A 55,959-nucleotide genomic window follows, 5' to 3' on the forward strand; every position below is an offset into this window, starting at 1 on the left:
TCGAGCTGCGGCGGCCGGCTGGTCAGGCCGATCATCGGCCGCTTCTGCGGATATTTCACGACCGGCCGTTCGCCATTGGCAAAGGGCAGGGTGACGGTGTCGAGTGCCAACGCCCTCGTGGAATTCAGTGTGGCCGCAAGCGCGGCAAAGCCCGCTCCTTTGAGCAGGTCGCGTCGATCGAACATCCTCGTCCCCTCCCGGAGCTTTTCTTCGGTCTGCGGTTATCACCGCGGACCCGCGCTCATCTGTTGCAACGATTTGAACGAAGTCAATTCGTGCTTTCGCAGCGGGCCCATGCCGCTGCGTTGCAGCAGGCCGGTGTTACGTGGGGATGACATTGATTGCCTGGCTCGACGCCGCCGCCGGCTCGCTGCACCTCTCCCGCTTGCGGGAGAGGTCGGCACGCCCGGGCGATGCGAAGCATCGTCCCGCGTGCCGGGTGAGGGTTTTCTCCTCTAGGGGATTGTCCCGTTGGGGAAACACCCTCTCCCCAACCCTCCCCGCAAGTGGGGGAGAGAGCGCATCGATCTTGCCACTCGCACTTTACGCCGCGACCCGCTCGCTGCGGTCGACCAGCGCCGCCAGCTCCCGCGCATCCGTCACCACCCGCACCGCCATCGGCTCGTCGCGGCCGCGGATCGCGACCTCCTGTTGTGGCAGCGCATCGTCGGCGAGGCCCGCGCTGCGGCGGATCTCGTCCGAGACGATCGCCTCGCAGGCCAGCGTCTTGGTCATGTCCTGGAGGCGGGCGGCGACGTTGACGGCATCGCCCAGCGCCGTGAAGACGATGTGATCGCGATAGCCGATGTCGCCGATGATGACCTCGCCGCCGTGAATGCCGATGCCGAAGCGGATCGGCTGGCGAAGATCATGGCTCAAGAGCTGGTTCAGCTCGTCGATATGGGTGGCGATGCTGCTTGCCGCCTTCAGCGCCTGCCGGCAGGCGGTTTGCGGATCGGCCGTGAGCCCGAATAGCGCCAGCATGCCGTCGCCGACGAACTGGTTCGGCTGGCCGCCATTCTCGATGACGGCCTGCGACACCGCGCCGAGGAAGCGGTTGACGATGAACACGGTGTCGAACGGCAGCCGCTTCTCGGCGAGCTGCGTCGAGCCGCGCATGTCCACGAACAGGCTGACGAGATAGCGTTCCTGGCCGATGCTCGCCGGCGCCGAGGCATGCGCGCTCGCCGCCGACGTTTGCGGGGTAAAGAGCTGGAAGAACGAGAGGTCGGACGTCGGCCGCAACTGGCAGGCCAGCCTGATCGAGGGGTCGTTGGTGCCGACGCGGGTGAGCACGAAGGCCTCGCGCTGCGACGGCTCGGGCAGGGTGGCGTGATCGCCGATGATGCGGATGCGGCAGGTCGAGCAGCGGGCGCGGCCGCCGCAGACGCTGGCATGCGGCATATTGTGCCGCAGGCTCGCTTCCAGAACAGAGAGGCCCTTGGGAACCCGCACCGTCTTGCCGTTGCCGTAGGACAGCGCGATCATGCCGCCGCGCCGCTCGCGCCATGCCCGCACGCCGCGCGCCGCCAGCGCCAGGCCCAGCAGCCCGAAATAGGTGATGGTGAAGCCGCCGGTGATGCGATCGAGCGTCGCCGCCTCGGCCGTCGTGCCGACCTGGCGGGGGGTGAGATTGTGCGTGCGCCATTCCCCGTCATCGGCTTCGAACGCGACGCTGCGGCCGCCCTGGTAGATGCCGAGCAGCGCCAGCGTCGGGATCAGCACGGCGGCGGCGAGCAGATAGGGGGCGGCGCGCGGGAAGAAGGGCTTGAGGCGCAGCCAGAAGAAGATGCCGATGCAGCCGTGTACCCAGGCAATGAGAAGCAGGATCGTCATTTGCCAGAGCCGGCCGGGTGATGCGACGAAGAACAGATACAGCTCCTGCGGATAGAGTTTCTCGTGTTCGTACAGCGTCTGGCCGAGCCGCACGCCGATCACATGCCCCATGACCAATGCAGGGACGCTCAGCCCCAGCACGAGCTGAAGCGGCTCGATCGTCCGCCAGCGGAACTGTCGGCGCTGATACAGCGCGTAGACGCCGAGCCCCATATGCGTGAGCGCCGCCGTGTAAAAGAGGATCGCGACGGGGAGGAACCGCCAGAAGGCGATGTGATAATAGACCCCGGCCTCCATGGCCTCGACCGAGATATTGCCGAGCGCATGGTTGAGGAAATGGCTAACCACATAAGAGAACAGGATCAGGCCGCAGACAAGGCGCACCTGCCGCACGCTGGTCGCGCGGACGAATTCGGAGATGTGTGCAGCAGCGGTGGCCATGATTTGCTTGTATCAGTTCACCACGGAGAACAGCCAGCGTAGCGTTTAATTCCCGATGTGGACAGGTTGTGGGATCACATGCCTGGGAAAGCGCCTCACACCCCACCGTCGCCCCGGACAAGCGCGCCCTCAGGCGCGCGCAGATCCGGGACCCATAGCCACAGGGAGTGGCGATGGGCGAGCCGGCAACTCCGAGTCAGCGCCAAACTCCTTCCTGTGGTTATGGGTCCCGGGTCTGCGCTTACGCTTGCCCGGGACGACAGCGGTGTTTGCGACGCCACTCCCCGCATTGACTCCCACTTCCAGGTTGGCGAAAAGCGCGGCCGTGACGATCGCTCCCGATATCTCTGTGAAGCCCGGCGGCTCCGAACGCCGTCTCATCCCAATTGCCCTGCTCGTCATCGCCGCGATGACGCTGCTCCGCATCGTCTACGCCTCCGCGATCGAGCTGCGCACCGACGAGGCCTATTACTGGACTTGGTCCAAGGAGAGCGCGCTCAGCTTCCTCGATCATCCTCCGGCCATCGCCTGGCTGATCCGCTTCGGGACCGCGATCTTCGGCGACACGCCGCTCGGTGTGCGCCTTGGTGGCATCGTCGCGATGCTGCTGACGCAGCTGCTGCTCGCCGACATCGTCCGCCGCCTCACCCATGATGTGCGGGCGGTCGTGTTCGCGGTGCTGATGCCGGAAGCTGCGCTCTATTACGGCCTGCTGATGGCCAAGGTCGCGCCCGATGTCGCCATGATCCCGGTCGCGGTGGCAATGATGTGGTCGCTGGTGCGGCTGGCGCAGAGCAGCGACGGACGTTGGTGGCTGGCAGCCGGCCTGTTCGCCGGTCTCTCGATGCTGTCGAAATTCACCGCGATCATGTTCGCGCCGGCGGTCGCCGCCTTTCTGCTGGTGCCGGATTGGCGCTGGCGCTGGCTGCGCAGCCCCTATCCTTATCTCGCGGTGCTGGTTGCGATCCTGGTGTTCTCGCCGGTGCTGATCTGGAACGTGCAGCACGACTGGGCCTCGTTTCGCTTCCAGGGCGTGCGCGCCACCGCCAATTACGGCATCTCGCTGCGAACGCTCGGCGATTACATCGGCCTGCAATTCGGCCTGGTCGGCTTCGTCATGCTGCCAGTGGTGCTGACCGGCCTGGTGCTGACGGCATGGCGCGGCTATCGCACGCGCGAGCCGGTTGCGATCCTATTGTCGGCCGCAGTGCTGGTGCCGTTCGCCTATTTTCTCTTCAAGTCGACGACGCTCCGGGTCGGCGACACCTGGCCGATGTTCATGTGGCCGGTCGGCTTCGCGGCTGCGGCCGTGAATCTCGCGACGATGCTGAAGGAGGGTTGGTCGGCGCGCATGCTGAGATCGTCGGTGTTCTGGGCCAGGACTGCAATCGTCTCCGGCATCGCCTTCGTCGTCATCGTGTTCCTCTATTACGTCGTCGTGCCCTGGAATCTGCTCGGCAAGATCGACCCCATCGGCGCCGAGGCCGGCTATGAGCAGGTCGCCGCACGCGCGCAGGCTGCGCTCGACGAGACCGGTGCGACCTGGATCGCCACCACGGATTACCGCACCTACGCCATGATGCGCTGGCTGTTCAGGGGCCGCGTGCCCGTCATCGAGATCAACGAACGCGGCCGCTTCCAGGATTTTGCCGATCCCGGCATGGACCGGATCAAGGGCCATTCCGGCATCTATGTCGGGCGCGAGCCGGACAATCGGTCCTCGCTGTGGGAGAACATTCCGGCGAAGCGCGAACAGCTCGCCACGGTCGAACGCCGCTGGCGCGGGCTCGTGATGGATACCTACGCGATCGAAAAGCTCTCTGGCTGGACCCCGGAACTGTCGCCGCCGAAAGACTCGCCGCTGTTCCAGTGGAAGGTGCTGGCGGGGGAGTTCGAGAGGCGTATCCTCGGCTAGCGCGGCAGGCTCCTCTTTCCCTTCTCCCCTTGCGGGAGAAGGTGGCGCGAAGCGCCGGATGAGGGGTCTCTCTCCACACATTCAGTATCGTAGGGTGGGCAAAGCGAAACGTGCCCACCACTTCTGTCGAGTGCTGGTGGATCAGTGGTGGGCACGGCGCAAGTGCGCCTTCCCTGCGGCTTCTCCCTCTGCCCGCTTGCGGGGAGAGGCGAAGAAACTACCCCTCGTCGTCCTTCTTCCGCAGCAGATCCGTCGCGAGGTCCGCCAGCTTCGGCGGCGGCAGGGCTGCGAACGGGAGCGGCCTTGTGACGTCGATCGCGGCGAGGCCCAGCCGCGCCGTCAGCAAACCATTGAGCACGCCTTCGCCGAGCCGCTGCGACAGCTTCGCCGCGATGCCATGGCCGAGCATCTGCTGCACCAGGCTGTCGCTCGCGGCCATGCCGCCGGTGATGGCGAGGTGGGCGATGACGTGACGCAGCAGGCGGATCATGCCGAGCGCGCCCGGGCGGCCGCCATAGAGAAACGCGAGCTGGCGGATCAGGCGCAGTGCGGCGACGAACACGAACAGCACGTCGATCGCCGCACGCGGCGAGACTGCTGTGACGATCGAGACCTTCTGTGCGGCCGACGACACCAGGCGCCGCGCCTCTGCATCCAGCGGTGACATCAGCTCGCGCTCGGCGAGCCGGATCATGTCGGCGCCGTCGATGATCTCGCCGGTATGGCTCTCCAGCGTCGCACGGGCGCGCGCCAGTTGCGGGTTCTGGTGCGCGATCTTGAGGAGATCCTGCACGATGACGCGGCTTTCCTTGCGGTCGTCGCTGGCGAGCACGGCCGCCGCGCGTTGATGCAGCTTCTCGATGGTTGCGAGACGCGCGAGCCCGAACGCCTCGCGTCCGATCACCACGGCGAGCGCCAGCGCGGTGACGGAGGCCAAGGCAAGACCGACGAAACCGAGCGTGTCGCTGCGCGCGAACAGGTCCTCGATCAGATGGACCACGCCGAGCCCGGTGCCGAGCAGCGTGAGCCCGGCGAGCCCGGACCAGAACAGCGCACCCCAGGGAAAGCCGCGCCGCGCCGGCCGCGCAGCTTCGATCGGCACCGGCAGCGCCTGCGGATCGTGCTCCGGCGTGATCTGGATGGTGGCGCGGCCAAGCCGTGCCGTCTCGTCGGCTTCGGTAACGACGACGCCGGGATCGTCGAGCCGGAACGTCGCCGGCCGCCGTGGCTTCGATCGGTCGTTCATGCGAGCTTGTCTCCGATCAGGAACTGCAAGGCACGGTCGAGGCGGATGTGAGGCAGCGTCGGCGGCTCGGTGCCTTCGCGGTCGAGGGCGGGCGGACGGAAGCGCAGGAAGCGGAAATCGCTCGTCCCAGGGGTCTCGGTGGAGAGGCCGCGGAACGCATCACGGCCGTTGAACAGCGGCTCGGGATCCAAGGGCAGGTCGCCCGGAAAGGTCGCCACTTCCGTGTTGCCGTCGAAGAACTCGCCGCCCGCGCTTTCGCCCGCGGCCGGTGTTCCTAGGATCGACGGTAATTTGTCGCGGCCGCGCGCGACCTGCGCTTCTCGCGTGGCACGCACCGCGGCCAGCGCCACCACGTCGATGGCCGCGCCGGTGGTTTCCGCGCGTGCGACCGCACCCGAGACGGCGCGGCGCAGCACGGCCTCGAGCCTATCGTGGCTGGAATGATGCAGATGGTCCGCCTTGGTCGCCGCGAACAGGATGCGGTCGATGCGCGGCCGGAACAGGCTGGAAAACAGAGTGCTGCGGCCGATGTTGAAGCAGTCGAGAATGCCGGCGAGCGCGGCTTCGAGATCGTGCAGCGCCTCGGGCCCGGAGTTGAACGCGGACAGCGCGTCGGCCAGCACGATCTGGCGATCGAGCCGGGCAAAGTGATCTCTGAAGAACGGCCGCACCACGACGTCCTTGTAGGCCTCGTAGCGGCGCACCATCATCGCCCACAGCGATCCCTCCGGTGCCTGCCCGCCGATGGGCACGTCGAGCGGGGCAAAGGTTAGCGCCGGGGAGCCGGCGAGATTGCCGGGCATCAGGAAGCGGCCGGGCGGCAACAGGCTCATCGCGAAACGTTCGTCGCGGCAGGCGCGCAAATAATCGGTAAATAGCTTGGCGGCGGTGAGCGTTGCCTGCTCGTCCTCGCGCGCGTCGGGCTTGAGCATTGCGAGATGCGCGTGCCATTCGCCCGCAAGATGCGCCCGCGGCGCCTCGCGCGACAAGGCGAGGCTCTCGGCCGACCATTGTTCAAAACTCTTCTGCAGCAACGGCAGGTCGAGCAGCCATTCGCCGGGATAGTCCACGATGTCGAGCGTCAGCGTGCGGTCGGCGCCGTTGTGGCGCTGATAGTCGATGACGAGCCTGAGCTCGCTGATGTCGACGGTCGAATTCGGCCAGCGTCGCTCCTCGGTCAGCGCGCGCAGATGGCTCTCATAGGCAAAGCGCGGCACGGCATCGTCGGGCTGCGGCGCCAGAAGCGCCCGCGCGATCCGGCCCGAGGCATGGGCTTCGAACACCGGAAACCGGCCGCCGCGGGTGAGGCCGTGGATCAGCGCGGTGATGAACACGGTCTTGCCGGCCCGCGACAGGCCGGTAACGCCTAACCGCACCGTCGGGTTGAAGAAGTGCTCGCCATAGTCGATCAGCGCCTGCGCGGACAGCCGCGCTTCTTCGACCATATCCTGGAAACTAAATGCCATGTGAACGTTGGGGGATCTTGGGCGGGCGAAAAATGTGAGACCGATCACAAAAGTGGCAATTGCGTGAGGAAAATCAAGCTCCATACTTCCACCGCCTTTGTCGGAGAATCAGCCGATTGAACGACGCGCCGATCCCGAGACACCCATAGAAGAGGGCATTACCTCATTTTGCGGATTGCCATGACCGTCTTCCAACTGAAACAGCTTGCATCGACTTCCGTTCACGCCGCGGCCGATGCGATCGGCTGGAACTACGACCGCGCCGAGCTCATCGCCGACGGCATCGTCCACGCGATCGGCGTCCTCGCCGGCATCGTCGCGGCCACCGTGCTGGTGGTGCTGACGACGATCTATGCCGATGCGACCGACGTCGTCGGCGTCTCGATCTACGTGGCCGGCCTGCTCTCGATGCTGGTGCTGTCGGCGACTTATAATCTCTGGCCGGTGTCGCCGGCCAAATGGCTGCTGCGCCGGTTCGACCATTCCGCGATCTATCTCCTGATCGCAGCGACCTACACGCCATTCATCCTGGAGGTGAAGGACAGCGGGTTCGCGCTGGTGCTGCTCGCCGGCGTCTGGTGCGTCGCCATCTTAGGCATCGTGCTGAAGCTGTTCTACCCCGGCCGCTTCGACCGCGTCGCGGTCGGGATCTATCTTGCGATGGGCTGGAGCGGCGTGATGCTCTACGACGCCGTGGTCCAGGCGTTGCCGGCGCTGGTGCTGGGCTTCATCCTTGCCGGCGGCCTGCTCTACAGTTTTGGCGTGATCTTCCACGCCTGGCGGCGGCTGCGCTTCCAGAATGCGATCTGGCACGGCTTTGTCTTGGCCGGCGCGGCGTGCCATTATACCGCGGTGCTCGACCTCGTGTTGAGCTGAGCAAGCTTCAAGAAGCGGTATAAGCCAAGAGGAGACCTCGCATGCAGGTGACCGGCAAGGTGGTGGTCGTCACGGGCGGCGCAAACGGCATCGGCAAGGCGCTGTGCGAGGCGTTTTACAACGTGGGCGCGGCCAAGGTCGTGGTCGCGGATATGGACGCCGCCAATGCAAGAGCGGTTGCCGCCATGGTGGATGGCGCGGCCTTCAAATGCGACGTCGCGCAGGAGAAGGACATTTCGCATGTGATCGAGGAGACCGAGCGGCAGTTCGGCCCCATCGACCTATTCTGCTCCAATGCCGGCATCGGCGGCGGCTTCGATCCGATGTCGAAGAATGCCGGCGGCGCCTCCGACGAGCCGTGGCAGCGCAGCTGGGCGATCCACGTCATGGCCCATGTCTACGCGGCGCGGCATCTCGTCCCGCGCATGAAGGCGCGCGGCGGCGGCTACTTCCTCAACACCGTCTCGGCCGCGGGCCTCTTGTCGCAGGTCGGCAGCCCGGCCTATTCGACCACCAAGCACGCCGCGGTCGGCTTTGCCGAGAATCTCGCGATTTCGCACAAGGCCCACAACATCAAGGTCTCGATCCTGTGCCCGCAGGGCGTCGACACCAACATGCTGCGCTCGATCCCGAAAGGCCCGCAATCCGGCGACGGGGACCTGACGCCCGAGCAGGTGGCGAAAGACGTGCTCGCCGGCCTCGAGCAGGAGACGTTCCTGATCCTGCCGCACCCCCAGGTGCTCGGCTACATGCGCAAGAAGACTGAGAATTACGACCGCTGGATCGGCGGCATGGCCAAGATCCAGGCCAGGATGCGCGAGGAGTTCGGGAAGTAGGCTGGGGGCGACACGCTTGAGGCACGCCCGCGCCAAACACTCGCTGTCGTCCCGGCGAACGCCGGGACGACATCAATAATTAGGCGGCCGCCTCATCCCCCACACGGCTCTGCCTGAGCGCCCTTGCATAGAGCATCATGCCCTCGCGCACTTTGCGCTGCTCCGCTTCCGTCAGCGCCGCCAGCGCGCCGCAGACCTGTTGCCGGCCGAAGGCGTGCAGCGCCTCCAGCGTGCGGCGGCCCTTTGCCGTCAGCGACAGTCGCTTGCTGCGGGCATCCGTCTCGTCTGGCGTCTCGCGCAGCTCGCCGCAATCGATCAGCTTGCGCACCAGCCGGCTGACGCTGGATTTCTCCAGAAGCAGGAAATCGCCGAGCTCGCCTGAGGTCATCGGGCCGCGGATGCCGATCTCCAGGATGGTGTGCACGGCCGACGGCGGATAGTCCGAGGCCGCCACCGTCGCATCCATGAAGCCGAGCTCGCGCACCATCAGGCGCGAGGCGGCGCGAATGTCGTCGATCAGCGCGAGCTCAGCCATCTTGACTCCCGGCATATAGTTGTATCATACAACTATATGCGCAACGCGGCGCATGCAAGCGTTTTGGAGTGAGCCATGAGCGGAGCTTTGCCGACGGGGATGCGAATGCTGGGCAAGGTCTGCCTAATTACCGGTGGCGGCAGCGGCATTGGCCGCGCCACGGCGCTTCGGATGGCGTCCGAAGGCGCCGAGGCGATCCTGATTGCCGGCCGGCGCGAGGCCGAGATCGAGGCGAGCGCCGCGTCGTGCCGTGAGCTCGGCACGGACGCCATCGCGCTCCAGGCCGACATCACGCGCGAGGATGACGTCGAACGGCTGGTCCGCACGGCCGTCGAGCGCTGCGGCCGGCTCGACGTCGCCTTCAACAATGCCGGCTTCCAGGAGCGGCGGGCGCCGCTGCAAGAGCAGGGCACCGATATCTATGACAGCGTGTTCGACACCAATGTCCGCGCGCTGTTCCTGTGCCTGCGCCACCAATTGCCTGTCATGCTGGCGCAGGGGCGCGGCAGCATCGTGGTCAACGCCTCCGTCAGCGGCATGCGCAATCCCAATCCCGGCTTTTCGCTCTACTCGGCCTCCAAGGCCGCCGCGATCTCGCTGACGCGCTCAGTGGCGCTGGAGAACGCCCCGCGCGGTATCCGCGTCAACGCCGTCGCGCCCGGCCGTGTCGTTACCGACATGATGCTGCGCGCCGGCGTCGGCGATGTCGCGACGGTCAGCGCCGGCCTGCCGCTGCGGCGGATGGGGAGCCCGGAGGAGGTGGCGGAGGCGGTGGTGTGGCTGTCGTCGGATGCGTCATCCTACGTGGTTGGGCATGTGCTGGCGGCGGATGGGGGATTTCTGGCGTCGTGATGTGTTGGTCGGTCGCCCAAAACAACCGGTGTCGTCCCCGCGAACGCGGGAACCCATAACCGATACCGCGCCTTATCGACAGATCACGCGGTATGGGCCCCTGCGTTCGCAGGGGCGACAAGATCAATGCTTCTGCCCGTACAGCACCGGCACTGCCGAATCCACGACGACCTCGACGAGGCTGGTGCCTGCATGCGCCATCCCGCGCTTGAGCGCCTCGCCGAGCTCGGCGGCATTGCTCACCCGCACCGCATGGCAGCCCATGCCTTCGGCAAGCCGGACGAAATCGATTCCCGGCAGTTCCAGCCCGGGCACGTTGCGCACCTGCATCACCTGGCTGAACGAGCGCATCGCGCCGTAGCCGGAATTGTTGATGACGACGACGGTCAGCGGCAACTTGCGCTGCGCGGCGGTCCACAGCGCCTGGATCGAATACATCGCCGAACCGTCGCCGATCAGGCACACCGTGCGCTGCTTCGGCTTGCCGAGCGCCATGCCGACGGCGGCGGGCAGCGAATAACCGAGGCCGCCGCTCGCCATGGTGTAAAAACTGTCCTGGCCGGGCATCGGCAGAAACCTCTGCATCGCCGGCCGATGCGAGGGCACTTCCTCTACCAGTGACGCGGCCTCCGGCATCGCCTGCGATAGCGAATGCAGCAGGAATTCGACCGGCAGCGGGTCGGCAGCCTGCGGCGCCGGCGGCAGCGTGCGGCCCTTTGGCGCCCCGCGCTTGCTCTCCGGCAGCAGCTCGAGCAGCAGGCTCAGCGCCGGCTTCATCGTGGCGATGATGCTGGTGCCGACCGGCGTCACCGCGGCCGCATCCGCATCGTCCGTGATCTGGAAGATCGTCGCGCCACCATCAAAGATCGCGGCGTGGCCCTCGACATGGAAGGTGAACACCGGCGCGCCGACGACGACGACGAGGTCGTGCTCGCGCAGCGCGTCGGAGAGCTGCGCCGGCGATGCGTGCAGGAAGCCTGCGAATTGCGGATGCCGCTCCGGAAACGAGCAGCGCGCCGAGAACGGGCTGACCCAGACGCTGGCCTTGGCCTTCTCGGCCACGCGCACCATCAGATCCACCGCGCCGGCGCGGTCGATTCCGGGGCCAACGACGAGGGCAGGGTGCTTTGCGCTGGCGAGCGCGGCGACCAGCGCCTTCATCGCGTCAGGCTCGGGGCCGATCTCCCGGCTCACTTTCCGCGCCGCGACCGGCGCGCAGGCATGCGCCCAGTCGTCGATCGGGATCGACACGAAGGTCGGCCCGCATGGCGGCTGCATCGCGGTGTAATAGGCCCGCGCGATCGCGGCCGGCACGTCTTCGGGCCGCGCCGGCTCGATGCTGTATTTGACGTAGGGCCGCGGAAACTCGGAGGCGCGCTCGGCGTAGAGGAACGCCTGCAGCGGCAGGATCGAGCGCGCCTGCTGGCCGGCGGTGATCACCAGCGGGGTCTGGTTGCGGTGCGCGGTGTAGATGTTGCCGAGCGCGTTGCCGACACCGGCCGCCGAATGCAGATTGACGAAGCCGGCATTGCGCGTCGCTTGCGCATAACCATCGGCCATGCCGACGGCGGAAGCCTCCTGCAGCGCCAGTACGTAGTCGATGTCGTCGGGCCAGTCGGAAAGGAACGGCAGCTCGGTCGAGCCGGGATTGCCGAACACTTTTGTGATGCCGAAGGCGCGCAAGAGGTCGAGCGTCGCCTGCTTCACGGTGACGGACTTGCTGCCGGTCTTGCCGTTCTTGGCCATGGTTTCCGTCCCTTGTTGTTGACTGGCGCGCTATCAGCCCCACCGTCATTGCGAGGAGCTCTTGCGACGAAGCAATCCAGACTATCACTGCGGAGGGATTCTGGATTGCTTCGCTACGCTCGCAATGACGAGGAGGAGGCAGTCGTTCACCATACCGCCGTCCCCTTCATCGTCGGCTGTCCCTCCGCGTTCGCAGTCCACAGCTCCATGCCATCAGCGGTCTCATTGGCGTTGACCGAGAACTCGCTGCCTTCGAACAGCGGCTGCAGCCCGCGATAGGTGAACTTTTTCGGCGCCTTGCCGCCATGGAGCTTCGCCGCCATCTCGATGATCAGCGCCGCCTGCAACGGACCGTGGAAGATCAGGCCCGGATAACCCTCGACCTTGGTGACGTAGTCGCGGTCGTAATGGATGCGGTGGCCGTTGAACGTGAGTGCGGAGTAGCGGAACAGCAGCACGGGATCGGAGACATGGGTCTCGCGGTGCTGCGCCTTCGGCGGTGGAGGCGGAGCCTTGGCGCTCGCCGGCGCGCTGCTGGTCATCTCGCGATAGACGATGTCCTGCCGCTCGCGGATGGCGGTGCCGCGCGGCGAGGAGATGCTGTGCTCGACCGAGACGAAGCACAGCGTGCCGGTCGATCCCGTCTTCACCTGCACATTGGCGATGCGCGAGGTCCGTGTCGATTCATCGCCAACCTGCAGCGGCTGTAGGAACTCGATCTCGCCGCCGGCCCACATCCGGCGCGGCAGCGGCACCGGCGGCAGGAAGCCGCCGCGGGTCGGATGGCCATCAGGCCCGAGCATCGACATCGGAAACACCGGCTGCGCCAGGCACCAATGCACCGTGAACGGCGCGGCGTCCCCCTTCTTGGGCTCGCCGACCTCCTGGAACAGCGTCGCGCGCAGGCCCATCACGAGCTGCGCGGTGACGATGTCGGTCGCCTCCGTGCTGCGGCCGACCCATTGCCGCAAGTGATCGATGTCGAGCTTCTCGGTCATGACGCCTCGCTCTTGTTACGTCTTGGACTTTGGCTTTTCGCCGATCGCGGGCACGGCGCCATAGCTGCGCGTCTCGCCGACGATGATCGGCGCCGGCGCGGGATAGCTGACACGGCCGTTCGGCGTGTCCACCTCGATGCGGCGCAGATGCGGATGGTTGGTGAGGTCGGCCATGGTGTTGACCTCGGCGAAGGCGATGTCGGCGTCCGACAGCCGCTTCAAGAGCTCGTCGCGCGTCATCCTGCCGAAGCTGTCCGCGACCGTCTTGTCGGTGAAGTCGCGGTTGCGCACGCGCTCGACCATGTTGGCGACGCGCGGATCGGCCGGCAAATCCGGCTGATCGAGCACCTTCGCGCACAGCGTCTTCCACTCGCGCTCGCTCTGGATCGAGATCAAAATGTCCTTGCCGTCCTTCGAGGTGAACACGCCATAGGGCGCGATCGAGGGATGGCGCAGGCCCATGCGCTTGGGCGGATTGCCGGCCTCGGAGTTGAGCAGCGGCACGGTGCACCAGTCCGCCATCACGTCGAACATGGAGATGCGGATGTCGGCGCCCTTGCTGGTGCGCCCGCGCGCGATCAACGCCTCCAGGATCGCCGCATGCGCGGTCGCGCCGGTGGCGACGTCCACGATCGACATGCCGACGCGCGAGGCGCCATCGGGGTTGCCGGTGATCGAGGCAAGCCCGCTCTCGGCCTGGATCAGCAGATCATAAGCCTTGCGGTGCGCGTAGGGGCCTTCGTCGCCATAGCCGGTGATGGTGCAGGAGATCAGCTTGGGATAGTCCCTCAGCAGCCGCTCGCGCGAAAAGCCGAGCTTGTCCATCGAGCCCGGCTTGAGGTTCTGGATCAGCACGTCGGCGCTGGCGATCAGCTTCTCCAGCTCGGCGCGGCCTTCCTTCGTCGTGAGATCGACCACGGCGGATTGCTTGCCGCGGTTGAGCCAGACGAAATAGCTGCTCTGCCCCTTGGCCGCTGCGTCATAGCCGCGGGCGAAATCACCCTCGGGCCGTTCGATCTTGATCACCTCGGCGCCGGCATCCGCCAGCCGCGAGGAGCAGAACGGCGCCGCGACCGCCTGCTCGACCGCAATCACCCTGATCCCGTCCAGTGCTCCCATGGCCCAACCTCAGTACGAGCGGGGCATGCCGAGCACATGCTCGGCGACAAAGGACAGCACGAGGTTGGTCGAGATCGGCGCCACCTGGTAGAGCCGCGTCTCGCGGAACTTGCGCTCGACGTCGTATTCCTCGGCGAAGCCGAAGCCGCCATGGGTCTGGATGCAGGCGTTGGCCGCTTCCCATGAGGCGTCGGCGGCGAGCATCTTGGCCATGTTGGCCTCTGCGCCGCAGTCGAGCCCGGCCTCGTATTTGCGCGTGGCCTCCTTCACCATCAGCTCGGCCGCGCGCATCGAGGCGTAGGCCTTGGCGATCGGGAACTGGATGCCCTGGTTCTGGCCGATCGGCCGGCCGAACACGGTGCGGTCCTTGGCGTAGTTCGTCGCCTTGGCGATGAACCATTTGGCGTCGCCGACGCATTCGGCGGCGATCAGGATGCGCTCGGCATTCATGCCGGAGAGGATGTAGCGAAAGCCCTTGCCTTCCTCGCCGATCAGGTTCTCCGCCGGCACCTTCATGTCGGTAAAGAACACTTCGGTGGTGGCGTGGTTCATCATGGTGCGGATCGGGCGGATCTCGAGGCCGTTGTTCTTGGCCTCGCGCATATCGACGATGAACACCGAAAGGCCATCGGTGCGCTTCTTGACCTGTTCCTTCGGCGTGGTGCGCGCCAGCAGCACCATCAGGTCGGAATGCTCGGCGCGGCTGGTCCAGATCTTCTGGCCGTTGACGATGTAGCTGTCGTTGCCCTCCTTGCGCGCGAACGTCTTCAGCGAGGAGGTGTCGGTGCCGCTGGTCGGCTCGGTGACGCCGAAGGCCTGCAGGCGCAATTCGCCGCTCGCGATCTTCGGCAGATATTTCGCCTTCTGCTCGGCGTTGCCGTGCCGCAGCACGGTACCCATCGTGTACATCTGGGCATGGCAGCCGCCGCCGTTGCAGCCCGCGCGCTGGATCTCTTCCAGGATCGCCGCCGCAGCCGACAGCTTCAGGCCCGCACCGCCATATTCCTCGGGGATCAGCACGGAGAGATAGCCGGCCTGGGTCAATGCGTCGACGAAGGCCTTCGGGTAGGCCATCTCGCGATCGAGCTTGCGCCAATATTCGCCGGGAAACTGCGCGCAGAGCTTTGCGACGGCTTCGCGGATGTCGGCGTAATCTTCGGTGTGGTGTTCTTGACTCATGGCGTTTCCAGTTCTTGGCGACAGTTAAGATAACGCCGGCCAATCCTCTGGCGTTGTGAAAACAATGCCAGCCCCCTATGCTCATTTGTTATAGCGTATGAAGTAGCCTTCCAGGATTGGCAAGCATGGATTTCCGGCAGCTCAGGACCTTCAGTTGCGTGGCGGAGCTCGGCAGTCTCTCCAAGGCGTCCGACACGTTGCGGGTGGCGCAGCCGGCGCTCTCCAGGCAGATCAAGCTGCTGGAACACGAGCTGCGCACTGAACTCTTCACCCGCAACGGCCGCGGCATGGTTCTGACCGAAGCCGGTCGGCTGCTGCTGGCGCGCACCTCCGGCATCGTGCGGCAGATCGACCAGATTCGCGACGACATCCAGTCGTCCCAGGGGCCGCCGTCCGGGCAGGTCGTGCTCGGCCTCGTTCCGACGGTGAGTTGCGTGCTGTCGGCGCGCTTTGCGCGGCGCTGCGTCGAAAAGTTTCCCGGCATCTCGTTGCGCATCGTCGAGAGCTACAGCGGCCATCTGGTCGAATGGCTGCATCGCGGCGAGATGGACCTCGCCATCCTCTACGGCCGCTCCGCCGATCTGCATCTCAACGTGCAGAGCCTGGGGCGAGACAACATCGTCGCGGTCGGCCCGCGCGGCTGCGGCCTCGCACGCAAGAAGAGCATCGACGTCGGCTGGCTGCTGCGGCAGCGGCTGGTGCTGCCCAGTCATTCCCACGGTCTCCGCGCGCTGATCGAGCACGCGGCCGCCCAGCGCAAGATCAAGCTCAACGTCCAGCTCGAGGCGGACTCGTTCCGCGTGCTCACGAGCCTGGTCGAGGAGGGGCTCGGCTTCGCGCTGCTGCCGCCCTCGTCGGTCCATGGCGAGGTCGCGGAGGGGCGGCTGGAAACCAGTGTTGTCTCGAAGCCGATGACGCGCGAGCTCATTTTCGCTTCTCCGATCGACCGGCCGGTCTCGACGGCTTCGCTGGCCGTCACGGCCCTCCTGCGCGAGGAAGTCGCCGCCTGCCGCAAGGACGGCGTGTGGGACATCAAATTGAGTTAGATGTGCCGATGTCGTAGAACAGTCAGGCGCCGACTTGCCTTCGCATCTGGCGCGAGCTGTCATGCCGAAATTTTATAGCCGGGTGAGGGGCTGCGCATCTGACGCGAACATGCATCCTTGTCATTGCGAGCGCAGCGAAGCAATCCAGGAATCTTTCCGCGGCGACAGTCTGGATTGCTTCGTCGCAAGGGCTCCTCGCAATGACGGGAGGAGAGAGCTCAGGCCGGAATCCGCACCGGCAGCGACTCATAGCCCTTGATGAAGCTGGAATAGATCCGCTTGGGCTCGCCGACCACCTCGATGCGGTCGAAGCGCTTCAGCATCTCTTCCCAGATGATCCGCAGCTGCAGCTCGGCGAGGCGCATGCCGACGCAGCGGTGGATACCGAAGCCGAAGGAGAGGTGGGTGCGCGGGCGCGGGCGGTCGATGATGAACTCGTTCGGCTTGTCGAACATCTCGTCGTCGCGGTTGCCGGAGACGTACCACATCACCACGCGGTCGCCCTTGCGGATCGGCTTGCCGCCGATCTCGGTGTCTTGCAACGCGGTACGCCGCATATGCGCCAGCGGCGTCTGCCACCGGATCACCTCGGGCACCATGGAGTCGATCAGCTCCGGATTGGCGCGGAGCTTGTCGTACTGCTCGGGGTTCTCGTTCAGCGCCAGCACCGAGCCGGTCATGGTGTTGCGCGTGGTGTCGTTGCCGCCGACGATGAGCAGGATGATGTTGCCCATGAGATTGTCGGGGTCCATGTGGCGCGTGGCGTCGTTGTGCGCCATCAGCGACAGCAAATCGTTGCGCGGCGCCGAGTTGACGCGCTCGTTCCACAGCCTGGACATGTAGGCGTAGCACTCGTCCATCTCGCGGCGGCGCTCTTCGGCGCCAGCGACGATGCCGCTCTTGGGCAGGGCGGTCGAGACGTCCGACCAGCGCGTCAGCTTGCGCCGCTCCTCCCAGGGGAAGTCGAACAGGGTCGCCAGCATCTGCGTCGTCAGCTCGATCGAGACGCGCTCGACGAAATTGAAGGTCTCGTTGCGCGGCAGATTGTCCAGCACGGTCTGCGAGCGCTGCCGGATCAGCTTGGCCAGCTCGTCGAGATGCGTTGGCGTGAACATCGGCGACACCGTCTTGCGCTGTGCCGAATGCCGGGGCTGGTCCATCGCGATGAAGCTCGGCCAGTCGTAGCCTTCCGGCACGTCGCGGATCGAGATGCCGCCGAGCGTCGAGTCCGAGGAGAAGATGCCGTGGTTGGTGTCGACATGCATGATGTCGTTGTATTTCACCACCGACCAGTACGGATCGATCGGCGCGTTGGTGCAGTAATGCACCGGCTCTTCCTTGCGCAGCCGCTCGAACCAGGGCCACAGCGTGTCGTCCTGGAACAGCCGGGGCGCGCCGGGGTGGAATTGCGACAACGGCGTCGCATAGGCCTCCTCGCGCGCCTTTCGCATGCGTTCGGCCTTGTCCACCTTGACCGGCGCTTGGATGTTCATCGTCGTGGCTCCAGTTGGTTGTCCGACCTCTCCCGCTTGCGGGAGAGGTCGGCGCGTAGCGCCGGGTGAGGGTTTTCTCCTCTAGGGGATTGTCCCGTTGCGGAGATACCCTCTCCCCAACCCTCTCCCGCAAGCGGGAGAGGGGGCGCAGCATTGTCGTGGCATAGTTCGCAATTCACGCCGCAATCTTGACCGGCAGCTCTTCCAGACCCTTCACGAAGCTCGAATACACCCGCTTAGGTTCGCCGACCACGTCGATATGGTCGAACCGCCTAAGGATCTCTTCCCAGATAATCTTGAGCTGGAGTTCGGCAAGCCTGAGGCCCACACAACGGTGGATGCCGAAGCCGAAGGAGAGGTGCGTGCGCGGGCGGGCGCGGTCGATGATGAAATCGTAGGGCTTCTCGATCACCTCTTCGTCGCGGTTGCCCGAGACGTACCACATCACGACCTTGTCACCTTTCTTGATCTGCTTGCCGCGGAACTCGAAGTCGGAGAGCGCGGTGCGGCGCATATGCGCCAGCGGCGTCTGCCAGCGGATCACCTCGGGCACGAAACTGTCGAGCAGTGCGGGATTCTCGCGCAGCTTGCGATATTGCTCCGGGTGCTGGCTCAGCGCGAGAAGCGAGCCGGACATGGTGTTGCGCGTGGTGTCGTTGCCTCCGACGATCAGAAGGATGAGATTGCCGAGGAAGTTCTTCGCATCCATGTCGCGCGTCGCGGCGCCATGCGCCATCATCGACAGCAGATCGCTCTTCGGCGGTTGTTCGCTGCGCTCCTTCCACAGCCGGGAGAAGTAGGCCGCGCATTCCGTCAGCTCGGCCATCCGCTCGTCCTCGGTGGCAACGAGCCCGTCGGGGCCGGGAATCGTGGTGGCGATGTCTGACCAGCGCGTCAGCTTGCGGCGGTCCTCCCAGGGAAAGTCGAACAGCACCGCCAGCATCTGGGTGGTGAGCTCGATCGAGACGCGGTCGACCCAGTCGAACACCTCGCCGCGGGGCAGATTGTCCAGGCACTCGGCCGAGCGCTTGCGGATGTTGAGCGCGAGATTGTCCAGGTGCGTCGGCGTGAACATCGGCGCCACGGTCTTGCGCTGCGCCGCATGACGCGGCGGGTCCATCGAGATGAAGCTCTCGCGGCGCAGGTCCGGATCGATGTCGCGAATGGTGATGCCGCCGAGCGAGGAGGCCGAGGAGAACACCGAATGGTTGGTCTCGATCTCCATGATGTCGTTGTAGCGCGTCACCGACCAGTACGGCCCGAACATCGAGTCCTTGCAATAATGCACGGGGTCGTCCCGGCGCAGCCGATCGAAATACGGCCAGAACGTATCGGTCCTGAACAATTCGGGATCGCCCGGATCGAACTGCTCCAGCGGCAGTGAATTGGCGCGCTCGCGAAGTGCGTCGAGCTTGGCCGCACTCTCGATGGTCCCATGCATGACCGTTCTCCCTGGCACGAACCGCGCGTTCTCGTTGAATTCTGCGCTGCGGTATTTGATTTGCAATTACAGCCGGTTGTCAGCGCCGGAGCAAGGGAGAGTTTTGCCACATCCAGCTTTGCGGGAGGGCTACGGGACCTTCCTTAGCGTGATCCCCCGCACGCCGCCCGTCGCCATATCTTGTCAGAAATCGACTGGAATTGAGGTAAATCGAACCCGGCCGTGTTGGGGATCGACCAAACTCTGATCTATAGTTTGATTGCAACAGGCCAACATCCCGAGGTTGCCGCCGTGAACGACATGCAATGGACCCCCATCGGCTCCGAGCCTATTCCGCCGCCGCTGCCGCCCGCGTGCGTCGACTTTTCCGGCAACCGCTCCGAGTTCCGAAAAATGGTCACCAAAGGTGCCATGCTGGAGCTCGTTACCTTCGGCTTCTACCGGTTCTGGCTCGTCACCGACATTCGCCGTCATCTATGGGCACTCACCGCGATCGATGGCGATGCCGCCGAATATACCGGGCGGGCCAAGGAGCTTCTGGTCGGCTTCCTGTTCGCGCTCGCGATCCTGATGCCCATCTACCTCGCCTACTTCCTGATCGGCATCGAGTTCGAGCGCTGGCAGGGCTTTGCTTCGACGCCGCTGTTCATCGGCTTCTACGCCTTCGGTCAGTTCGCGATTTTTCGCGCGCGGCGCTATCGGCTGACGCGCACGGTCTGGCGCGGCGTGCGCTTCTGGATGGACGGCTCCGGCTGGGCCTATTCGTTTCGCGCCATGGCGTGGGGCTTGCTCGTATTCCTGACGCTCGGCCTGGCGCTGCCGTGGCGCGAGGCCGCGCTCGAACGCTACAAGATGCAGCACAGCCATTACGGCGATCTGCGCGGCGATTTCGAAGGCGACGGCTGGACCTTCTTCAAGCGCGCCTGGTGGCTGTGGCTGCTCAGCCCGATCGCGCTCTTCATTTTCCCGCTCGCGCCGTTCTTCTATGCCGAGTTCAAAGCGCGCCAATGGCGCTGGTGGCTCGACGGCATCCGCATTGGCGACGTCAGCCTGTCCTCGAACCTGCCTCATGACGCCTTCTACGGTCTGTACTGGAAGGTGATCGGCTGGTGGCTGCTGCTTTCGACAGCTTTCGGCTTTTATATCGGCGGCGCCACTATGCTTGCCGTCAAGTTGGGCGGCGTTCCGGCGGAGGAGATGTTCACCCCCGGCAACACCTCGAAGAGCATCCCGATACTGGTGATGATGGTGATCGGCTATTTCGCCGTGGCACTTGCGGTCAACATCATCATGCGCATCTATCTCCAACGCGATCTCTGGGCCAAGGTGCTGGAAACTGTCGAGGTGCACAACATCGGGGCTGCGGCGGATGTGCGTGGCGGCGGCCAGATTGCCAGCGCGCTCGGCGAAGGTTTTGCCGACGGGCTCGATGTCGCGGGATTCTGAGCTGTGAGTGATATATTTGCCGAGGCGCCGGCGCAGTCCACGAAGCCAACCATCTTCTACGACGGCACGTCGAGCCGCCGGCGGCAGGTGACGTTGGCGTTCGGTGATGCGCTCGAGATCGCCGAGGAGGGCGCAGCGCCGGTTCGCTGGGCTTATGCCGACATCCGCCGCGCCGACAGTCCGCCCGGGATCTTGCGTTTGGCTTGCACCACCGCGCCGCCATTGGCGCGGCTGGAGATCCGCGACGCGGCGCTTGCCGCAGACGTGACCGCCCGCTGCCTGCGGCTCGACGAACACCGGACCTCGCGTCGGGGCGTCGCAAAGATCGTCGGCTGGTCGGTGGCGGCGGCCGTCTCCATCGTCTGCGTCGTGATGTTCGGCGTGCCGCTCGCCGCCGACCGTCTCGCGCCACTGGTGCCGAAGCCTGTCGAACGGCGCATCGGCGACGCCGCCGAAGTGCAGATGAAAACCATCTTCGGCCGCAATGGGTGCGAAGATCCCGCGGGCAAGGCCGCCTTCACCAAGCTCGTCAACCGCCTGCGCGATGCCGCCGGCCTCGACGACGATTCCATGACGGCGGGCGTGCTGCCGACCCCGGTGCCGAATGCGTTCGCGCTGCCCGGCGGCAAGGTCTACGTGCTCAAGGGGCTGCTCGACAAGGCCGACAGCCCCGACGAGCTTGCCGGCATCCTCTCCCACGAGCTCGGCCATCTCAAGCATTACGACAACATGCGCGGCCTGATCTACAACGGCGGCACCTCGTTCCTGATCGGCCTCTTGTTCGGCGACGTCACCGGCTCGAGCGCGGTGATCTTCGCCTCGCGCAGTCTGGTCGAAGCCTCCTATTCGCGCGAGGCGGAGACCGCCGCCGATACGTTCGCGATCGAGATCATGCACAAGCTCGGACGCTCGCCGAAGCCCGCGGCCGAATTGATGTTCCGCATCACCGGCAAGGAAGGCGGCTCCACGCTCACGACGATCCTCGCCAGCCACCCGCTGACCGAGGACCGCCTCGCCCGCATGACCAGAGAAGATCGCCCCGCCTCCGGCCCGCCGCTGCTGACGGACAAGGAGTGGCAGTCATTGAAGCTGATCTGCGGCAGCGGGAAGGTGTGAGTCTTTGCTATCTCGTTCCGTATGCGCGGTCGCCGGCATCGCCAAGGCCTGGCAGGATGAAGCCGTTCTCGTCGAGGCCTTCGTCGACCGCAGCCGTCCAGATCGGCACGTCAGGATGAAATCCGCGCAGCCGTTCTAACCCTTCCGGGGCTGCGATCAGGCAGGCGAGGCGGATGTCCCTGGCGCCGCGCTCCTTCAGGCGGTCGATGGCTGCGACGGCCGTGTTGGCGGTGGCGACCACCGGCGTCACCACGATGGCGAGGCGCTCGCTGAGATCGGACGGCGATTTGAAGAAGTACTCGACCGCGGCAAAGCTGTGAGGCTCGCGGTAGAGCCCGATATGTGCGACGCGCGCGGTCGGCACCAGGTCCATCATGCCGTCGACGAAGGTCGTGCCGGCCCGCAGCATCGGCACGAACACCAGCTTCTTGCCGGCGATCTTGGCCGAATGCATCGTCGCCAGCGGCGTCTCAATGACGGTATCGGCGAGCGGCAAATCGCGCGTGACCTCGTAGCACAAGAGCATGCCGATCTCCTTGATCAGCTCCCTGAATGATTTTGTAGAGATGGATTTGTCCCGCACCAGGGTCAGCTTGTGCTGCACCAGCGGATGATCGACGATCGTGACGCCTTCCATGATTCAAATCTCCCGAAATTTAAATTTATCGAGTCGTCATTGCGAGCGGAGCGAAGCAATCCAGAATCTTTCCATGGAGGGGCTCTGGATTGCTTCGCTGCGCTCGCAATGACGCGCGTGATCGCAAGTCTCTGTCCATGCTCTAGAAAACCGTACCGTCGCTGATCACCTTGAGCGGCGGTGAACCGTCTGGGCGCCGCGCAAAGGCAATGGCGCGGCCGGCGGCCCAGGTGCCGCCTTCCAAGATGCTGGCGAGCGGCAAGGTCTCAGGCGTGCGGCCGAGCTTGGCACGAACCCGTTCGGCAAGCAGGTCCAGCAGTGCCACCGTCAGCGCGCGCCATTCCACGACGAGCAGCGAATCCACCGCATGTGCGCGCTCGGCGTCCGCGGGATCGCGCAGGCGCAGCACCTCGTGATCGACGAACAGGCCGCCATTGCGGTATTCGGCCAGCCCGGTCAGGCCGTCGATGTCGGTGACTTCGAGCCCGGCGCGCTGCAGCGGCTCGATCAGCGAATAGCTCAGCCATTGCGATAGCTTGTGCAGCGGCACGAGGCCCGCGGTCGCGTCGTCCGTCTTGAGCGCCGGGTGACGCCAGCAATCGCCGAGCGGAATGCCGGCAAGCTCGAGCCGCGACGGCCAGATCGGTCCGAGCTGGTTCAGAACGGCCGACAGGATCGCGGGCGCAGCAACGGCGCCGCCGTTCGCCTGCGCCGCGATGTGATCGAACAGGCCGCCAGGTCGTGGCGTGTCGCGCAGGCCGAACACCGCCGCGCGCTCCGCGACCAGCCGGCCGAGACGCTGGAGCAGATCGGTGCGTCCCTCGAGGCCGAGCAGCTGATTGGCTTCGCTCACCTGAAAGGCGGAGGTGAGGGAGGCGAGCGGCAGCTTTGCCAGCACGTCCGCATCGGCCCTGAACGGCGTGCGCGCGTCGCCCGAGAACAGGCCGCCCGCGAACATGTCGAGGCTCGCGATCGCCAGCCCCTCGGACCTGCCGATGCTTTCGCCGCTGGCCCCGTCGCGATATCGCCACGCCGCACCCGCGCCGGCATCGAGCAATACGCTGACGATGGCAAGGTCGAACTCCGCCCGCGCCCGTGCCGCGCGATCCGGCCACGAGGCCACCTTCGCAAGGTCCGTCCAGCGGTCGACGCCGCCGATCACGAAATGCCGCCAGCGCGCATGGAAGGGAATCTCCAGCGTCGGATAGGCTTGTCGCGTGACCGCGAGCACGGCCTCCGCGGCGCCATCCATGCGGTCGAGATCAATCGTGAGGTGGCTCAAGCCGCCGGCAAGGCCGATCTCGAGCATCCGCCCGGCCCGTGCGCGCACCGCCTGTGCGGTGAGCAGCGAGCGGGCCTGTCGTTCCAAAGCCTCGGCCATCGCGGGATCAGTATTTTTCCAGCGAGCGGCCGACGACGCCATCGACGTCCTTCTCGGGCGCGATGTCGGTCGAGTAATAGCCGGCCGCCTTCTTCGCGGCGATCTCGACATAGGCGTCGGCCGGGATCAGCTCCGGCGGGATCGGAACGCGCTCGACGATGTCGATTCCCTGAGAGGTCAGCGCGTCGTATTTCATGTCGCTCATCGACAGGAAACGGTCGATGCGCTTCAGACCGAGCCAGTGGATCGTATCCGGCATGAGCTGCTGGAAGCGCGCGTCCTGCACGCCGGCGACGCATTCGGTGCGCTCGAAATAGGCGGCGGCCGCATCGCCGTCCTCCTGGCGCTTGCGTGCGTTGTAGACCAGGAATTTGGTGACCTCGCCGAGCGCGCGGCCTTCTTTCCGGTTGTAGACGACGAGCCCGAGCCCGCCCTCCTGCGCGCCGCGCGCGGATTCCTCGATGCCGTGGATCAGATAGGGACGGCAGGTGCAGATATCGGAGCCGAACACGTCGGAACCGTTGCATTCGTCATGCACGCGGCAGGTGATCTTGGTGCGATGGTCCGGCAGTTTCGTCACATCGCCGAACATGTAGACGGTGGTGCCGCCGATCGGCGGCAGGAACACCTTCATGTCCGGCCGCGTCACGAGCTCCGGGAACATGCCGGCAGTCTGCTCGAACAGCGTGCGCCGCAGCTCGGTCTCGCCGGTGCCGAAGCGTATCGCAAGGCCGGGCAGGTACCAGACCGGATCGATCGCGATCTTCACCACGGAAACGCTGCCATTGGAGTGCACGACCTCGCCGTCGGCGCGCAGCCGTTTTGCGGCGAGCGCTTCGCGGATCTCCGGCAGGTCCAGCCGCGCCCGCGTCACCGCGATGCTTGGGCGGATGTCGGCGCCCTCGGCGATCTCCTGGCGAAAGTTCTCGGCAACGAGATGCCCCCAGGGATCGAGCGCGACGATCTTGGTGGGATCGCTCCATTGCGGGAACGGGCCGATGGTCGCCGCCGGAAACGTGTTGGTGAGGTCGGGCCTGCGGATCGGATCGAGCGCGCCGGCGGACACCGCGAGCGCACGGTACATCGCGTAGGAGCCGCCATGGCTGCCGATCACGTTGCGATCCCCGGCGCGCGACACCGTGCCGATGACCGGCCCGCGGGCGCGCGCCTCGGTGGCGCCCCAGTGGATCGGAAAGGCGGAGGTCCGGCCCGGCTCCGGATGCGAGGTGAGGCGGATGTGGTCGGTACGGTTGGCGCGGCTCATGTCCAGGCTCCCAAAAAGCCAACGGCCCGCCGCTCGGACGGGCCTGGCTCGCTTGCGGCACCGCTTCGGAACACAGGCGACGCAAACTCAATCCAACATATTGTAGCGCCCGTCAGCGACAGACAAGTTAATCGTACCAGGCGGGCCGGAGGCGCGCTTCCGCCCTCGTCCGGTCGGCGAATGGCGCTGCCGTGCACTCTATATCTATGGAATCTCTCGTATTTTTTAAAGGGGCGGGCGCCGCACCGCGGCCCGAACAGGTGACTGGATAAAACCTGCCTATTCGGACATATGACCGGATCGGCTCTGCCCCGGAGACCCCCATGCCCGCCAGCTACATCGACCCCCGCAACGGACAGCTCTACCCGCTCGACCAGCCGCGCTGGTGCTCGGATGAGCGCACGCCGCTGTTGGTGACGCCGGGGGCGGGGATCTCGCGTGACGATATCGACAGAAGCAGGCGCTCGCTCTGGCGCTACCGGGCGGCGCTGCCGGTCAGAATCGCAAACCCGATCACGCTCGGCGAAGGCTGCACGCCGCTGATCCAGCAGAATTGGGGCGAGCTGCGCCCGCTGTTCAAGCTCGAATGGTTCAACCCGACCGGCAGCTTCAAGGATCGCGGCTCCGCCGTGATGCTGTCCTTCCTGCGCCAGATCGGCATCTCGGCCATTCTCGAAGATTCCTCCGGCAATGGCGGCTCGTCGATGGCGGGGCTCGGTGCTGCCGGCGGCATGCGCGTGAGGATTCTCGCGCCGGCCTCGACCTCGCCGGCCAAGATCGCGCAGGTGCGCGCCTATGGCGCGGCGGTGCAGCTTGTCGAGGGCCCGCGCGAGGAATCCGAGGCCGAGGCCATCCGCCAGTCGAGCCAGACGTTCTATGCCAGCCACAATTGGCAGCCGTTCTTCCTCGAAGGCACCAAGTCGCTCGCCTACGAGATCTGGGAGGACCTCGGCTTCCGCGCGCCCGACAACGTCATCGTTCCCGTCGGCGCCGGCAGCAGCCTGCTCGGCTGCGCCTTCGGCTTCCGCGAGCTCAAGAAGGCCGGCCAGATCGCAAAGCTGCCGCGGCTGTTCGCGGCGCAGCCACTCAATTGCTCGCCGATCGATGCGAGTTTTCAGGCCGGCGTCGACACGCCTGTCGCCCGCGAGGTGAGCAAGACCGTCGCCGAGGGCACCGCCATCAAGCATCCGCTGCGCCTGCGCGAGATCATCGGCGCGTTGCGCGAAAGCGGCGGCGGCACCGTCGCGCTGACCGAGGAGGAGATCGTCGCCGCGCTCCGCCGTCTCGCGCGCCAGGGCCTGTTCGCCGAACCGACCAGCGCCAGCGCGGCCGCGGCACTGGACAAGCTTTCCGCGACCGGTGCGATCAAGGCAAACGAGACCACGGTCGCCGTCCTCACCGGTACGGGGTTGAAGGCCGCGACGATTGTAGCCGATCTGGTGGGGTAGGGCCGGCGGTTGAAGCAACGTGCGTAAATATATCACCGTCACCCTGAGGCGCCCCATCGCTCGCACCTCAGGATGACGGAACACCTCACTCCTTCAAATCATTCACCTGCTTCACCCACGCCCGCACATCCGCGAGCACTTGCGGCAGCACCGCCTTGACCTCGGCGACGGTCATGCCTGCCTTGATGCGGGGATCGTACAGCAGATTGAGGATGTACTGGTCGTAGACGTCGAAATAGCCCATCGAGACGTTGTCGTTGAACATGGTCCAGGGCACGCTCGTGGTGTCGTTGATGGGCCCAAGCGATTGCAAGAGCTCCTCATAGGCGCAGTCGAGGAAGACGAAATCGCCGTTGTCGACGGTGAGGATGACGTCGGAATGCTCGATCTCGAAATTGTCGTTCTTGCGGAAGCCGGACAGGCATTGCGGGTCGAGCGAGGTGCGGATCTCGCGCGCCTTCTCCGCGCCGTAGAAGCCCGAGATGGTGCGGAACAGATCGCGGTCGCGCACCAGCTTCACCCGCACATTCGCCGCTTCGTTGGTGTCGGTCATGGCGATGTCGAGGTGCTGCACGCGCTTGCCGATGTCGGCCACGACCTTTGCCAGCTGCACCTTGCGATCGGCGCGGTCGCTCTCGGCGTAGACGCGCACCGGTCCGTCGAACTTGCGGATGCGGTCGACGCGGCCGGCGAGGTGGTATTCGGCGCCGAACGCCGTCTTCAGGAAGCCGTCGACGATCTCGCCGTCGGTAAAGCTCTTCTTCTCGGCGCGCTGGCGCGAGGCGATCGCGGGCAATTCGCCCGCAATGGCCGAGGGCGCGATGTCGGGCGCGCAGGTGAGCGCCGCGAACGCCAGCAGGGCGGAGCGAAGGGCAGCCGAGGACGGATTCAATGCGCTCATCGTCGTGCGACGCTGCCGTATTCACGTCGCGCGCACAAGAGCGCAAGATCACGCGTCCCGCGGTTCCCGGCGTTGTCTGTAGCAAGAGAGTGACAGACTAAGCCGCGGGGCTCGCTCACCTCTCCCGCAAGCGGGAGAGGGAGCGCACCTTTCTCGTGGAGGCAATTGCGCCCTAATTGTTCAGCACCACCACCGTGGTACCGACGCCGACGCGGCCATAGAGATCGCTGACGTCGTCGTTGGTCATGCGGAAGCAGCCCGAGGAGACCGCCTGGCCGATCGTCTCCGGCTCGTTGGAGCCGTGGATGCGATACAGCGTCGAGCCCAGATACATCGCGCGCGCGCCGAGCGGGTTTTCGATGCCGCCCTTCATGTGGCGCGGCAGATCGGGGCGGCGGGCCAGCATTTGCGAGGGCGGCGTCCAGTCCGGCCATTCCTTCTTGGCGGTGATCTTGTGCACCCCGCCCCAGCGGAAGCCGTCGCGGCCGACGCCGATGCCGTAACGCAGCGCCTGGCCATTCTGGAGCACCAGATACAGCCGCCGCTCGCTGGTGTTCACCACGATCGTGCCGGGGGCGTAGTTGCCGTTATACATGACGGTGGTGCGCGGGATCGGATTGGCGCCGGAGCGGAAGAAGTTCGGGCCGCCGCCCATGATGTCGCGCGTGTCGAACTCTTCGGCGAGCGCCCCGCCCGTCGTGGCCGACAGCAGTGCGATGGCGGCAATCGGCGCGGCAAAAAACCGGATCATTGTCTCCCCCAGCAAAAAATCGATTCAACAAAGGCCACAGGCCATATTTGCGGGCTTTTCGCAAGCCACGGCCCCGTGAGATCGTCATCTCCACCGATCGGTGTTACCAAATCGGCAACCACAATTTGCCGAAAATCATTAGCCAAACCGGCGCATCGCAGCGCGGGGCAGGGCCGCGATGCCGGCTATTGCTTTGACGGGGCCTGCGAACAATGATTGATCGGATGGATCACCCTGAAAAGACCGGTTGCGGAGCAAAAAGAATGAACGGTGCGGAAAGCCTGGTGCGGACGATGGTCAAGGGTGGGGTGGACGTCTGCTTCACCAACCCAGGCACCTCCGAGATGCATTTTGTCGCAGCGCTCGACCGCGTGCCCGGCATGCGCTGCGTGCTCGGCCTGTTCGAGGGCGTGGTGACTGGTGCGGCCGACGGCTATTTCCGCATGAAGGGCACGCCGGCCTCGACCCTGCTGCATCTCGGTCCCGGCCTCGCCAATGGCCTTGCCAATCTGCACAACGCCAAGAAGGCCAATTCCGGCATCGTCAACATAGTCGGCCAGCACGCGGTCTACCACATCGGTTACAACGCGCCGCTGACCTCGGACATCGAGGGCCTGGCCCGGCCGATGTCGTCCTGGGTCCGCACCTCCCCGGATGCCAAATCGGTCGCCGCTGACGGCGCCGCGGCGATCGCCGCCGCCAAGAGCGCGCCGCCGCAGATCGCGACCCTGATCCTGCCCGCCGACACCGCCTGGAACGAGGCCGACGGCATCGCCGAGGTCCCGGCCGAGCAGCAGCGCGCCAGCTATTCGCCGCAGGCGGTCGAGCAGGCCGCAAAGATCCTGCATGGCGACGGGGAGGGCACGCTGCTGCTGATGACCGGCAGCGCCCTCAGCGAGCAGGGCCTGGCGCTCGCCGAGCGCATCGCCGGCAAGACCGGCTGCACCGTGATGGGCCCGACCTTCCGCCCGAAGATGGCGCGCGGCCACGGCCGCTATTCGATCGACCGCATCCACTACGTGATCGAGAACGCGCTGCCGATGCTGGCCAAGTTCCGGCATATCGTGCTGGTCGAATCCGACGATCCCGTGGCGTTCTTCGCCTATCCGAACAAGCCGAGCATGCTCAAGCCCGAGGGCTGCGAGGTTCATCGCATGACCTCGTGGGGCGAGAACTCGGTCGCCGCGCTCGAAGCGCTCGCCGGCGCGGTGAAGGCCAGCGCCAAGGACGTCAAGCCGCAGGCTCTGCAGGAACTGGTCAAGCCGACCGGCGCGCTGACTTTCGCCTCGATCGCGCAGGCGATCGCATGCGCGATCCCCGAGAACGCCATCATGGTCGACGAGTCCCTGACCACCGGCCGCGGCTTCTTCCCGCCGACCGCGGCGGCGGCTCCCCATGATTGGCTGCAGAACATGGGCGGCTCGATCGGTTTCTCGACGCCGCTGTCGATCGGCGCCGCGATCGCCTGCCCGGACCGCAAGGTCATCACCATGGTCGGTGACGGCAGCGCGATGTACACGATCCAGTCGCTGTGGACCCAGGCGCGCGAGAACCTTGACATCGTCACCATCGTGTTCGCCAACCGCATCTACCAGATCCTGCGCGGCGAGTTCGACAATGTCGGCGCCGGCGAGCCCGGCCAGCGCGCCAACGACATGCTCAGGCTCGACCGGCCGACGCTGGATTTCGTGGCGCTGGCCAAGGGCATGGGCGTGCCCGGCCGCGCCGTCACCAATGCCGACGAGTTCAACAAGGCGCTGGCCGAGGCGGTCGCCGAGCCCGGACCGCGGCTGATCGAAGTTCAGATGTAGGGCGTAGGCAACGCGGAGCGCCGAGAGCCCGGAGGCACGATGCAGACCGAGCTGAACAAGGTGATTGCGGGGCTCCGGGACTTCTACGCCCACGAAGGCTTCCTGTTCGAGAAGGACATCGGCGAGCGTGCCGTCACGCACCGCTTCGCCGTGCATCTGGAGAAGCAGTTTTCAGGCTGGTCGGTCGACTGCAACTACGACCGTCTCGGCGAGCGCACGCTGCATCTGCCGCACGGCAGCATCATCTCGACCGACGATCATCTGGGAAAGTCGATCTATCCCGATGTCGTGGTGCATCAGCGCGAGATCCCGAACAATCTGCTCGCGGTGGAGATCCGCAAGGCGAGCAATCACACGCCGCTGGAGCACGACCAGCACAAGCTCAGGGCGCTGACCGATGTCCACGTCTGGTTTCCCTACTGGATCGGCGTGCTGCTGGTGCTGGACAAGGACCGGGTGACGATGTCGGAGGTCTATGTCAGCGGCGCTGTCGACGACACGCTGTCGCGCTGGCTCGCGACGCGGCTCGAGGAGGCTGGCCTCGGGGTCGCGCGGTAGCACGTGCATCATGCCAGTCGGGTCAGCGCAGGGGAGGAGAAAGCGAGAGCTTGATGTGACGAGCGCCGCTCTTTCCTCCTCGCTAGCTCAGTGCAGATCGTTCAGGAGGCCGGCCACCGATACGATCAACAGGATCAACGTCCAGGCCACCGGATTATTCAGCAACGGCGACACCTGAACCTCCGAGCTCGGCGGGAAAATCCTTCAGCTTCGGCAGGCCGTCCCTCATCGGCAACACCGTCTCCGCGTAGTTGACATGTACGCCTGGAGCGAAGTCGAGGCCGGCGAGCGTCGCAGCATAGACATCGACCAGTCCGAGCGGCGGATGCTCTGTCATGAGATGGCCGCCGCATGAGTTGCAGTACTGGCGATGGCTGAGGTCGGTCTTGGCAAAGCTGGCGATCCGTTCCGCCCCCTTTGTGACCCGCACATTCTGCGGCTTCCACAAGGTGAATGCGTTGACCGGCGCTGCCGACCAGGAGCGGCATGAGGCACAGTGGCAATAGCCCATGGCCTCCGGTTCGCCCGCCGTCTCGATTTCGACTGCGCCGCAGAAACAAGCGCCTTTGTAGGTGGTCATGATGTCAGTCTCCGTGATGGATTGAAGTCGCGGGCCGGCATTGCGGACCGCGGTGGTCCGCTATGCCGGTGAAAGAGACGCAGTGCTTATTTCGAGAACCTCGTCCTGATCTCAGCGAGGCCCGCCTCGTAGACGCCGTTGAGGGCCTCGTCGGCGGCCTTCTCCTTTCCCTCGTCGGGCCGGTAGGACCCGCTCCAGGTGATCACCGACGATCCGTCTGTCTTGGCGGTGACCTTGATGGTCGCCGTGTAGTTCGAGACGGGCAGCGGGCTGGCGAGGAACTTGTAGGAATAGCTGTGCTCGGCGTCGTTGCGTGCAGTCTGTGCCTCCACAAAGGCTGCCTTGCCGTCCTTGGTCACCAGGATGCGCGTCGGCGGAGCCTTGCCGTCCTCGATGCATTGGCCGACCGGCGGCAACCAGTTCTTGATTGCGCAGAACGGCCCGATCACCGACCACACGTCTGCTACCGGAGCCTTCACCTCGAGGCTGCGCGAGATCGTCGCCGCGAATGCCGGTGCCGTGCCAAGCAGGACCAGGGCAAGCGTCGCGGCGCGCGTCGCCATCTGGCTCGGAGAAAACTGGGTCGTCGTCATTTGTCATTGCCTCGTTACAGGGGATGGGACATCTCGTGCGGCCGCCGTCAGGCGGATGGGGCGAGAGCGGTTCAGGGCCGCATGTCAGCAAGGTAGCCGGAGGACATGCGACATCGCCAGTTCAGGAACTGAATCTGCCCGGTACAGAAATTGAACTAGCTGCAGGTGCGCCTCGGCGGTACGCTGTCACGACCGACAGATGGAGTGAGGCATGGCCGCGGGCAGCTACAAGCAATTCTGTCCAGTGGCGATGGCCGCCGAGATCCTGTGCACGCGATGGACCGTGGTTCTGCTGCGCGAACTCATCGCCGGCTCGACGCGCTTCAACGATCTCAGGCGCGGCGTGCCGCGCATGTCGCCGGCGCTGCTGTCGCAGCGGCTGAAGGAGCTCGAAGCCGCAGGGATCGTCGCGCGAGAGGCATCGGCTACGGAGTCCGGCGTGTTCGAATATCGGCTGACCCCGTCCGGACAGGAACTGGGTCCGATCGTCGAAGGCTTCGGTAAATGGGGCCAGCGCCGGATCTCCGCGGCGCTATCGCTGGAGCATCTCGATGTGCAGCTCCTGATGTGGGACATGCGTCGAAACCTCAACCCGACGCCGATGCCGCGGCGAAGGAGTGTGATTCAATTCGTTTATCCGGAGCTACCTGCGACGCAAAGACATTGGTGGCTGATCGTCGATCCAGGGGAGGGCGTCGATCTCTGCTCGGTCGATCCCGGGTTCGAGATCGACCTCTACGTATCCGTCGATCTGCGTACCATGACCGCGATTTGGATGGGGCTCGACACGGTCCGGGCGGCGCTAAGCAGCCGCCGAATGATGCTGACCGGCGATCGGCAGATTGCATCCTCGATTCAGAGATGGCTCGGGCTAAGTCCATTCGCGAAGGAAAAGAAACTTGCGAGCTGAAGGCGGTTCACCTTTCCCGTAAATAGGGGGCGGCGCGCATCGGAAGATGCGATCCGGATAAGTCTGTTCTTACTGGGCGGTGGCGGCGCGCGCGATCGTCACACACGCCGCCTTCTCGTCAGTAATGATAGGGCTGCGAATACGCGTAGCGCGGGTTGATGCCGCAATAGGACGACGTGCCGGAGGCGGTCGCCGCACATTGCTGGTAGCTGGCGAACTGGCAGTTGCCGGGATAGCCCCAGCTGCGGCCTTGCAGGCAGTATCTGTCGTTTCCGGCCTGGGCCGAGGCGGGCGACAACGACGCGGCGATCAAGGTTGCGAACGATGCAAGCGTGAGGATGGTGCGACGCATTTCAGTCTCCTTCGATGATGGGGAGGAACGGCCGAGCCTGGCGTTCCCGTGGCCTGTCGGAGGCACGGTCATGCTGTGTTTGTCTCCGCGACGCCCGGATGCGTTCGAAACGAGGAACCGAAACGAGGAACATCATGGTGCAGCCGGCGGCGAGCAATGTGATCTCGGCCACAATTCTCGTTTGGGACGAGACCTTAATGTTGACGGACTTGCACGCGTCGATGCCGCAGGCCCGGGTTTGGCCTCGGATCAGGCAATTTTGGAGGTTCTGATGCAAAAGTCATACTTGATGGCCGCGACAGCGGCACTGGCGCTCGTCGTGCAAAGCGCGCTTGCGCTGGCCCAGACCGCGCCGGCTGCCGGCGGAACCGCCACGCCTGCGGCGACAACCAGTGCGCCGGCAACGACGACGGCGCCGGCTGCGACCACCGACAGCTCCAGCCAGCCGACCGGCTCCAAGAAGAGTGCATCGAAGAAGCCGGCGAAGAAGAAGATGACACGGCAGCAGGAAATCGATCATTCCATCGACACCGGCACCGTGCCCGCACGCTATCGCAGCTCCGTGCCCAAACGGTACCGGCAATATATTCCGTTCGATAAGCAGTGACGGATCGCACGGCGGCGCGGGATGCTGGGCTTCGCGCCGCTGGTGCCTTCGAAGAACGGGCTTTCGAACAGCCCTTCGTCGAGCGCTGCGACGAACCGCCTCTGCGAGGCGTCTTCCGGTCACATCCCCGGTAGCGGTCTGCCAGCGCAATGCTAGAGTAGGCCGAATCCCGGGGGGAATGATGAGTGACGACGTGAAGGATGCTGGCCTCGTGGCCATGATCAGCAGCATCCTCGGAGGCAACAAGCGCGCAGATAGTGTTGCACCGCCGCCGCTCACCGAGGGGCCGCCGACGGTGCCCTCGAACGGAGTGGAAGCGGTTTCGGCGCCCATCGCTGAGGCGACGTCGATTGGCCAAGAGGATGCGTCCCACGCTGCGCCGGCCACCTCCGAGCCGGTCGAGCAGCCTGCAAAAAAAGTCACGACGCGGGATGGCAAGCAGCTGCTGCCTGCCGAAGCGATTGCCGATCTCGTGCTGGGCCAATTGCGCAAGCTGGAGGATTTTCCGGCCACCGGCGTCTCGGTCACGGTCTATGGCTACCGGCATTGGAACGCGATGATCACCTTCGCGCCGTTCTCGACCAATTTCCAGAATGCAACGCGGTTCCGCCAGGCTTTGCCGGATATCGTCTTCAAGCTCCGTCGTTTCGTCGAACTTGAGATATAGTCCGGGAAAAGCGGCGGCGTCTGGCGTCGCCCCCGGAACAGTTCGACAGGATTCTTGCATTGAGCGTCGCCTTTACCAAGGAAGAAAGCGCCGAGACCGCGTCAGAGACGCTGCTGCCGGATCGCCCGATCTCGCCGCATCCCAACCTCGTGACGGAAGCCGGCTTGCAGGCGTTGCAGACGCAGCTTCGAGAAGCCCGCGAGGCCTATGAAGCCGCGCAAGCCATCGAGGACGTCAACGAGAAGCGCCGGCAATCGGCCGTGCCCCTCCGTGACGCCCGCTATCTGACGGAGCGCTTACGCACCGCGCAGGTCGTTCCCGATCCGGTGTCGAACGATATCGTCGCCTTCGGCAGCACGGTGACATTCAGCCGCACTGATGGCCGCGTGCAGACCTATCGCATCGTCGGCGAGGACGAAGCCGACCCGAAGGCGGGGACGATCTCGTTCGTCGCGCCGGTGGCGAAGTCACTGATGGGGAAAGCGGTCGGCGATGTCGTCGGGGCAGGCGCCCAGGAGATCGAGATCTTGTCGATCGCGTAGCGAAGCGCAGGGCCGCATCGAAGATTGCGTGGCAAAGCGCGCCATCGACAGGAGCAATCTCATTCGCCTAAAGCGTGGTCCGGAACAGCGTGAGGCCGTCGTCTCCGCCGAACAGAGCTGGATGGTTGGATGAGACGGTTTTGGTCGGGAGCATTGCCGTTCTACGCGCTGGCGGGACTGGCCATGTGCATGTATCTCGTTCTGTACAGGACGAGCCTGTTCGATCTGAACGCGATCGTCCATGGCGCGACCGGGTCGGCATGGTTTCCGGCCTTCATGTTCGTCTGCGTGCTGCTGGAAGCGGTGTTCCCGTATTTCGGCTATTTTCCCGGCACCGCCCTGATCCTGATGTCGGTGGCGCTCAATCCCAAGGCCGTGGACGGCTCCGTCTTCACCGTGGCGTGGCTCGCCATCATCCTGGGCGCCGTTCTCAGCTACGGACAGGCTCGTTTCTTCAGGCCCTTCCTGCAGCGGGTGGCCTCAAGAGGCGCGCTGAGCCGATGTGAGTCGCTGTTCGACGCCTACGGCCGTTACGCGCGCATTGCCTTGTTCGTTCATCCCAACGCCTCTGCGATGTATTTCACGGCACTCGGACTGCTCGGCCGCAATTTGACGCGAGAGCTCGCTTATCTTTGCGTGGGGGCAGCGGCGGCCGTGGGCATTCTGTTCGTCATCGTGAGCAGGATCGTGTCATCTGTCGGCCCCACCGACGATGGCGAATTGCAGGTCCTGCTGGCAGCCGCGCTGGCCGCCATCGGGACCCTGGTCGGTCTCTACACGGCGTGGCGGCCACAGAGGGCGGTGTGAAGCCTGATCCGTTATTGTGCCCTACACCTCCGGCAGCTCGACTCCCGTCAGCTTGCCTAATTTACCGATGAGCGCGTCCTGAAATCTCGGATCGGTCGCTTCACTGGCCGGCTGCTGCTGCGCGAGGTGATGCCAGTAGCGCCCCGTCACCAAAGCTGCAGCATCCTTGCTCACCGCCAGCCAGGTTTGGGTCCGTTGACCGGTGTCGATATCGACCGGCGCGCCCGCGCCACCCATCTTCGTGCGCACCCAGCCGGGATCGACGGCGTTGCAGAGGACCTTGGGCCAGCGCCGCGCCAGCGCGAAGGCCAGCGCAACCACGTGCAACTTGCTCTCGGCGTAGGCTTGGGCGGAATCCCAGGCCCGCTTGGTCCAATCGAGGTCATCGAGCGAGCCCTCTCCACCCCTGTGCAATCCGCTGCTGAGATACACGAGCCGACCGGGCCGCTGGATCAGGGCCGTCAGCATGTACGGCGCAAGCGTGTTGATGGCCAGCGTCTCGGCATGGCCTTCCGGCGTCGCGCCGCGACCGGGACGCGTGTAGACGCCGGCGTTGTGGATGACCGCGTCCATGCGTCCGATCGCGTTGACCTGATCGGCGATAGCCTTCGTCTCGGCCGCGCTTTTGAGATCGCCGACCACGATCCCTTGGGCACGTGACTTCAGCTCGCCAAGGGCATCGGCACGATCGGCCGAGCGCGCATGCAGCACCACACGGTGTCCTTGACCGAGCAGCGATTGCGCCGCCGCCCGGCCGAGGCCATCGGTGCTGCCGGTGATGAAGATGGTCGACATGCGATTCTCCCGTAGATCACATCCAAACACCCGAAAATCGTTAAGATCAGGCCGATTGCATGACGTATGAGATTCGTGGGGGACGCTTATGAAGAAGTTCCTGTTGTCCGTCGCCGCGTTCGGAATGGCTTTGGCTATGCCTGGAACAATGTCCTGCTTTACGTGAAAGGCGGCGGCGCGGCCGTCGCCGACAAATACCGAACCAACGACGTCGTCACCGGCGCGGAGTTCGATCGAGCCAGCGAAACGCGTTGGGGTGGCATCGTCGGTGGCGGCCTTGAATTCGGCTTTGCCCCGAACTGGTCGCTGGGTGTGGAATACGACCACATCTTCCTCGGCCATCGCGACGTCAGTTTCACCGGCGCCGGTGGTTTTGGCGGCGTGGCGGCCGGCGCCTTCACGCGCAGGGAGCGGATCGGCCAGGACGTGGACATCGGGCTCGTGCGGTTGAACTATCGCTGGGGCGGCCCCGTCATCGCCAAATACTAGGGGTGGCGGGCGCGCCACTGATCGTCTGCGATCAACAGATCGCTGCGCCGATCGACCCATATTTAATAATTTTAATAATGCGCCTCTGCCCGCCAAGCTTAGCGCAATACGCGAGCGGCTTCTGCTCGCCGGACTTTCTCTCTTAGGCCCTCAAGATCCTCTATTGCCTTAAGCAATCTCACCAAATCGGAAATCATGTGTTCCAGATTAGGCTTTTGCGGTTTTGAGGTCCGAGATTTCTGTTTCATCGCGAAACGACTCCCTGCCGGGACCGGTTAAGATGGGCCGGAATTGGCAAGGACCGTGCCAGCGAAGCGCAACCGGCATTTCAGAGCAGAGAGCGCGCAGGAGGCAAGCGAAAGGGTTATCTGGCTGGCGCCCCTTTCCCTCCATACCACTGGCGTTCGATCCGGCCAGTGATGTCAATGTCCTTTTCGTCAGAGAGGCGCCAGGCCGCCACTCCGAAGCAGACGGTTAGAACCACGGCTGTTGTTAGCAGCAGCATCGATAGAAACTGGCTCACACCTACACCCCCGAATGCCACGCATGAGCGAGCGACCATGGAACGTCGATTCGGAAAATGCAGATGCGTTGACCTATTGGCAGAATATCCCCAAGCCACGCGCGAAAGCGCAATTATCCTTGGTTGCAGCTGTTATCCGTTCCAACCGTGAGGCAGTATCAGGCTCTGATCGAACAGCGGAGTGCCGATCCATGGTTCGGAAAGCAGCCGCTCAAGAACGCACGCTCGAACCGGCCCGCGGCCCGGGCAAAGTGCAGGTGGGAACGTTTATTGCTGGCGCGAACCGCGTTGAGAACGTTGCAGACTTGGCATCCCGCGTTGCCGAAAGAGCGGCCGAAATAAACGATGAAGATCCAATCGTTGCTAGCGCAACGAGCACAACCCCGAAAATTAGGCTACGCATTTAAAACCTCCCTCACTCATCTCAGCATCGGACCGCGTTGTTTCAGCATTGCTTCGTTTGGCCGCCAAAATGGCTTCGTGCACGCGACCGTGAAGTGTGGATTGCTGTTGCGCTCTGGCGTCCCACGGGCTCCCTGAGCCGGAGCAGAGCCCAGCCGGCCTCAGCCGCCTAGACTGCTTAGAAAACCGCGCTCGATCTCAGTCAGGCCCGCGGGAGCTCTTCGAGGGCAATTCGACGAGCAGTCGGTGCTTCCGCATCAGGAAGGGACAAACCCATCAGGACAGGTGAGCTGAACGAATGGCCGGAAATGCAGCGGCCCCCGCACCCGTTCTCCGAGGCCGCTTTTATTTGCTCGGCAAGCGGAACGACTTTCCCAATTCCGAGTCGAATCCAGGCTCCCGACAAGTCCCCAAATCAAAAGCCCCCGTCGGGAGCAAACCTTCCCCAAGGTTGGCGACCTCGGCGCCCAAGCCGAGGTCGTTTGTCGTAAAGGTGGAAAAAGGCGTCGGCAAGGCGAGTGCGAGTAGCGCAAATCGCAACGCTTCTTAAGGCGCAGTTTGAATGGGCCGGCTGCAGTCGGGTGAGGGCGGAATTAAAGCGGATTAAATTTCCATGACAAAATGCTTTTAAATCAGCCATCTAAAGCTAGAGCGTTGCGGCAGAGACCTCAGGCTCCAGAGCCATGATTGCCGCGGCTGGCAGGTTACAGAGCATATCAACTGTTTCTGGTAAGCTTTGGGCTTGACCGGGGCATAATGCGAGTTCCCATTTAAATCTCCAGTTCGAGATGAGTCGGGATTTGCCGTGGGTATTTACTTGCTCTCACTCGCGGCGTGCGTTGTCGGGGTTCTTCTATTCATGGCATTCCATCGATAGGGCCGACAACGGGCGCAACAGTTACATTGAATCCTCAGCGCAAGCCGAAATTAATAATTTGGGCCGGTTGTTTTTGACTGTGCACAATTGCGCGCGTTCAATTCCAAAGGTTGGAGGCGAACGTGTTTTTGAATTGGTTCCTCGTTATCCTTATCGGCGTCAGCGTTGCGGTCCTGATAGCCCACGCGATTGACGCGATGCGTTCCTGAGGTGCGCTCATGGCGATGGTATCTGTAGATCTTGGCGGCAGATAGCCGCGGCCCGCAGTGGCAACTTGTGGAACTCGCCGCTTCGGTAGATCGCGCAGGCGAATTGACGCGCAGTCGATTGAAAATCAACTAACAATACGTCTGGTCGGAAGCACCTGATGGTGGAATAATTCCCGACGCTTTCTTGATTTAATTTTGACGTCGGCCGCGAACCGGCTGGCGATGTGGATTTTCATCATGGCCGCGCTTCCTCAGGACGTGGTGGCGGATTTGCAGCAGGAGAACGCGCGGCTCTTGGCCGAATTGCGCGCCGCACAAGATCGCGAGAGCGCCACTGCGGACATTCTCAAGATCATCGCCAGTTCGCCATCGGAGGTGAAGCCGGTATTCGATGCGATTGCGAGGCAGGCCAATGCCTTGCTTGGCGGATTTTCGACCACCGTATTCCGCTTCATCGACGGCACGGCCCATCTGGCGGCATTCACGCCGACGAATTCTGCCGCCGACGAGGCCTTAAAGAACATGTTTCCGAGGCCGATTGCCGAGTTTGAGAGTTTCGCAGGAGTCCAGGCAGGTAAGGCAGTACCGACTTCCGACACTGAAACGCTGACGAACGAAATCAAGTTCATCGCTCGCGCCCGCGGCTTTCGCAGCATGTTGTTCGTTCCGCTCTCGACCGGCGGCGTGGTGATCGGCATGATCAGCGTAACGCGGACCGAGCCCGGTAATTTCGCTCCGCATCATGTGCAACTTCTGCAGACCTTCGCCGATCAGGCCGTTATCGCCATTGAGAATACGCGGCTGTTCAATGAGGTGCAGGCGCGTACTGACGACTTGCGGGAGTCGCTGCAGCAGCAGACCGCGACCGCCGATGTCTTGAAGGTCATCAGCCGTTCCGCGTTTGATTTGCAGCCGGTTCTCGACACGCTGACGGAATCGGCGGCGTGGCTGTGTGGTGCCGACATGGCGGCCATCGTCCGGCAGGACACCGACGGCGCCTACTATCATGCAACGCGGTACAATTTCTCGCCCGAGTGGGCCGAGGTCTCGGCGCGCATTCGGCTCAATGCTGGACGCGGCAGCGTCGTTGGGCGCGTCCTGCTGTCCGGCAAAGCTGTCCAGATTCAGGATGTCCTGGTCGATCCCGAATATGCCTATCCCGAGCAGCAGAGGGCCGGCGGTTATCGCACCCTCCTCGGCGTGCCCCTGCTTCGGTCCGGGGAAACGATCGGCGTGTTGTTCCTGGGCCGCAAGACCGTAAACTCGTTCACGGACAAGCAGATCGACCTGGTCTCCACTTTCGCCGATCAGGCCGTGATCGCGATCGAAAATGTCCGGCTATTCGATGAGGTCCAGGCGAAGACGCGCGATCTCGCCGAATCGCTTCAGCAGCAAACTGCCACGGCCGATGTGCTGAAGGTGATCAGCCGCTCGACCTTCGACCTGCAAACCGTGCTCGATACGCTGGTCGATTCGGCGGCGCGGCTGTGCGAAGCGGAGATGGCGTTCATCATGCGCCGCGAGGGCGATGAATATCAGGCCGGAGCAGCGGTAGGGTTCTCCGAGGAATACATCGAGTTTCTGCGGGTTCACCCGATTATCCCCGGACGGAGCACGGTCACAGGTCGGGCCGTGCTGGAACGCAGACCGGTGCAGGTTCTCGATGTTGCTGCCGATCCCGAATACAGCCTGCGCGAGTCCACGACGATGGCCGGTCAGCGCACGGCGCTTGCTGTTCCCCTCCTGCGCGAGAACGAGCCGATCGGCGCGATTGTGATCGCTCGCCGGCGCGTGCAGCCTTTCACGGAAAAGCAGATCGAACTCGTCACCACGTTTGCCGACCAGGCCGTGATCGCCATCGAGAATGTGCGGCTCCTGGAACAATTGCAAACCAGGACGCGGGATCTGTCCGAGGCGCTGATGTACCAGACCGGCAGCGCCGACATCCTGCGCGTCATCGCATCCTCGCCGACCGAGGTCGGTCCCGTGCTCAAGGCCATTGTTGAAAGCGCATGCGGACTCTGCGAGGCCTATGATGCGCTGGTCGTTCTGAGGGATGGCGATGATCTCGTTATCCAGGCGCACCATGGCCAAGTTCCCGTGGTGTGGAGCCGACGATCGATCAGTGCAGAATCGCCCACCGGCCGGGCTATTATCGATCGCCGCACAGTTCATGTGCACGACCTGCTCGGGCCCGAAGGGGAGGAATTCCCGACGGGACGAGAATATGCGCTTCGCTCCAGCGTTCGCACCGTCCTCAGCGTGCCGCTTTTGCGAGAAGGCGAGAGCATGGGGGCGATCGTGCTACGCCGTACGGAGGTGCGCCCGTTCGGCGAGAAGCAGATCAACCTGCTTCAGACCTTTGCAGATCAGGCAGTCATCGCCATCGGCAACGTGCGTCTGTTCGAGCAGCTGAACGAATCGTTGGAGCGACAGACGGCAACGTCGGAGGTGCTGGAGATCATAAGCGCTTCATCGGGCGCCTTGACCCCGGTCTTCCACAAGATGCTGGAGAATGCGACCCGCATTTGCGGCGCAGGCTTCGGCACCATGAATCTCTACGAGGACGGCGGCTTCCGCACGGTTGCGCTGCATAACGCGCCACAGGCTTATGTTGACACCCGGCTATACCAGAAAATTCGCCCGCACCCGGCAAGCGGGCTCGGCACCGTCGAGAAAACTCATCAGACGGTTCATATCGACGATATCAGGACTCAGCCGCCCTACGTCGAAGGCAACCCGAACGTTCGCGCGCTTGCCGACCTTGCCGGTGCAAGGACCCTCGTCATCGTGCCAATGCTCAAGGAAGATCAGCTGATCGGCACCATCACGATCTTCCGGCAGGAAATTAAGCCCTTCACCGACAAGCAGATCGAACTCGTATCCAATTTCGCGCACCAGGGCGTGATCGCAATCGAGAATGCACGCCTGCTGAATGAACTGCGCGAGCGCACAAGGGAATTGTCGCAGTCGCTCGAGGAACTTCGGAATGCGCAGGATCGGCTGGTCCAGACCGAGAAGCGTGCCTCGCTCGGGCAACTCACCGCCGGCATTGCACATGAAATCAAGAACCCGCTCAACTTCGTCAACAATTTCGCTGCGCTGTCCTCCGAGCTGGTCGACGAGCTCCGCGACGGGCTGCGCTCAGCCCCGTTTGGCGAGGCAGCAAGGCAGGACATCGACGCGCTGATTCACCTGCTGCAGGGCAATCTGGAAAAGATCGTGCAGCACGGAACGCGCGCCGATTCCATTGTCAAGAATATGCTTCTGCACTCTCGCGCGGGGGCAGGCGAGCGCCGCTCGGCCGATATCAACGCCATCGTCGAGGAAAGTCTCAACCTTGCTTATCACGGGGCGCGCGCTGAGAAAGCAGGCTTCGATATCACGCTTGAAAGGAATCTCGATCCATCCGCAGGGGCCCTCGAGCTGTATCCGCAGGAAATCACGCGGGTGGTCCTCAATCTCGTTTCCAATGGATTCTACGCGGCGAGCAAACAAAGGGACGCCACCGGCCACGGCTTCGAGCCAAGGCTGCGCGCGACGACCACAAATTTGGGCGGCTCCGTCGAAATCCGGATTCGCGACAATGGCGCCGGCATCCCGGCCGAGGTGAGAGAGAAGATCTTCAATCCATTCTTCACGACCAAGCCCGCAGGCGAAGGCACCGGCCTCGGCCTTTCAATTTGTCACGACATCATCGTGAAGCAGCACGGCGGCAGTATCGAGGTCGATACCGAGCCCGGCGATTATACCGAGTTCATCATTACGCTGCCACGTACGCTGGCGGCACCATCGCGGACCGGAGGCAGAAGTTGAGTGTCTACATATTGGTCGTCGACGACGAGCCGGACGTCGAGGCCTTGTTTCGCCAGCAGTTTCGCCGCGATTTGCGCGCCGGCCGCTTTCTCATGGAGTTCGCATCGTCCGCGCCCGCGGCCTTGGAGCGCACGGTCGAGATGGAGGACGCCACCCTGATTCTGATCCTGTCCGACATCAACATGCCCGGAATGAGCGGGCTGGAGATGCTGCCCATCGTGCGTTCGGTCCGCCCCGATGTGCCGGTCATCATGATCACGGCCTACGGAGACGCCGAGACCAGGCGCAAGGCGCTGGCGAACGGCGCAACCGACCTGATGACCAAACCAATCGACTTCGCGGCGCTGCGCCAGGAGATAGACACGAGGCTTGAGCAGGCCGCCTGACCATTCTCGTGGTCGATGACAATCCGGGACGTCTCGCAAGGTGGAATGATCGCAGCGCATCTGACCTCAATGTTCACCAAAACACGGGGAGGTTGAAAATGAAGACGCTCTTGGTCCCGCTTCAAAATATTCCGATGATGACATCCACGCTGAATGTCGTCGTAGGCCTCGCTCAGCGTTCCGGAGCCTATATCGAAGGCTTTCCGCTTCGGTTCGGCATCCCGCCATATGTGGCCGCAGAATTGGCCACCGGCATCCTCCTGGATTCGTATGAGGCGAAGAGCGAGGCCGAATTGAGCGACATGCGCAACTTCTTCGAAGCATTCATGCTGAAGCACGACATTCATCGAGCCACTGCGGGTTCAGGTCGGCCATGCTTCGGCTGGCTGGAGAACGCGCCGGAGGGCGAAGACTTTGTCGGAAATTATGGGCGCGCTTTCGATCTGATCGTGATGGCACGGTCTGACGTCGATGCTGCGGGCCTTCACCGTCGCGCGATCGAATCCGCGCTGTTTGAGAGCGGCAGGCCGGTCCTGCTGGCGCCGTTGAATGCACCGACAAGCGTCGCGACAAACATCATGATCCACTGGAATGGTAGTACCGAGCAAGCGCGGGCAAACGCATTTGCCATGCCGCTGCTTCGCTTGGCGAAAAGGGTATCGGTTCTAACTGTCATTGGCGGCCAGGAGGTACCAGGACCATCTGCCGATCGCATCGTCGAGCAACTGCGCTACAATGACATTGCATCCGAGGCGATAAGGGTTGAGCTGGGGAATCGCGATACCGGCGAGGCGGTCCTCGATGCCGCCAGGGCTAACGGCTGCGATCTCCTGATCAAGGGTGCTTTCACCCGCACGCGTCTGCGGCAAATGATATTCGGCGGGGCGACCAGCTACATCATGGAACACGCGGATCTGCCGGTCCTGATGGCTCATTAGAGCGGTCAGGGGGCCTCATGCCCCTGTTTTGCCGATTGAGCAACAAAAATTCGGGAAAGCCGTAACCCATTGATCCGACTGACGTCGGCTACTGTGCATGGGGTTGTTTTCGACATTTTTGATTTGGACGGCCCAGACAGCCGTCAGGGTAGGGTAATCGTCCGCAACCGGCAGGGGTTCAGGAGGATGAATGGTGGGCGCACAAGGGATCGAACCTTGGACCTCTCCCGTGTGAAGGGAACGCTCTCCCGCTGAGCTATGCGCCCGGGACCATCATGCAGGCGGCCGGACCTTGTCGGCCGGCCGGCGCATCGGAGCCCGCGATTTAGAAGTGCGGGCTTGAGGTGTCAAGTTTCCAGGTGGCTCGAAGCCGGAAAAGCTTGCGCCAATCACGCCGCGCGCGTCGGAAAGGGCGGTTTTGGGCTGCTCACGCGCCCTGCTGGCGGGCGCGGGAGGCGTGAGCCTGCAGCGCCCGGATTCGCTCGGCCAGTGTTCCGCCGCCTTCGGGCAGGCTCGGCGCGCCGTTGGTTGTGGCATCGTTGGCCGGGCGCGGCGCCGGCTTCGGCGGCTGGCCGGCCTCGGCCGCCAGCAGCGCCTCGATCGGCGAGTTCGGACCTTCGAGCTGCATCGCGAGCTTTGCCACCTCGGCGGCGATGTCGTTGATGCGCTCGCGCAAAAGCGCATTCTCCATCCGCTCGGTCGCCCAGGAGCTCTCGGCCTGCTGCTGGATCGTGTTGACGTCGCGCTGGAGCTTAGCGCGTTCGTCGCGCGCGATGCGCAGCTGCTCCTCGAGCGCCGTCTTTTCCGCGCGCAGGGTCGCGACCGCGGACGACGACTTCGCGCTGCTCAGGCCCGCGATTTCCACACGCAGCTCCTTGACGGTGCGCTCGGCAGCTTCATTGGCCTGGCGGAGCTGGTTGTTCTCATAGTCGCGCTCCGCAAGCAGCTTGCCCTGCGTGGCCAGCCGTCCCTCGAGGTCGGCGACGCGGCCCGACAGCATCTCGGCTTCCTTGACCTGCCCGATCAACTGGCGATCGAGCTCGGTGACGCGCTGGCTCAGATTCTCGACCCGGCTACGGGCCTCGCCGAGTTCGCGCGAGGCGGTCTCGGATTCGGTGCGCTCCTGCGCGAGGCGCGCTTGGGTGGCGACAAATTCCTTCTCGGCGTCGCCGACGCGGTTCTTCAATTCCTCGATCTGCGCGCGCACGGCGAGCAGCTCGACCTGGCGGCTCTCCGCCATCAGCGAGCGGTCGGACAGTTCGGAATTGATTTTTGCCAGCTCGTTCTGCTTGTCGGTCAGCGCATTCTCGGCGGCGCGCAAGGCTTCGGTCTTGGCGTTGAATTCCTCTTCGGTGGCGCGGAGCTGCTCCTTCACCGCCTTCTCGCGCGCCTCGAGCGCGAAGATCGTGGCGTTCTTCTCGCCGAGCTCGATCTTCATGCGGTTGATGGCGTCGCTCTTCTTGCCGAGCTCGGCGAGCTGGCTCGTGGTCTTGTTCTTGAGCTGGTCGACGCTCATCTCGAGCCGCCGCGCCGACATGGCGAATTCGGCGCGCAGCTGGTCCTTGTCGGCCTGGATCTCCGCCATCGACAGCGGCGTTGCGGCTTCTAGCCGGCGCGTGGTCAGGCGCACGGCGCGGTTATGCACCAGAGGCACGATCGCGAGTCCGCACAGCATCGAGAGCAGGAAACCGATCGCCAGGTACATGATCGGTTCGACCATGGGCCAGAACTCCCAAGCTTAAGGAAAAATTCACCAACGACCATGCCATGGGGCGCCGGCAAAAAGCCAGCCCCGGCCTGTCGTTAACCTTGATCCGTAACCGGATGGGAGCAGAAGACCCTAGAACGGGTTCCAGGTCGCTCGCGGGGTGTATTTGAGATAGCCGATATTGGCACCCAGCCGCAGGCCGAGTCCGGAGCGGATCGGGACCAGCACGATGTTGTTGGCGGTGAGTGCCGTCATGCCGAAGCCGCCGATGATGTAGGCCGAGCCGTCGAGGCCGGCGAAGCGCTGGTAGATCGCGTTGGTGGCGGGCAGGTTGTAGACCAGCGTCATGGTGCGCGCGCCGTCGCCGCCCCAGTCGAAGCCGAGCGAGGGGCCCTGCCAGTAGACGCGCAGATCCCCGGCGTTCTTGGTGTAGAGCGTGCCTTCGCCGTAGCGCAGGCCGGCGACGAAGGCGCCGGACCCTTCCTCACCCAGGATGTAGCCGTTGGGCAGGCCCCACTGGCTGACCGCCTTCTCGATGATCGAGGCGAGCCCGCGCGAGACGTTGCCGAAGAAACGGTGCCCGGCGCCGACGAGCTCATCCGGCCCGTAAGTATTGGGCGTCGGGGTCCGCTGCGGCGGCGGCAGGTCCGGCGGCGGCGCCGTCTGGGCCGAAGCCGGCACGATCCAGCCGACCATCGCGGCAAGCGCGAGCGCAGCGAGGCGTGATGCGAAAGTCATAAAAGAACCCCTGGTATCGATTCCGGTCGCTTCCTTAACCTGACGCCAACAGACGCGGCTCTAGGTTGCGCCGGATGTCCCCTCGACTCGGATGTTATCCGCAGCAACTATGACGGCACAACGGCAGGAAGATAGCCCTTTGCGCCCCGGAATTGCCTTGATCGGCCTCCTCGTCTGCCTGCTGTCGGGCATATGGATCATCGGCTTGGGGTTGCCGGCCGAGGCTGCCACCACCGAGCGGGTCGTCGTCAACCGCTTCACCGGAATTGCCATCGAAGGCTTCGACCCCGTGGCCTACTTCGTCGACGGCCGGGCGGTGAAGGGGAACGCAGAGTTCGAGGCGAATCTCTGGGGCGCGGTCTGGCGCTTCCGCAACGAGGGCAACCGCGCCTCCTTCCTCGCCCATCCCGAAATCTATGGGCCGCAATTCGGCGGCTACGATCCCGCCGATATCGCCCGCGGCGTCACCATCGCCGGCAATCCCCGTTTCTTCACGATCGCGGCGCAGCGGCTCTATCTGTTCAGCCGGGAAGCCAATCGTGACGCCTTCGCCGCCAATCCCGAACGATTTCTCTATGAGGTGGGCAAGCGCTGGCCGGCCCTTCAGGAACAGCTCAGTCAGTAGCGGCCTGCCGCGTACGGATCGCCCCAGGCGATGAACTCCGGGATGATGAAGCCGCTCGCGTGCCGCTCGCCGAAGCGGAGCTCGCCGCCCTTGCCGTCGGTCACCCTGCCACCGGCCGCGGTCACGACCGCGGAGCCAGCCCCGACGTCCCATTCGCAGGTGGGCCCGAAGCGGGGGTAGATGTCGGCGCTGCCTTCTGCGATCCGGCCGAATTTCACGGCCGAGCCGCAGGTCGTTCTCACGGCGTTGGGCCTGGCATCGATGAACGCCTCGCTCCTGGGATCGCCATGCGAGCGGCTCACCGCCGCGATCCAGGGCTCATCCCGCGCCGGCAGCTTGCGGGTGTGGATCGGCTCGGCCGCGCCGATGGTAGCGCCGTCAAACCTCACCCGCTCGGCGCCGCGGCCGACGATGCCGCGCCAGAGCAGGCCGAGCGCGGGCGCGCTGACGATGCCCAGCAGCGGCACACCCGACGTCACGAGGGCGAGGTTGACGGTGAACTCGTCGCGCCCGGCGACGAACTCCTTGGTGCCGTCGAGCGGATCGATCAGGAAGAAGCTGCCCTCAAACGGCGGAGCGGCGAGCTGGCTCCGTTCTTCCGAGAGGGTCGGGATGTCGCCTGCGAGCTCTGCCAGGCCCTCCGCGATGATACGGTCGGCGGCAAGGTCGGCCTCGGTTACCGGCGAGCCATCCTGCTTGCCGTCGATCCGCATCGCCGCGCGGTTGACGGAAAGGATCGCCTCGCCCGCCTTTACCACCAGCGCCGTCAAGGGCTCCATCAGGCCGGATGCGGCCGCGCCGTCGATGATCCGCTTCACCTGGATGCCTCAATCATCGGCAATTCGTTCCTTCTCGACTGATTCGCCCCGCGAACGATTCGATTGGGCTTTATGACCGCCTCGACGTGATCGCAAGCTAGCTGCCGCGGGCTGGCGAATGTTAGAACCCGCAGCATCCGTCAAGCATGCGTGATTCGCGGCGTCCAGCGCCGTGCAATTCCAGGAACCCTCCAGGACCCCTTTATATGTCTGACGCCTCGTCGCCCGCGACCGCTACTGCTCCCGATATGCTCGAACTCGCCGCGCTCTTGTGCTCGCGGGTCTGCCACGATCTCATCAGCCCTGTCGGCGCCATCGTCAACGGGCTCGAAGTGCTCGACGACGATCCCAAGCCGGAGGACCGCGAATTCGCGCTCGACCTGATCCGCAAGAGCGCCAAGACCGCCTCCGCCCGGCTGCAGTTCTGCCGTCTCGCCTTCGGCGCGGCCGGCTCCTCCGGCGCGCAGATCGATCTCGGCGATGCCCAGACCATGGCGAAAGGCCACATCGAGGACGGCAAGTGCTCGATCACCTGGAATCTCCCGCGGCTCCTGTTGCCAAAGAACCGCGTCAAGCTGCTGCTCAACATGCTGGTCGTCGCCCAGCACACGATCCCGCGCGGCGGCATGCTGACGATCGACCCGATCGGCGAGGGCGAGACGATGAGCTTTCGCATCACCGCGACCGGCCATAACGCGCGCCTGCCGCAGAACATCTCCGAGCTGCTGAGTGGGGAGCGCGGGCCTGCCGCGGATGCGCATGCGATCCAGCCTTATTATACGCGGCTGCTGGCGCAGGCCTGCGGGCTTACCGTGAAGCTTGCGCCGGAAGGCGAAGCCATCACCGTTACCGCTTCGTAAACGGCGCGTCGCGCTCGACCTCTTAAGCGAATCTTTACGAGGCGCTTCGGCTTGTCCGGAGCGCCTTATCTCTTTGTTGGTTCCGTTCTTTTGCACATACTCAACCAATATTAAACGCTTTGCGGTGAAGCTGGCCCCATTCCGAAATGGCGCATCACGCCTCGTGCGCGCCCTTCCTGTATGAAGGCCTGTTTTCATGGATGATCTGTTGCGGGAGTTTCTGACGGAGACCAGCGAGAGCCTGGACACCGTGGACAATCAATTGGTGAAGTTCGAGCAGGAGCCNTTAGGCGCCTTGCGCGATATCAGCTCTGCCCGATCAATTTGCGAAACGCCGCCGCGCCGTCCTGCACGGCGTCGCGTCCCTTCCAGGCCAGATAAGTCAGCTTGCCACTGATCGTGTCGTGGCTGCGCAGCCGGCGTGACCCGAGAATATGGCCGACATTGTCGGGGAAGCGGCTTACCTCGGCCGAGACCAGGGTCGCGATCGCGTCCATCAATTGTTGAAGGCGGACGCCCCATTCGCAATGCTCGATGCCGTCGATGCGCACCTTGAGCGCATATTCGGTGTCGTAGATCTCGGCGAGCAGGTCGCGGGCGACCAGCACCCGGTTGTGCCGGAGCGCGACACGAAGCGCGAGGCGCTTGTCGTCGAGTCGGTCGAGCACCATGGGAACGACGCAGGCATAGGGCGTGGCGGCAACGTCGGCCGCGCTCTTGCTCGCGGCCGCTTTGGTGGCGAGACGCACCAATTGCCAGGACGTCGTCAGGCGCCTCGCCACCAGCGTCAGCGCGTAGGGCAGTGCTTCGGGATGGGCCTTCTTGAAGGCGTCGAGTTGCGCGGTGGTCCGAACAACCTGACCGTCGTCGAATTTCGCGATCTTCTCGGGCAGTTTTTCGTTGAATTTCGGCAGCGCATAGCCGGCGCGCAGCACATGCAGTATCTTCTTGACGTCGTCGAAGGCGCTGCGTGACGCGGTGTATTGCGCGAGCTTGCCGCGCGCGAATTCGGCGCTGTCCGCGGAAGCGAAGGTGCTCTCTAGAACCTTGACGACCTTGGTCTGGAAGGTCGACGCGATCTTCAGGACCTCCTTCTGGTTGTGGGCGGTGACCTGGTCGCTGATCGCCTTGATGTAGTCGCGTGCCATGGTCGGCAGCAGATCGCGGCAGATCCACTCCCAGATCGGAGTGAGCGTGTTACGCGAGATCCGCCCCATATTGGCGTGCTCGGGCGCGCCGTCGATCAGCAGCAGCTCGAGCGGCGCGAAGAAGTAGCGCGAAGGACTGGTGGCGCGCGCCTGGGTCGATCCATCCTTGCGAAATTCGGCGCGCAAGCGGGACTGGATCTCGGCCGAACCCGGCATGTCGATGCCGCACAGCTCGAGCCGCTCGAGTTCGCTGAGCAGACAGCTGCGCGACAGCGGCGTCAGCCTCTGCAAGAATTCCGACAGCCGATCGATCTCATTCATGGCACGCAATCTTTCGCAGCGTCTCCCGCGCGCGTGCGGGCCCAATGCGTGGAGGCATTTGCGCGCTCTCAACCTCGCTAGAGAAGCAAGTCGCCGTTAATTATTCCGTAAAAACCGGGGGGCCGACGTCGGGCGCGGGCGATTAGGGCCCGTTTGCCCCTGATTTCGGTTGAAAATTCAACCTTCGCGCGGGCGCTCGCGGACGGACGCAAGCACAAATTGTGCCTGCGCCGCCATTTTAGCGCAAAACTGCCAAAATCACCGTAGTCTTACGGAGCAAAAAGTTAACCACAGACCGCCCCGGGTTCCGCTAAATGAGTGACATGGGGTCACAGAATGATACGGCCATCGATTCGCGGCCGTCGGAATGGGACGAAAGCAGCGCTGCTCCAACTGAAGAGCTCGATTTCGTCCGCCTGAGCGCTGCCCGGGCCAAGGCGGCCGACGAAATGGCTGCCGCCATCGCCCGAGAGCTCAACGGTCCCCTGACTGCGCTGCTGCTCTACATGGGCGAGATCAAGCATCACAGCGATCAGCTCGCACCGATTGCCGGCGACCGTGCCTATTTGCAGCGGGTGGTCGAGAATGCGCTGGCACAAACCGAGCGCGTTTGCGGCCTGGTCAAGCAGCTTGCCGGCCCCGACAAGGGCGGCTTGCCGATCCCGTCCGGCGTCGAGGACACCGACACGAAGGCCATGCGCGCCCAGCAAGCCCAGCGCGTGCCGAGTGCCGAACTCCTCGGCCCGTCGGGCCAGAAGCGCCTGACCAAGCGCGAGCGCGAGGTGCTGAGGCTGATCAGCGAAGGTTACTCGAACAAGCAGGGCGCGCTTCGGATGCAGATCAGTCCGCGCACCTTCGAGAGCCATCGTGCCGAGGCGATGCGCAAGCTCGGTGCGCGCAACACCGCGGACCTCGTCCGTGCGGCGCTGCTGCATTCAATCGACTGAGGCTGGCGTGTTGCATCGCCGGCAGGCGGTGCGGACAAGGCCCGAGATGTTTTCTCGAGAAGTCTGGAAGCCGGATCGCGCTCAGAAATAGTCTTCGGCGAAGGGACGCGCGCGCGAGGCGGGGCGCAGCGGCTTGATCTCTTCTTTGGGGCCGTTCGGGATGATCGTGATGATCCAGCGGGGCGGCATGCTCGATTCCTGCTCCAGCACCGAACGCACAAAGCCGGTGACCGTCGACTCGCCAGCCTTCACCGTCGCCATCCGGCCGTTGAACTGGGCGATGCGGAAGCGCCGAACTTCTTTCTGGTCCGCGGTCTCGTAGGTGAACATGGAAACCCTCCTGGTTTTCCGGGACTATCGCCACCTATGATTAGCCATCTCTAAAAATCCCACGCCGTAGAAGTACGGCGGGAATGCACGCGCGAGTGGTCAGCGCGGCGGCTCCTGTGCGCGCGCGGCGGCATAGGCGGCATCCATCAGGTCCAGGAGATCGCGGAATTCGACGTCGCTGAGCCTCTCCGCGGTCTTCTCCAACGCGAGCGCCAGCGCCGCGAGCCTGACATAGCCGAACGTTCCGGCCGCGCTCTTCAGCGAATGCGCTTCGCGCGCGATCCTGGCCTGGTGCTGCGCGAGCGAAAGCGTCCGGAACAGTTGCAGGCGCGCGCAGGTCTCGCTCCAGAACACCTCGCGCACTTCACGGGCACCGTCCTCGCCGATCTCGCGCACCAGCGCTTCGTATGCGCGAGGCTCGCGCGGGGGCTCGGAATCGAGCGCCTTCTGCGCGGGCGCGACGGTGACGTCAAACATGGTCTTGCTGCCTTGATCACGGGTCATTGGTCGCGCGGCACGTCCCGGCGCGAGGGCACACCCCGTGTCTACGGCATTCGAATTTCAGTTCCGGTAGCAGGACATGAGGTGTTTGCGGGCCGGCATTAGCCGGCGGTTCACCATGCGAGCCGCGGTCAGCGCGCGCCGAGCAGCCGGTCGTACTGGGCCTTCACGGTGGCGTAGCATTCGCAGGTCGTCTGGCGCAGGCCGTCGAGGTTGACGATCTGGATGTGTCCGCGGCTGTAATGGATGAAATTGGCCTGCTGCAACGTATTGGCGACCAGCGACACGCTGTTGCGCCGCGCCCCGATCATCTGCGCCATGGCCTCCTGGGTCAGCAGCAGCCGGTAATCGCCGGACAGGTCGTGCGTGTGCAACAGGCAGCGCGACAGCCGCGCCTCCACCGGATGGGCGGCATTGCAGCCCGCGGTCTGCTGGACCTGGGCGTAAACCGCCAGCCCGTGGCGAGTCAGCAAGGTGCGCAAGGTGCTGCTCTGATCGGCGGCGATCCGCAGCCGGTCGAGATCCATCACCGACGCAAGGCCTGGAACCAGCACGATGGCGGTGTTCAACGCGCGCGCATCGCCCATGGTTGAGAGCGTCCCGAGCAGGCTGTCGCGGCCGATCATGGCGACCTGCACATGCTCGCCCCTGGCGAGTTTCACCACCAGCGAGATGACGCCGCGGTGGGGAAAATAGGCGCGCGTCAGCGTCTCGCCGGTCTCGACCAGCACGGCGTCATGGGGCAGATCAACTGTTCGCAGATGCGGGCGGATCAATTCATAATCGTCTGCCAGCAGCGCGGACAGGAAACCATTGGACGAGCGCACCATCGTTTCCAAAGCTGCCTCCCCGTTTCCCGCATGATCGTATCGCGATACGCGAAATCACGTCCTGCGCGAGTAGGTTCCATCATGTTTCCGTCGGGATATATTGGCAATTGGGACAAGATGTCCGCCCCGATGATCGTTCCCGTGAGGCTGCATTCACGCCGGTACACGATGATGGCCCCAGCCGTCGTCACGGCATGGCTCCACCAGGCGCAAATGGTGGGCCTTCACCGCCGCATAGCAGTCGCAGGACGTCGTCTGCAGCGCCCGCAGATCGAGGATCCGGATGTGGCCCCGGCTGTAGTGGATGACGCCGGCGCGCTGGAGGTCGTGTGCGACCAGCGAGATGGCATTTCGCCGGACGCCGATCATCTGCGCCAGCGCTTCCTGGGTCAGCGGCAGCATTTCACCATGGGACAGGTCGCGGGCGCGCAAGAGCCAGCGCGCGAGCCGGGCCTCGACCGGGTGCAACGTGTTGCAGAGCAGCGACTGCTGCGCATGCGCGAGCAAGGTCTGCTCGTGGCGGACCATCAGCAGGCGAAACGACGCGCTTGCGGCGGCGACGGCTCGGAAGGCCGCGATTTCCAGCGCGGAAGCGGTGCGGGGGACCAGCACGGCCGCGTCCGACAGCGCGATACCGTCGGCCAGGGCGGCGCCGCTGCCCACGACGCTGTCGCGGCCCAGCATCGCAACCTCGATCATCTGTCCTTCGGACAGGCCCACTGTGATTGAAACCGATCCGCTATGGGGAAAGTAGACGTATCTCAGCGCAGTCCCGGCCTCGCCCAAGACAGACTTCCTGACCATTTCGACCGTTGCGAGATGCGGACGCAGCAGATCGAAAGCCGGCGCGTCGAGCAATTGCAGCAGCTGATTGGGCGGGGGTCCGCTCGCGGTCACGCAAGTCAATCCGGCGGGTTCGATGGGGCCAATTCTGCCGTTCGTCGTTCAGTTGCACGGTGAACAAATACTATTGTAAAGGTTGTAGCGGCGTCCATATACTCGTTAGAGGGCAGACAGGCCGTCTGATTTGCGGCCGAAATAAGAAGGGCGTTGATTCGCTCGTGAGGGGCGCGTCTGCTGCATGGGCATGCAGGAAAAAGCGGTAAGGGGGCTTCATGAGCCGGAAGCATTGCATCCGTGCTGCCGATCGGACACCGGTTGACCCGCGCCGCCTCGTCCGTCGGGCGAGTGATTACGATCCTCCAACATTGCCTTGGGCCTTGGCGCCCGATGCCGCAAATCTCGTCTCCGTTCTTCTCGGCTCGCCAATGACGTTTGCGACCATCCCTCTCTTGATTGAAAGCAAAGGAGGAAGGCGTGTCCCACGGTCCGACGATTGAATCGCCGAAACCGGAAGCTCACGAGAGAACCGAGTGCCAACGCCATATTCTCGTCGTCGACGACGACCCGATGGTGTGCATGGCCATCGAGGTCTATCTTCAGCGCAACAATTTTCGAGTGACGATTGCCGATGGAGGTGAAGCCGGACTGCGCGCCCTCGAACATGGACAGTTCGACCTGATGATCGTCGACATCTTCATGCCGCATATGCGCGGGTTCGAATCGATCCGGATCTTCCACGAGCGCGCGCCGGTCGTTCCGCTGATCGCGATGTCCGGCTACGCCTTCGCCAATCTGAATTCGCCTGCACCCGATTTCCTCCGGATGGCGCTGGAACTCGGTGCCGCACGCTGTCTGCGCAAGCCGTTCACGCCGCACGCGCTGCTCGCCGCCATCAACGACTGCCTGGCGGAGCATCGTCCCGACGGCGGCATGGCCTCGGCCGCGCGGATGGGTTAGCGCAGCGCAGGCCACGATGACGACGAGGTAACCGTTCGTTTACCGCAAGCGCGGATCCTGCAGTCGGCGGCAACTACGCGAAACGAGGAGCGCGAACGCATCCGCGCTTGCGGGTGGCTCGGTCCAACGTTCCGGACTCTGGCCCTATGGTCTTTCACGAGCAGGACTTTCCCGCGCGCTTCGCCCAGCTGTTGTCGGTCTGTTTACCGCGCGCCGTCCCGCCGCTGCGGCGCAGCCGGATTTGCCGAAAAGCGCCGCGGCATGCCGCCGAACCCCAAACTTCTCTTCAATATCCGTATTAGCACGGAAGATGAAATTAACGGGACTGTGAAAGGGGATGTCTAACGATCCAGAGGAGGGCTTCCGTCTATGCCAAGGGTGGCTCGGACGTCGAAGTCCAGGTTCAGGTCAGTAAGGCGTATTTCATGGATGATCTGTTGCGGGAGTTTCTGACGGAGACCAGCGAGAGCCTGGACACCGTGGACAATCAATTGGTGAAGTTCGAGCAGGAGCCGAACAACGCCAAGATCCTGGATAACATCTTCCGCCTGGTCCACACCATCAAGGGCACGTGCGGCTTCCTCGGCCTGCCCAGGCTTGAAGCGCTGGCGCATGCCGGCGAGACGCTGATGGGCAAATTCCGTGACGGCATGCCGGTGACGGCCGAAGCGGTGACGGTGATCCTGTCCTCGATCGACCGCATCAAGGAGATTCTGGCCGGCCTGGAAGCGACCGAGGCCGAGCCCGAGGGCACCGACCGCGACCTCATCGACAAGCTGGAAGCGATGGTCGAGCAGGGCATGGCGGCAATGTCAGCGTCGACTTCGCCGATCGCGTCAGGCTCGGCGCAGCCGATGCCGGCGGCAGGTTCTGCTCCCGTTACTGACGCCCCGCCTCTGGCGCCGGAAGCCCCGGCTGCCGCACCCGCCAAGGAGATGACCTCGGGCTCGCTGATCGACCAGACCCTGGAGCGCCCGTTGCGTCCCGGCGAAGTCTCGCTCGACGAGCTCGAGCGTGCCTTCCGCGAGACCGCGATCGAAGCGCCGGTGCCTGCGCCCGTTGCCAAGGTTGAGGCTGTACCCGCGCCGGCCGCCGAAGCCCCTGTTGCGAAGGAAGCCGCAAAACCCGCCGCCAAGGAGAAGGTCGCGCCGAAGAAGTCGATGGCCGACGANAGGCATGGCGGCAATGTCAGCGTCGACTTCGCCGATCGCGTCAGGCTCGGCGCAGCCGATGCCGGCGGCAGGTTCTGCTCCCGTTACTGACGCCCCGCCGCTGGCGCCGGAAGCCCCGGCTGCCGCACCCGCCAAGGAGATGACCTCGGGCTCGCTGATCGACCAGACCCTGGAGCGCCCGTTGCGTCCCGGCGAAGTCTCGCTCGACGAACTCGAGCGTGCCTTCCGCGAGACCGCGATCGAAGCGCCGGTGCCTGCGCCCGTTGCCAAGGTTGAGGCTGCACCCGCGCCGGCCGCCGAAGCCCCTGTTGCGAAGGAAGCCGCAAAACC

At 64.3% G+C, this 55,959-nt stretch carries 52 protein-coding genes, 1 tRNA gene and 2 pseudogenes (2 of these 55 cut by a window edge); 26 read left to right on the forward strand and 29 right to left on the reverse strand.

Annotated features, from left to right (window positions below; all coding sequences use genetic code 11):
- Both sorA and XH84_RS21325 read right to left on the reverse strand, forming a co-directional pair.
- Positions 1 to 185: the 5' end (the start) of a SorA family sulfite dehydrogenase catalytic subunit gene (sorA, locus tag XH84_RS21315; protein ID WP_128919968.1), read on the reverse strand. 1,015 nt of this gene lie to the left of the window's left edge; the window shows 185 of its 1,200 coding nt (coding positions 1–185); it begins with the start codon at positions 183 to 185; its stop codon lies beyond the left edge, outside the window.
- 358 nt (positions 186 to 543) lie between these two features.
- A complete protein-coding gene (locus XH84_RS21325; protein WP_128919967.1) occupies positions 544 to 2,277 on the reverse strand; it encodes an adenylate/guanylate cyclase domain-containing protein in 1,734 nt (577 codons plus the stop codon).
- Positions 2,278 to 2,686: 409 nt separating this feature from the next.
- On the opposite strand from XH84_RS21325, the gene XH84_RS21330 reads away from it, so the two are divergent.
- The gene (locus tag XH84_RS21330) at positions 2,687 to 4,192 is read left to right on the forward strand and encodes a glycosyltransferase family 39 protein (RefSeq protein ID WP_164936334.1); all 1,506 of its coding nucleotides are present in this window, start codon (positions 2,687 to 2,689) and stop codon (positions 4,190 to 4,192) included.
- A 217-nt stretch (positions 4,193 to 4,409) separates the two neighbouring features.
- Here the strand turns inward: XH84_RS21330 and XH84_RS21335 are convergent, their stop codons facing one another.
- Both XH84_RS21335 and XH84_RS21340 read right to left on the reverse strand, forming a co-directional pair.
- Entirely contained in the window at positions 4,410 to 5,438 is a 1,029-nt protein-coding gene (locus tag XH84_RS21335) for a YcjF family protein (RefSeq protein WP_128919966.1), read from the reverse strand.
- Entirely contained in the window at positions 5,435 to 6,904 is a 1,470-nt protein-coding gene (locus XH84_RS21340) for a YcjX family GTP-binding protein (protein WP_128919965.1), read from the reverse strand. Before XH84_RS21340 ends, XH84_RS21335 begins: the two co-directional genes overlap by 4 nt.
- Before the next feature lie 180 nt (positions 6,905 to 7,084).
- Here XH84_RS21340 and trhA point away from each other — a divergent pair, with 180 nt between their 5' ends.
- Both trhA and XH84_RS21350 read left to right on the forward strand, forming a co-directional pair.
- Positions 7,085 to 7,780: a PAQR family membrane homeostasis protein TrhA gene (trhA, locus tag XH84_RS21345; protein WP_128919964.1), complete on the forward strand. Its 696-nt coding sequence runs from the start codon at positions 7,085 to 7,087 to the stop codon at positions 7,778 to 7,780.
- A 41-nt stretch (positions 7,781 to 7,821) separates the two neighbouring features.
- Positions 7,822 to 8,616, forward strand: a complete 795-nt coding sequence (locus tag XH84_RS21350) for an SDR family oxidoreductase (protein ID WP_128919963.1) — start codon at positions 7,822 to 7,824, stop codon at positions 8,614 to 8,616.
- A 79-nt stretch (positions 8,617 to 8,695) separates the two neighbouring features.
- On the opposite strand, the gene XH84_RS21355 is transcribed toward XH84_RS21350, so the two are convergent.
- Positions 8,696 to 9,151, reverse strand: a complete 456-nt coding sequence (locus XH84_RS21355) for a MarR family winged helix-turn-helix transcriptional regulator (RefSeq protein ID WP_164936316.1) — start codon at positions 9,149 to 9,151, stop codon at positions 8,696 to 8,698.
- 75 nt (positions 9,152 to 9,226) lie between these two features.
- Here XH84_RS21355 and XH84_RS21360 point away from each other — a divergent pair, with 75 nt between their 5' ends.
- On the forward strand, positions 9,227 to 10,003 hold the full coding sequence (locus XH84_RS21360; protein ID WP_128919961.1) for an SDR family NAD(P)-dependent oxidoreductase: 777 nt from the start codon (positions 9,227 to 9,229) through the stop codon (positions 10,001 to 10,003).
- 123 nt (positions 10,004 to 10,126) lie between these two features.
- On the opposite strand, the gene mdlC is transcribed toward XH84_RS21360, so the two are convergent.
- The 4 genes from mdlC to XH84_RS21380 form a co-directional block, all read right to left on the reverse strand.
- Positions 10,127 to 11,749, reverse strand: a complete 1,623-nt coding sequence (gene mdlC, locus XH84_RS21365) for a benzoylformate decarboxylase (RefSeq protein ID WP_128919960.1) — start codon at positions 11,747 to 11,749, stop codon at positions 10,127 to 10,129.
- A gap of 146 nt (positions 11,750 to 11,895) precedes the next feature.
- A complete protein-coding gene (locus tag XH84_RS21370; protein ID WP_128919959.1) occupies positions 11,896 to 12,747 on the reverse strand; it encodes an HTD2 family dehydratase in 852 nt (283 codons plus the stop codon).
- Positions 12,748 to 12,762: 15 nt separating this feature from the next.
- Positions 12,763 to 13,866, reverse strand: coding sequence for a CaiB/BaiF CoA transferase family protein (locus XH84_RS21375; protein ID WP_128919958.1), 1,104 nt, complete (start codon positions 13,864 to 13,866; stop codon positions 12,763 to 12,765).
- 9 nt (positions 13,867 to 13,875) lie between these two features.
- Positions 13,876 to 15,045 (reverse strand): acyl-CoA dehydrogenase family protein, encoded by a 1,170-nt coding sequence (locus tag XH84_RS21380; protein ID WP_128919957.1) that lies wholly within the window; start codon positions 15,043 to 15,045, stop codon positions 13,876 to 13,878.
- Between the two features lie 125 nt (positions 15,046 to 15,170).
- Here XH84_RS21380 and XH84_RS21385 point away from each other — a divergent pair, with 125 nt between their 5' ends.
- Positions 15,171 to 16,091 (forward strand): LysR substrate-binding domain-containing protein, encoded by a 921-nt coding sequence (locus XH84_RS21385; protein WP_128919956.1) that lies wholly within the window; start codon positions 15,171 to 15,173, stop codon positions 16,089 to 16,091.
- Between the two features lie 218 nt (positions 16,092 to 16,309).
- On the opposite strand, the gene XH84_RS21390 is transcribed toward XH84_RS21385, so the two are convergent.
- Positions 16,310 to 17,584 (reverse strand): cytochrome P450, encoded by a 1,275-nt coding sequence (locus XH84_RS21390; protein WP_128919955.1) that lies wholly within the window; start codon positions 17,582 to 17,584, stop codon positions 16,310 to 16,312.
- Between the two features lie 175 nt (positions 17,585 to 17,759).
- Positions 17,760 to 19,025, reverse strand: coding sequence for a cytochrome P450 (locus tag XH84_RS21400; RefSeq protein WP_128919953.1), 1,266 nt, complete (start codon positions 19,023 to 19,025; stop codon positions 17,760 to 17,762).
- Positions 19,026 to 19,325: 300 nt separating this feature from the next.
- On the opposite strand from XH84_RS21400, the gene XH84_RS21405 reads away from it, so the two are divergent.
- Both XH84_RS21405 and XH84_RS21410 read left to right on the forward strand, forming a co-directional pair.
- A complete protein-coding gene (locus XH84_RS21405) occupies positions 19,326 to 20,471 on the forward strand; it encodes a YjgN family protein (RefSeq protein WP_206734140.1) in 1,146 nt (381 codons plus the stop codon).
- Between the two features lie 3 nt (positions 20,472 to 20,474).
- Positions 20,475 to 21,587 carry a M48 family metallopeptidase gene (locus XH84_RS21410; protein WP_128919951.1) on the forward strand — a complete coding sequence of 371 codons (1,113 nt, stop codon included), beginning with the start codon at positions 20,475 to 20,477 and terminating at the stop codon, positions 21,585 to 21,587.
- Between the two features lie 7 nt (positions 21,588 to 21,594).
- Here the strand turns inward: XH84_RS21410 and upp are convergent, their stop codons facing one another.
- The 3 genes from upp to XH84_RS21430 form a co-directional block, all read right to left on the reverse strand.
- On the reverse strand, positions 21,595 to 22,224 hold the full coding sequence (gene upp, locus XH84_RS21415; RefSeq protein WP_128919950.1) for a uracil phosphoribosyltransferase: 630 nt from the start codon (positions 22,222 to 22,224) through the stop codon (positions 21,595 to 21,597).
- Positions 22,225 to 22,366: 142 nt separating this feature from the next.
- Positions 22,367 to 23,605, reverse strand: a complete 1,239-nt coding sequence (locus XH84_RS21425) for a URC4/urg3 family protein (protein ID WP_128919948.1) — start codon at positions 23,603 to 23,605, stop codon at positions 22,367 to 22,369.
- 7 nt (positions 23,606 to 23,612) lie between these two features.
- Complete coding sequence (locus XH84_RS21430; protein WP_128919947.1) at positions 23,613 to 24,869, reverse strand: GTP cyclohydrolase II; 1,257 nt, start codon at positions 24,867 to 24,869, stop codon at positions 23,613 to 23,615.
- 323 nt (positions 24,870 to 25,192) lie between these two features.
- On the opposite strand from XH84_RS21430, the gene XH84_RS21435 reads away from it, so the two are divergent.
- Positions 25,193 to 26,317, forward strand: a complete 1,125-nt coding sequence (locus XH84_RS21435) for a threonine synthase (RefSeq protein ID WP_128919946.1) — start codon at positions 25,193 to 25,195, stop codon at positions 26,315 to 26,317.
- An 85-nt stretch (positions 26,318 to 26,402) separates the two neighbouring features.
- On the opposite strand, the gene XH84_RS21440 is transcribed toward XH84_RS21435, so the two are convergent.
- Positions 26,403 to 27,218 (reverse strand): DUF2927 domain-containing protein, encoded by an 816-nt coding sequence (locus tag XH84_RS21440; RefSeq protein WP_128919945.1) that lies wholly within the window; start codon positions 27,216 to 27,218, stop codon positions 26,403 to 26,405.
- Between the two features lie 172 nt (positions 27,219 to 27,390).
- Complete coding sequence (locus XH84_RS21445; RefSeq protein ID WP_128919944.1) at positions 27,391 to 27,969, reverse strand: L,D-transpeptidase; 579 nt, start codon at positions 27,967 to 27,969, stop codon at positions 27,391 to 27,393.
- A 263-nt stretch (positions 27,970 to 28,232) separates the two neighbouring features.
- Between XH84_RS21445 and XH84_RS21450 the strand changes: the two genes are divergently transcribed.
- Positions 28,233 to 29,780 carry an acetolactate synthase large subunit gene (locus XH84_RS21450; protein ID WP_164936315.1) on the forward strand — a complete coding sequence of 516 codons (1,548 nt, stop codon included), beginning with the start codon at positions 28,233 to 28,235 and terminating at the stop codon, positions 29,778 to 29,780.
- 39 nt (positions 29,781 to 29,819) lie between these two features.
- Positions 29,820 to 30,338 carry a hypothetical protein gene (locus XH84_RS21455; RefSeq protein ID WP_128919942.1) on the forward strand — a complete coding sequence of 173 codons (519 nt, stop codon included), beginning with the start codon at positions 29,820 to 29,822 and terminating at the stop codon, positions 30,336 to 30,338.
- A gap of 154 nt (positions 30,339 to 30,492) precedes the next feature.
- Here XH84_RS21455 and XH84_RS21460 read toward each other — a convergent pair whose 3' ends face one another.
- Together XH84_RS21460 and XH84_RS21465 are read right to left on the reverse strand one after the other, a co-directional pair.
- Entirely contained in the window at positions 30,493 to 30,918 is a 426-nt protein-coding gene (locus tag XH84_RS21460) for a GFA family protein (RefSeq protein ID WP_128919941.1), read from the reverse strand.
- An 86-nt stretch (positions 30,919 to 31,004) separates the two neighbouring features.
- Positions 31,005 to 31,511, reverse strand: coding sequence for an SRPBCC family protein (locus XH84_RS21465; RefSeq protein ID WP_128919940.1), 507 nt, complete (start codon positions 31,509 to 31,511; stop codon positions 31,005 to 31,007).
- Positions 31,512 to 31,722: 211 nt separating this feature from the next.
- On the opposite strand from XH84_RS21465, the gene XH84_RS21470 reads away from it, so the two are divergent.
- Positions 31,723 to 32,421 (forward strand): winged helix-turn-helix transcriptional regulator, encoded by a 699-nt coding sequence (locus XH84_RS21470; protein ID WP_128919939.1) that lies wholly within the window; start codon positions 31,723 to 31,725, stop codon positions 32,419 to 32,421.
- A gap of 118 nt (positions 32,422 to 32,539) precedes the next feature.
- Here XH84_RS21470 and XH84_RS21475 read toward each other — a convergent pair whose 3' ends face one another.
- A complete protein-coding gene (locus tag XH84_RS21475) occupies positions 32,540 to 32,773 on the reverse strand; it encodes a DUF3551 domain-containing protein (RefSeq protein WP_128919938.1) in 234 nt (77 codons plus the stop codon).
- Positions 32,774 to 33,044: 271 nt separating this feature from the next.
- On the opposite strand from XH84_RS21475, the gene XH84_RS21480 reads away from it, so the two are divergent.
- From XH84_RS21480 to XH84_RS21495, 4 genes are all read left to right on the forward strand, one after another.
- Positions 33,045 to 33,380 carry a hypothetical protein gene (locus XH84_RS21480; RefSeq protein ID WP_128919937.1) on the forward strand — a complete coding sequence of 112 codons (336 nt, stop codon included), beginning with the start codon at positions 33,045 to 33,047 and terminating at the stop codon, positions 33,378 to 33,380.
- A 181-nt stretch (positions 33,381 to 33,561) separates the two neighbouring features.
- Positions 33,562 to 34,047 (forward strand): hypothetical protein, encoded by a 486-nt coding sequence (locus XH84_RS21485; protein WP_128919936.1) that lies wholly within the window; start codon positions 33,562 to 33,564, stop codon positions 34,045 to 34,047.
- 59 nt (positions 34,048 to 34,106) lie between these two features.
- On the forward strand, positions 34,107 to 34,589 hold the full coding sequence (greA, locus tag XH84_RS21490; protein ID WP_128919935.1) for a transcription elongation factor GreA: 483 nt from the start codon (positions 34,107 to 34,109) through the stop codon (positions 34,587 to 34,589).
- A 129-nt stretch (positions 34,590 to 34,718) separates the two neighbouring features.
- A complete protein-coding gene (locus XH84_RS21495) occupies positions 34,719 to 35,396 on the forward strand; it encodes a hypothetical protein (protein WP_128919934.1) in 678 nt (225 codons plus the stop codon).
- A 21-nt stretch (positions 35,397 to 35,417) separates the two neighbouring features.
- On the opposite strand, the gene XH84_RS21500 is transcribed toward XH84_RS21495, so the two are convergent.
- A complete protein-coding gene (locus XH84_RS21500) occupies positions 35,418 to 36,191 on the reverse strand; it encodes an SDR family NAD(P)-dependent oxidoreductase (protein ID WP_128919933.1) in 774 nt (257 codons plus the stop codon).
- A gap of 132 nt (positions 36,192 to 36,323) precedes the next feature.
- Here XH84_RS21500 and XH84_RS21505 point away from each other — a divergent pair.
- The 5 genes and pseudogenes from XH84_RS21505 to XH84_RS21530 form a co-directional block, all read left to right on the forward strand.
- Positions 36,324 to 36,680: pseudogene (locus tag XH84_RS21505) on the forward strand (outer membrane protein); the annotation flags it as partial.
- Between the two features lie 546 nt (positions 36,681 to 37,226).
- Entirely contained in the window at positions 37,227 to 37,610 is a 384-nt protein-coding gene (locus XH84_RS39915; protein ID WP_164936314.1) for a hypothetical protein, read from the forward strand.
- Between the two features lie 1,318 nt (positions 37,611 to 38,928).
- Positions 38,929 to 42,507, forward strand: a complete 3,579-nt coding sequence (locus XH84_RS21520) for a GAF domain-containing protein (protein ID WP_245471790.1) — start codon at positions 38,929 to 38,931, stop codon at positions 42,505 to 42,507.
- On the forward strand, positions 42,504 to 42,893 hold the full coding sequence (locus XH84_RS21525) for a response regulator (RefSeq protein WP_128919928.1): 390 nt from the start codon (positions 42,504 to 42,506) through the stop codon (positions 42,891 to 42,893). Before XH84_RS21520 ends, XH84_RS21525 begins: the two co-directional genes overlap by 4 nt.
- A gap of 98 nt (positions 42,894 to 42,991) precedes the next feature.
- Positions 42,992 to 43,831 (forward strand): universal stress protein, encoded by an 840-nt coding sequence (locus XH84_RS21530; RefSeq protein WP_128919927.1) that lies wholly within the window; start codon positions 42,992 to 42,994, stop codon positions 43,829 to 43,831.
- Positions 43,832 to 44,022: 191 nt separating this feature from the next.
- Here XH84_RS21530 and XH84_RS21535 read toward each other — a convergent pair.
- The 3 genes from XH84_RS21535 to XH84_RS21545 form a co-directional block, all read right to left on the reverse strand.
- Positions 44,023 to 44,097, reverse strand: a tRNA-Val gene (locus XH84_RS21535).
- A gap of 161 nt (positions 44,098 to 44,258) precedes the next feature.
- A complete protein-coding gene (locus XH84_RS21540) occupies positions 44,259 to 45,551 on the reverse strand; it encodes a coiled-coil domain-containing protein (RefSeq protein ID WP_128919926.1) in 1,293 nt (430 codons plus the stop codon).
- A gap of 120 nt (positions 45,552 to 45,671) precedes the next feature.
- Positions 45,672 to 46,277, reverse strand: coding sequence for a DUF1134 domain-containing protein (locus XH84_RS21545; RefSeq protein WP_128919925.1), 606 nt, complete (start codon positions 46,275 to 46,277; stop codon positions 45,672 to 45,674).
- A gap of 139 nt (positions 46,278 to 46,416) precedes the next feature.
- Here XH84_RS21545 and XH84_RS21550 point away from each other — a divergent pair, with 139 nt between their 5' ends.
- Entirely contained in the window at positions 46,417 to 46,902 is a 486-nt protein-coding gene (locus XH84_RS21550) for a YHS domain-containing (seleno)protein (protein ID WP_128919924.1), read from the forward strand.
- Here the strand turns inward: XH84_RS21550 and cysQ are convergent.
- The gene (gene cysQ, locus XH84_RS21555; RefSeq protein WP_164936313.1) at positions 46,896 to 47,720 is read right to left on the reverse strand and encodes a 3'(2'),5'-bisphosphate nucleotidase CysQ; all 825 of its coding nucleotides are present in this window, start codon (positions 47,718 to 47,720) and stop codon (positions 46,896 to 46,898) included. The two genes, XH84_RS21550 and cysQ, sit on opposite strands and share 7 nt — an antisense overlap.
- Before the next feature lie 206 nt (positions 47,721 to 47,926).
- Here cysQ and chpT point away from each other — a divergent pair, with 206 nt between their 5' ends.
- Positions 47,927 to 48,580 carry a histidine phosphotransferase ChpT gene (chpT, locus tag XH84_RS21560; protein ID WP_028134580.1) on the forward strand — a complete coding sequence of 218 codons (654 nt, stop codon included), beginning with the start codon at positions 47,927 to 47,929 and terminating at the stop codon, positions 48,578 to 48,580.
- 305 nt (positions 48,581 to 48,885) lie between these two features.
- Here the strand turns inward: chpT and XH84_RS21565 are convergent, their stop codons facing one another.
- On the reverse strand, positions 48,886 to 50,049 hold the full coding sequence (locus XH84_RS21565) for a hypothetical protein (RefSeq protein WP_128919921.1): 1,164 nt from the start codon (positions 50,047 to 50,049) through the stop codon (positions 48,886 to 48,888).
- 323 nt (positions 50,050 to 50,372) lie between these two features.
- On the opposite strand from XH84_RS21565, the gene XH84_RS21570 reads away from it, so the two are divergent.
- Positions 50,373 to 50,996: a helix-turn-helix domain-containing protein gene (locus tag XH84_RS21570; RefSeq protein ID WP_128919920.1), complete on the forward strand. Its 624-nt coding sequence runs from the start codon at positions 50,373 to 50,375 to the stop codon at positions 50,994 to 50,996.
- A gap of 81 nt (positions 50,997 to 51,077) precedes the next feature.
- On the opposite strand, the gene XH84_RS21575 is transcribed toward XH84_RS21570, so the two are convergent.
- The 4 genes from XH84_RS21575 to XH84_RS21590 form a co-directional block, all read right to left on the reverse strand.
- Positions 51,078 to 51,326: a hypothetical protein gene (locus XH84_RS21575; protein WP_128919919.1), complete on the reverse strand. Its 249-nt coding sequence runs from the start codon at positions 51,324 to 51,326 to the stop codon at positions 51,078 to 51,080.
- Between the two features lie 99 nt (positions 51,327 to 51,425).
- On the reverse strand, positions 51,426 to 51,803 hold the full coding sequence (locus tag XH84_RS21580; RefSeq protein ID WP_164936333.1) for an Hpt domain-containing protein: 378 nt from the start codon (positions 51,801 to 51,803) through the stop codon (positions 51,426 to 51,428).
- A gap of 155 nt (positions 51,804 to 51,958) precedes the next feature.
- Entirely contained in the window at positions 51,959 to 52,657 is a 699-nt protein-coding gene (locus XH84_RS21585; protein WP_181769256.1) for a Crp/Fnr family transcriptional regulator, read from the reverse strand.
- 153 nt (positions 52,658 to 52,810) lie between these two features.
- Positions 52,811 to 53,554 (reverse strand): Crp/Fnr family transcriptional regulator, encoded by a 744-nt coding sequence (locus XH84_RS21590; RefSeq protein ID WP_128919916.1) that lies wholly within the window; start codon positions 53,552 to 53,554, stop codon positions 52,811 to 52,813.
- A gap of 438 nt (positions 53,555 to 53,992) precedes the next feature.
- On the opposite strand from XH84_RS21590, the gene XH84_RS21595 reads away from it, so the two are divergent.
- From XH84_RS21595 to XH84_RS21605, 3 genes and pseudogenes are all read left to right on the forward strand, one after another.
- Complete coding sequence (locus XH84_RS21595; protein ID WP_430641931.1) at positions 53,993 to 54,457, forward strand: response regulator; 465 nt, start codon at positions 53,993 to 53,995, stop codon at positions 54,455 to 54,457.
- A 425-nt stretch (positions 54,458 to 54,882) separates the two neighbouring features.
- Positions 54,883 to 55,638, forward strand: a pseudogene (locus XH84_RS21600) (Hpt domain-containing protein); the annotation flags it as partial.
- A gap of 4 nt (positions 55,639 to 55,642) precedes the next feature.
- Positions 55,643 to 55,959, forward strand: part of the annotated coding region (locus XH84_RS21605; protein WP_245471791.1) for a chemotaxis protein CheA (this coding region is incomplete at its 3' end). The annotated region continues 768 nt past the right edge of the window; 317 of its 1,085 annotated nt are in view.

The sequence above is a fragment of the Bradyrhizobium nanningense genome (genome assembly GCF_004114535.1).
Lineage (GTDB): Bacteria > Pseudomonadota > Alphaproteobacteria > Rhizobiales > Xanthobacteraceae > Bradyrhizobium > Bradyrhizobium nanningense.

Excerpts from the sequence above, each read along its gene's own strand:
- XH84_RS21325 (WP_128919967.1), bottom strand. The coding sequence starts at position 2,277 with ATGGCCACCGCTGCTGCACACATCTCCGAATTCGTCCGCGCGACCAGC.
- XH84_RS21330 (WP_164936334.1), top strand. The coding sequence starts at position 2,687 with ATGACGCTGCTCCGCATCGTCTACGCCTCCGCGATCGAGCTGCGCACC.
- XH84_RS21335 (WP_128919966.1), bottom strand. The coding sequence starts at position 5,438 with ATGAACGACCGATCGAAGCCACGGCGGCCGGCGACGTTCCGGCTCGAC.
- XH84_RS21340 (WP_128919965.1), bottom strand. The coding sequence starts at position 6,904 with ATGGCATTTAGTTTCCAGGATATGGTCGAAGAAGCGCGGCTGTCCGCG.
- trhA (WP_128919964.1), top strand. The coding sequence starts at position 7,085 with ATGACCGTCTTCCAACTGAAACAGCTTGCATCGACTTCCGTTCACGCC.
- XH84_RS21350 (WP_128919963.1), top strand. The coding sequence starts at position 7,822 with ATGCAGGTGACCGGCAAGGTGGTGGTCGTCACGGGCGGCGCAAACGGC.
- XH84_RS21355 (WP_164936316.1), bottom strand. The coding sequence starts at position 9,151 with ATGGCTGAGCTCGCGCTGATCGACGACATTCGCGCCGCCTCGCGCCTG.
- XH84_RS21360 (WP_128919961.1), top strand. The coding sequence starts at position 9,227 with ATGAGCGGAGCTTTGCCGACGGGGATGCGAATGCTGGGCAAGGTCTGC.
- mdlC (WP_128919960.1), bottom strand. The coding sequence starts at position 11,749 with ATGGCCAAGAACGGCAAGACCGGCAGCAAGTCCGTCACCGTGAAGCAG.
- XH84_RS21370 (WP_128919959.1), bottom strand. The coding sequence starts at position 12,747 with ATGACCGAGAAGCTCGACATCGATCACTTGCGGCAATGGGTCGGCCGC.
- XH84_RS21375 (WP_128919958.1), bottom strand. The coding sequence starts at position 13,866 with ATGGGAGCACTGGACGGGATCAGGGTGATTGCGGTCGAGCAGGCGGTC.
- XH84_RS21380 (WP_128919957.1), bottom strand. The coding sequence starts at position 15,045 with ATGAGTCAAGAACACCACACCGAAGATTACGCCGACATCCGCGAAGCC.
- XH84_RS21385 (WP_128919956.1), top strand. The coding sequence starts at position 15,171 with ATGGATTTCCGGCAGCTCAGGACCTTCAGTTGCGTGGCGGAGCTCGGC.
- XH84_RS21390 (WP_128919955.1), bottom strand. The coding sequence starts at position 17,584 with ATGAACATCCAAGCGCCGGTCAAGGTGGACAAGGCCGAACGCATGCGA.
- XH84_RS21400 (WP_128919953.1), bottom strand. The coding sequence starts at position 19,025 with ATGCATGGGACCATCGAGAGTGCGGCCAAGCTCGACGCACTTCGCGAG.
- XH84_RS21405 (WP_206734140.1), top strand. The coding sequence starts at position 19,326 with ATGCAATGGACCCCCATCGGCTCCGAGCCTATTCCGCCGCCGCTGCCG.
- upp (WP_128919950.1), bottom strand. The coding sequence starts at position 22,224 with ATGGAAGGCGTCACGATCGTCGATCATCCGCTGGTGCAGCACAAGCTG.
- XH84_RS21425 (WP_128919948.1), bottom strand. The coding sequence starts at position 23,605 with ATGGCCGAGGCTTTGGAACGACAGGCCCGCTCGCTGCTCACCGCACAG.
- XH84_RS21430 (WP_128919947.1), bottom strand. The coding sequence starts at position 24,869 with ATGAGCCGCGCCAACCGTACCGACCACATCCGCCTCACCTCGCATCCG.
- XH84_RS21435 (WP_128919946.1), top strand. The coding sequence starts at position 25,193 with ATGCCCGCCAGCTACATCGACCCCCGCAACGGACAGCTCTACCCGCTC.
- XH84_RS21440 (WP_128919945.1), bottom strand. The coding sequence starts at position 27,218 with ATGAGCGCATTGAATCCGTCCTCGGCTGCCCTTCGCTCCGCCCTGCTG.
- XH84_RS21445 (WP_128919944.1), bottom strand. The coding sequence starts at position 27,969 with ATGATCCGGTTTTTTGCCGCGCCGATTGCCGCCATCGCACTGCTGTCG.
- XH84_RS21450 (WP_164936315.1), top strand. The coding sequence starts at position 28,233 with ATGAACGGTGCGGAAAGCCTGGTGCGGACGATGGTCAAGGGTGGGGTG.
- XH84_RS21455 (WP_128919942.1), top strand. The coding sequence starts at position 29,820 with ATGCAGACCGAGCTGAACAAGGTGATTGCGGGGCTCCGGGACTTCTAC.
- XH84_RS21460 (WP_128919941.1), bottom strand. The coding sequence starts at position 30,918 with ATGACCACCTACAAAGGCGCTTGTTTCTGCGGCGCAGTCGAAATCGAG.
- XH84_RS21465 (WP_128919940.1), bottom strand. The coding sequence starts at position 31,511 with ATGACGACGACCCAGTTTTCTCCGAGCCAGATGGCGACGCGCGCCGCG.
- XH84_RS21470 (WP_128919939.1), top strand. The coding sequence starts at position 31,723 with ATGGCCGCGGGCAGCTACAAGCAATTCTGTCCAGTGGCGATGGCCGCC.
- XH84_RS21475 (WP_128919938.1), bottom strand. The coding sequence starts at position 32,773 with ATGCGTCGCACCATCCTCACGCTTGCATCGTTCGCAACCTTGATCGCC.
- XH84_RS21480 (WP_128919937.1), top strand. The coding sequence starts at position 33,045 with ATGCAAAAGTCATACTTGATGGCCGCGACAGCGGCACTGGCGCTCGTC.
- XH84_RS21485 (WP_128919936.1), top strand. The coding sequence starts at position 33,562 with ATGAGTGACGACGTGAAGGATGCTGGCCTCGTGGCCATGATCAGCAGC.
- XH84_RS21495 (WP_128919934.1), top strand. The coding sequence starts at position 34,719 with ATGAGACGGTTTTGGTCGGGAGCATTGCCGTTCTACGCGCTGGCGGGA.
- XH84_RS21500 (WP_128919933.1), bottom strand. The coding sequence starts at position 36,191 with ATGTCGACCATCTTCATCACCGGCAGCACCGATGGCCTCGGCCGGGCG.
- XH84_RS39915 (WP_164936314.1), top strand. The coding sequence starts at position 37,227 with ATGAGCGAGCGACCATGGAACGTCGATTCGGAAAATGCAGATGCGTTG.
- XH84_RS21520 (WP_245471790.1), top strand. The coding sequence starts at position 38,929 with ATGGCCGCGCTTCCTCAGGACGTGGTGGCGGATTTGCAGCAGGAGAAC.
- XH84_RS21530 (WP_128919927.1), top strand. The coding sequence starts at position 42,992 with ATGAAGACGCTCTTGGTCCCGCTTCAAAATATTCCGATGATGACATCC.
- XH84_RS21540 (WP_128919926.1), bottom strand. The coding sequence starts at position 45,551 with ATGGTCGAACCGATCATGTACCTGGCGATCGGTTTCCTGCTCTCGATG.
- XH84_RS21545 (WP_128919925.1), bottom strand. The coding sequence starts at position 46,277 with ATGACTTTCGCATCACGCCTCGCTGCGCTCGCGCTTGCCGCGATGGTC.
- chpT (WP_028134580.1), top strand. The coding sequence starts at position 47,927 with ATGTCTGACGCCTCGTCGCCCGCGACCGCTACTGCTCCCGATATGCTC.
- XH84_RS21565 (WP_128919921.1), bottom strand. The coding sequence starts at position 50,049 with ATGAATGAGATCGATCGGCTGTCGGAATTCTTGCAGAGGCTGACGCCG.
- XH84_RS21570 (WP_128919920.1), top strand. The coding sequence starts at position 50,373 with ATGGGGTCACAGAATGATACGGCCATCGATTCGCGGCCGTCGGAATGG.
- XH84_RS21575 (WP_128919919.1), bottom strand. The coding sequence starts at position 51,326 with ATGTTCACCTACGAGACCGCGGACCAGAAAGAAGTTCGGCGCTTCCGC.
- XH84_RS21580 (WP_164936333.1), bottom strand. The coding sequence starts at position 51,803 with ATGTTTGACGTCACCGTCGCGCCCGCGCAGAAGGCGCTCGATTCCGAG.
- XH84_RS21585 (WP_181769256.1), bottom strand. The coding sequence starts at position 52,657 with ATGGTGCGCTCGTCCAATGGTTTCCTGTCCGCGCTGCTGGCAGACGAT.